The organism is Streptomyces sp. NPDC058796 (genome assembly GCF_042745235.1).
Classification (GTDB): domain Bacteria; phylum Actinomycetota; class Actinomycetes; order Streptomycetales; family Streptomycetaceae; genus Streptomyces.
On record NZ_JBHYOP010000002.1, the window covers coordinates 162,701 to 219,279 of the forward strand.

The following is a 56,579-nucleotide window of genomic DNA, read 5'->3' on the forward strand; positions in this document are numbered from 1 at the left end:
GGGTGGGGGGGGGGGTGCTGGTTCGGGGGGTGGGGGGGTGGGAGATGGGGCTCCCCGCGCGCCCCGCCGCCTCCCCCGGGCCCCCCCCCCCGCCGCCGTGTGCGCGTGGGTCACTCGCCGCCGCGGCGCGCCTTGATGGCCGTCAGGTCCAGATCCAGCGGGAAGGGAGCGCTCAGCTTCATCCGCTCACGGAAGATGCCGACGGCGACGTATGTCCCGGTGGCGGGCTCCAGCTCGAAGGCGTGGACGACGGCGAGCCCCTTCTCGTTCTCCACGCGCCAGTAGTGGGTGATGCCCGCACGGGCGTACTTCAGGGGCTTGGTCTCGCGGTCGCGGGAGACGGACTCGGCGGATACGACCTCGATGGCCAGGGTGACGGCGTCGGCGGGACAGCGAGTCTCCTCCGGGTCGTCGACGACGTCGCCGCGCACGACGATGACGTCCGGTTCGGGCCGGTTCTGCCGGTCGATATCGATGGTGAACTCGCGGACGACCTCGAACTCCGCCGGGGCGAGGGACTGCAGCTGCCAGTTGAAGAAGTCGACAGCGCGTGAGTGGAAAAGAGTCTGCGGACTCACGAAGACGAGGCTCCCGTCGATCAGCTCCGTGTGCGGGGGCAGGTTCGGAAGCCGGTTTAGGTCGTCCGCGGTCCAGCCGCCCTCCGGCGGGACGGGCCAGTCGGGCGTGGACGCCTTCGGTGCGCCGCTCATCAGTGCTCCCATGCGACGGAGTCTCGCGGGTGCAATCAGACTATCCGCCGGAAACGGGCGGGTCTCCCGCGAACGTGTGAACGACTGTCGTGTCTTTGACGCGGGTGACGATCGCTACGGTGTGCGGCCTGTGGATAACTCCGGCGCTGTCGGCGCGGGCCCCTATCGTTGAGGCAGTGGTCGGGACAGGGCGGACCAGACGGACAGGACGGGTGCAGAAGGCCCGGGCAGGCAAGGCAGGACGTACGGGGGACCAGGCGATGGGCGGGACGGGCGTGATCGGCGAGATGGCAGAGACAGCACAGGTGACCGGCGTGGGCGGCGAGGCGCTGGCCGCGCTGCACCGGGTCTTCGGGTACGAGGCCTTCCGGGGCGAGCAGGAAGCGGTCGTCGACCACGTGATCGCGGGCGGCGACGCCGTCGTGCTCATGCCCACCGGCGGCGGCAAGTCGCTCTGCTACCAGATTCCGTCCCTGGTCCGGCCCGGCACGGGCATCGTGGTCTCGCCACTGATCGCGCTGATGCAGGACCAGGTGGACGCGCTGCGGGCGCTCGGTGTGCGGGCCGGGTTCATGAACTCCACGCAGGACTTCGACGAGCGGCGCGTGGTGGAGGCCGAGTTCCTCGCCGGCGAGCTGGACCTGCTGTACCTGGCGCCCGAGCGGCTGCGGCTGGAGGGCACCCTCGACCTGCTCTCCCGGGGCAAGATCTCCCTCTTCGCGATCGACGAGGCGCACTGCGTCTCGCAGTGGGGCCACGACTTCCGGCCCGACTACCTCGCCCTGTCCCTGCTCGGCGAGCGCTGGCCGGACGTGCCCCGGCTGGCGCTCACGGCGACGGCCACGCATGCCACGCACCGCGAGATCACCGAGCGGCTGAACATGCCGACGGCGCGGCACTTCGTGGCCAGTTTCGACCGGCCCAACATCCAGTACCGGATCGTGCCGAAGACCGACCCCAAGAAGCAGCTCCTGAACTTCCTGCGCGAGGAGCACCCGGGCGACGCGGGCATCGTCTACTGCCTCTCGCGGAACTCCGTCGAGAAGACCGCCGAGTTCCTCTCCCGCAACGGCGTCGAGGCGGTGCCGTACCACGCGGGCCTGGACGCGGGCACCCGAGCGGCGCACCAGTCGAGGTTCCTGCGGGAGGAGGGGCTGGTGGTCGTGGCGACCATCGCCTTCGGCATGGGCATCGACAAGCCGGACGTGCGGTTCGTCGCCCACCTGGACCTGCCCAAGTCCGTCGAGGGCTACTACCAGGAGACCGGCCGCGCGGGGAGGGACGGCCTGCCTTCCACGGCCTGGATGGCGTACGGACTGAACGACGTCATACAGCAGCGCAAGCTGATCCAGTCCGGCGAGGGCGACGAGGCGTTCCGGCGCCGGGCCCAGTCCCACCTGGACGCGATGCTCGCCCTGTGCGAGACGGCCCAGTGCCGCCGCGGTCAGCTCCTCGCCTACTTCGGGCAGGAGCACGACCCGGCCGGCTGCGGCAACTGCGACACCTGCCTCACTCCGCCGCAGACCTGGGACGGCACGGTCGCGGCGCAGAAGGTGCTGTCGACGGTGGTGCGGCTGAAGCGGGAGCGCGGGCAGAAGTTCGGCGCGGGGCAGATCATCGACATCCTGCTGGGCAAGCGCACCGCCAAGGTGATCCAGTTCGACCACGACCAGCTCTCCGTGTTCGGCATCGGCGAGGAGCTGACCGAGGGCGAGTGGCGCGGTGTCGCCCGGCAGCTGCTGGCCCAGGGCCTGCTCGCCGTCGAGGGCGAGTACGGCACCCTGGTGCTGACCGAGGCCAGCGGGGCGGTCCTGCGCCGGGAGCGGGAGGTGCCGCTGCGCAAGGAGCCGAAGAAGCCGGATTCGGCACGGGTGTCGGGCGGCGGGCGCGGCGATCGCAAGGCCAAGGCCGCCGCCGCCGAACTGCCACAGGAACTGGTCCCCGCCTTCGAGGCGCTGCGTGCCTGGCGGGCGGAGCAGGCGCGGGAGCAGGGCGTTCCGGCGTACGTCATCTTCCACGACGCCACGCTCCGGGAGATCGCCACCGCCTGGCCCACCTCGGTCGGCCAGCTCGGAGGCATCAGCGGGGTGGGTGAGAAGAAGCTGGCGACGTACGGGGAGGGTGTGCTGGCCGTGCTCGCGGCGCTGGAGGGACCGGCCGTCGCGGCGGAGCCCGCCCGGGGCCGTCCGCCGGCCGGTTCTGTCTCCGACCCGGGTGCGGACGACTGGCCGGAGATGGAGCCCGAGCCCGAGCCGGACGACTGGATGTAGACGACTGGATGTGGGGGGCGGACGGCGGCGACCGCACGCTGTCCCGACACGCCCGGAGACAGGTCCTACGCCAGCGCCGTCAGCCCCGGAGCGAAGGTGATCAGCAGGGGGACGAGGGGTACCAGAGCGGCCGTGGCCGTGGTCAGGGCCCGGTGACGAGGCATCAGGCGAGGCGGCGGTTCGAGGAGGCGGTCGACCCGCTCGCCGAGGAGGCGGTGGCTGGAGGCGCAGGACAGGACGCCCCGGTGCTGGTTCAGCTCGATCAGGGCCAGTGCCGTGGTCAGGTGGCCGCAGCGGCGGGAGGCGGTGTCGTCGGCGGCCAGTTCGACCAGGCGGTGGGTCTGGTCGCAGAAGTGGGCGAAGAGGGGGACTCGGGGGAAGCCGGTGGCCAGTGCGGTTGACAGGTGCAGCAGCCAGTCGTGGCGGGCGCGGGCGTGGCCGCGCTCGTGGGTGAGGACGGCGTCGAGCTGGTGGTCGGTGAGACGCTGCAGGGCGCCGGTGGTGACGATCAGCTGGGGCGGGCTGCCCGGCATCCACCAGGCGTCCGGGTACTCGTCCTCCAGGACCAGCAGAGGGCCACGGGCGGCGGGGAGGCCTGCGGGCAGGTCGGGGGCGCGTTCGCGCAGGTGGGCGCGGGACTGGGCACGGCGCCGGCGGGCCTCGACGAGTTCGCGGGCGAGCATGGCGGTGGTCCAGGCGGCGCCGCCGGCCAGCAGCAGTGTGAGGGCGGCGGCCCAGGGCGGGCCGGCGGAGAGGTTGTAGGCGGCGGTCACCGCGGGCGGCGCCGGCGCGAAGAGCTGGGCGCGGACGGTGCCGAAGACGGCGGCGGCCCCGAGCACCAGTGCCGTCAGACAGCACAGCAGGACGGTGGCGACCAGGCACTGCCACACCCACAGCGCGACGACCGGATCGCGTTCGGGCCACGCGGACCGGGTCAGCGCGCGCGGTACCGGTACCGCGGCGGTCACGGCGACGACGAACAGCAGGAGCAGGCAGATGGTCATGCCACGGGCTCCGGATCCTGGTCGGAAGTGCGGCTATGGCTGTGGTGCGGTGGTGGTGGGCGGTGCCGGGGCTTCGGGAGGCCCCGGTGGCCCGATGGGCGGGTGCGGACATGCCGTGCGGCGCACACCGCCCGACGCCAGTATGACGGTGACGGGCGGTGTGAGTCAGGCCCCGGCGGGCAACTGATCCGGCGCACCGCACCCGCCCACCGGGCCACACCCGCACCGCAGCCATAGCCGCACTGCCGTCCAGGGGAGTGCGGGTGCCAGCGGGCTCCCGTCCGCGCGGGGCGCGTGGGCTACCGGCCGGTGCGCGGTGCGGCGATCCGGCCGGTCACCTCGCCCAGGCCCACCCGGGCGCCGTCCGGGCCAGGTGCCCAGGCCGACAGGGTCACCACGTCCCCGTCCTCCAGGAACGTCCGCTTGCCGTCGGGGAGTTCCAGCGGCTCGCGGCCGTTCCAGGTCAGTTCCAGCAGGGAGCCGCGCTCCCGCTCCGTGGGACCGCTCACCGTGCCGGAGCCGTAGAGGTCGCCGGTGCGCAGGGAGGCGCCGTTGACGGTCATGTGGGCCAATTGCTGGGCGGCCGTCCAGTACATGGTGGAGAACGGAGGTTCGGAAACGACGTGGCCGTTGATCGTGACGGTGATCCGCAGGTCATAGCCTCCGGGCTCGTCCAGTTCGGGGTCGGTGTCGTCGAGGTAGGGCAGCAGTTCGTGGGTGCGCTCCGGCGGCGCCACCCGCGCCTCCTCCAGGGCGTCCAGCGGCGTGATCCAGGCCGACACCGACGTGGCGAACGACTTGCCGAGGAACGGTCCGAGGGGGACGTACTCCCAGGCCTGGACGTCCCGCGCGGACCAGTCGTTGAGGAGGCACAGCCCGAAGACGTGCTCGCGGAAGTCGCCGAGCGGTACCGGGTCGCCCGGCTCGGACGGCACGCCCACCACGAATCCGACCTCGGCCTCGATGTCCAGGCGGACGGACGGCCCGAAGACGGGAGCGGCGTCGGTCGGGGCCTTGCGCTGCCCGCACGGGCGTACGACGTCCGTGCCGGACACGACGACCGTGCCGGAGCGGCCGTGGTAGCCGATGGGCAGGTGCTTCCAGTTGGGGGTGAGGGAGTCGGCGGCGTCGGGGCGGAAGATCTGGCCGACGTTCCGGGCGTGGTTCTCGGAGGCGTAGAAGTCGACGTAGTCCGCGACCTCGAAGGGCAGGTGGAGGGTCACCGATGAGAGGGGGTGGAAGAGAGGCTCCAGGGTCTCGCGGTGGGCGGGGACCGTCACCCAGGCGGTCAGGGCGCGCCGCACGTCGGACCAGGCGGTGCGGCCGGCCGCCAGCAGTGGGTTGAGGGTGGGCCGCGCGAGCAGGGAGGCGTACGGCGAGCCGAGCGCGTGGGCCGCCGCGCCGGCGTCGAGGACGTGGTCGCCGAGCCGGACGCCCACCGTCCGGTCCTGCGTGCCGGGGATCGAGAACACGCCGTACGGGAGGTTGTGCGGGCCGAAGGGGTCGCCCTCGGGGACATCGAAGGGGGGCATCGGGTGCTGCCTCGCTTTCGTGCTCGCCATGTGCGCCGTGCGCGCCGGGTGTGCCACGTGGTTCGTGGGCCGGGCCACACGTTACGGGTGACATACCGGTCTTGGGCAGTGCGTCGGGAGGTGGCGGTGCGTGGCGGGGGGAATGCGCGCACGTGTGCTGACGTGCGGGGAGTGGTCCGGCCGCCGGTGCGGGAGGCGAGGGGAGTGGCCGTTGGAGCGGTGCCTCGGCAACCGGCGCGCGCCCGCGTGAACGCGGGGAAATGTTGCGCTCCGCTTCCGTTTGAGTGCGGGAAGTTGTCCACAGGCCGGTACGCAATCTTGACGGAGCGGTGCGAACGGGGCGACTCTGGGCGGGTGCTGGAAGGCCTCGGGGAGGGGGCTTTCAATGGCACACCAGGGGGGCGGATGGCCATTGGGGAGGCCGGTCCGGGTTCGGTGCGGGATGGTTCACAGTCGAGGAAGCGGCTGGAAGGGACCATGCGCGGCCGACTCGGCCGGGAATGCGTGTACGTACCGTCGTGCCGTTTCGGGCTGTACGCGGCACTGCGTCACTGGTGCCCGCCGGGCGGCCGGGTGCTGATGTCGCCGGTCAACGACGACGTCATCTTCTTCGTCGTGCTCGCGGCCGGACTCCGGCCCGTGCAGGCCCCGTTGGACCCGTCGGACGCGTCCATCGACATCGATGCCGTGCCCGAGGACGTGTGGGGTTCCCTGTCCGCCGTCCTGACGACGAACCTGTACGGGAACCCGGACCCCGCCCCCGGTCTGCGGGCACGCTGCGACGCGCTCGGCATCCCGCTGTTGGAGGACGCCGCGCACGCCATCGGCAGCGAGGTGGGCGGCCGGCCGGTCGGCTCCTGGGGCGACGCCTCCGTTTTCAGCCTGTCCAAGCACGTCGGCGCCAAGGCCGGAGGCATCCTCGCGTTCGCCGATCCGGGGGTGCGGGAGGCTCTGGAGAAGGCGTGCGACGATCTGCTGCTCCCGCGCCGCGCGACGGCCGAACTCGCCTACGCCGTACGGCCGTACGCGGAGGCGACCGTGCGCGGACTGCGGTTGCGGCGGGCCGCCTGGGCCACGATGCGGCTGCTGGGGCTGATGGAGCGCGAGGAGATCCGGATGCCGCTGCGTCCCAAGGAGCTGGCCCGCGCGGTCGCCTCGGCCCCCGACCTGGACGCCCACGACCCCTGGGTCCGCGTCGACATGCACGACTACCGGTTGCGGGCCGGCCGGTTCCGGCTCGGGCGCATCGGGCGCAGGCTCGACCGGCTGGACGACGTCCTCGCGGACTGCCGGGCGGGTACGGAACTGCTGCTGTCGACCCGCTGGGGGCAGCCCGCGGGCGGACGAGCGCGGGCTCCCGTCCAGCCGTTGTTCCGGGTGCCGCTGCTCGTGGCGGACCGGGACGCGGCGGTACGTGCGCTGGCCCGCCGCGGCATCGTCGTCGGCTATCTCTACGACCCGCCACTGGACGACTACGCGGGCGCGGCCTTCACCGATCCGTCCCCGTCGCCCGGGGGCGCCCGCTGGTTCGCGCGGCACGCGCTGCCGGTGGACCCGCTGCGGGCCCGTTCGGTGGTCGCGGCGCTGGAGGAGTCCGGGGTGAGGCCCGCCGAGACGCCGGAAGGGCTGGTTCCATCCGGTGGCTGAGACGCAGGTCCACGAGACGGCCACGGCACCCGCGGGCGGTGGCCCGACGCCGGCCGGGCGCGGACACGGCGGCGACTCGCTCTTCAAGAACGCCTACTTCCTCATGCTCAGCACCGGCGTCTCCGCCGTGCTCGGCCTCGGCTTCTGGCTCGTGGCCGCCCGCTACTACTCGGAGGAGGCGGTCGGACAGGGCTCCGCCGCCATCGCCGCGATGCGGCTGCTCGCCAGCATCACGGCGACCACGATGATCGGCGCCGTCGTCCGTTTCGTGCCACGGGCCGGCCGTGCGACCGGGCCGCTGGTGTGGCGGGCGTACGCGGCCAGTTCGGCGGTCGTCGCCCTGGCAGCCGTCGTCTTCCTGCTCACCCTCGACCTGTGGGGCGCCTCCTACGCCCCGCTGGGCACCGTGGAGGCGGGGGCCCTGTTCGTCGCGGCCTGCGTGGCCTGGGCACTGCTCACCCTCCAGGACGGTGTCCTGACCGGCCTGCGCAAGGCGGAGTGGGTGCCCGCCGGGAACGCGGTGTTCTCGGTCGGGAAGCTGATCCTGCTCGCCGTCTTCGCCACCGTTCTGCCGGTGCTCGGCATCTTCGTGTCCTGGGCCGTGGCCATCGCCTTCTCCACCCTGCCGCTCGGCTGGCTGATCTTCCGCAGGCTCATCCCGCGCCAGGCCGCCGCCGACCACGACGTGGAGCCGCCCAAGGTCCGAGAGATGGGGCGGTTCCTGGCCGGGGACTCGCTGGGCGCGCTGTTCAGCCTGGCCATGATCAACCTGCTGCCGGTGATGGTCGCGGTGAACTTCAGCGCCGCGGAGAACGGCTACTTCTACGTGGCCTACACCGTCGGCGGCACGATGGAGTTCATGGCCATCAACATGGCCTCCTCCCTCACCGCGCACGCCTCGCACGACCCGCGCCGCCTCGCCGACGGCGTCCGCGGGGCGCTGCGCCGCATGACGCTGCTGCTGGTGCCGGTCGTCCTCTTCCTGGTCGCCTTCGCCCCGCAGATCCTCACGCCCTTCGACGACGGCTACGCCGAGCACGGCTCCACGGTGCTGCGGCTGCTCGCCATCGGAGCCCTGCCGCGCATCGTGGTCGAGTTGTACATCGGCGTGCTTCGCGTCCAGGGACGCACCGGCGCACTGGCCGCCGTGCAGGGCACCATGTGCGTCCTCGTGCTGGGCAGCGCGGCGATGCTGTTCACGCCGGCCGGGATCGCGGGCGCCGGCTGGGCGGTGCTGGGCGGCATGACCGTGGTCGCCATCGGCTGCGCACCCGGACTCCGTGCCGTCCTGCGAGGCAGCGACGGGGGCGGGCGTAGCTCCGGAGGGACCGGGGGACCGGGCGCCCTCCCCGGCGGCACCGCGACTCGAACCGGCCGCGAGCCGGGTCCCGGTACGGCGTACGGCACCCGCTGGGCCCGGCTGAACGCCACCGCGGGGTACGGCACCAACTGGGCGCGGCGGGCGGCGTACGGGCACGGACAGACCGACGGCGCGGCGCGGGAGGACACGGTCGCCCTGTTCATAGGACGTCCCGGGTACGAACGGGAGGCCCTGGAGGCGGACACCCTCGCGGTGATCGTCCGGCGGCCGCGGGACGCCGACGCGGAGCCCGGGACCGAGCCGGACGCCTGCTCCGGGCCCGCTCCCGAGACCGGGACGGATGCCGAGACCGAGACCGAGTCGGGGTCCCGTCCGGTCACGGAGACCGGGCCTGAGGGCGAGCACGCTTCCGCGGTCGGCGCCGAGCGTCCGGCCGCTCCACGCGCCGAGGCCGGCACGTCCGCCGCGGACTTCGGCGACGACTTCGCCGACGACGGGGCGGCGGGCGAGGACGGGATCGGGGCGGTCCCCGAGCGGCTCCTGCGACCTGCCCTGTGGCTGCTGCTCGGCATCGCCACCGTCGTCCTCCTGGTCGCTTCGCGCGAACTGCCGTGGCTGGGCGCCGGTGTGACCGAGGCCGGGCTCACGGGTCGGGAGCTGCTGCGGGAACTGCCCCTGTCGGCGCTCGTCGCCGGAGCGGTGCTGCTCGTGGTGTTCGTGGCGTCCGTGACGTTGTGCGTGGCGACCGACCCGCGCCTGCCCGGCGCCGCGCTGGGCGCCGCCGTCCTCACCCTGCACGCGGCACCCGTGGCCCTCGGCCGGGAACCGGAGGCGGTCGGTGGGGCGTTCTATACCGAGACGGCCGGTTTTCTGGCGGAAGCGGCGGGGCTCGACGGGCCCGGCCCGCTGCTGCGCTGGGCGCCGCTCGTCCTGCAGTTGCTGTGTCTCGTACCGCTGTGGCTGCTCCTCGCGAAGGCGGGTGGCCGACTGCCGTGGCAGGGGCGCTGGGGGGTTCTGTATCTCGCCGCCGTGGGCGGCTGGGTCTGGCGCGCGGAGCTCGCGCCTCTCGCGCCGCCGCTCCTGGTGCTGCTCGTCCTCGCCGTCCTGCTCCTGTCGCTCCGCCGCCCCGCCCCGACGACGGACGTGACACAGCCCGCGCACCGCACCAGACCGAACGGCACGTCCAGGGACTGATCAAGCGCAGAGCCGAATCCGCCAGGGGGGAACCGTCGTGCGTCCGCCAGCAACTCCACGGGAGAGATCCGTACCAGAGCCCGTGCCCGGGCAGGAAAACCCGGACGCGGCGAGCAGGGAATCCGCGACGACGCCCCTGGAGAAGCCGGACACGAGCACGACGACCGCCGCCGTGTCCGAGCACGAGCACGAGCACGAGGAGGAGCAGGAGCACGGGCGCGGGCACATCCACGGACGAGAGGGGGCGGCATCCCCCCACGCTTCGCAGGAGACGGCCACCAGGACCTCGCAGGAGGTGTCCGCCCGGCCGGGTCGGGAGTCCGCCTCCCGCGACCCCGCACGTGCTCACCGAACCCCTAACCCGGAGCCGTCCGGCTCCGCCACCGAGCCGCCCGTGACGGATCTGTCCGACCTCGCCCCCGCCGCCTGGCCGTCCCGCGCGGCCGCCGCCTGGCCGGCCCTGCCGCTGCTCGTCGCGCTCACTCTGTGGGGCTACGCGCTACGGCACACCGACGTGTCCGCCCTGGACGACTTCGGTCTCGTCAGCGCCCTGCACCCCGCCTTCTGGGCCGGCCTCGCCGTCCTGACCGCGGGCTTCTGGTTCACGGTCCGCGATCCGCGCCGCCCGGGCGCCTGGTCGTTCGCGTATGTTCTGGGCCTGCTGGTCATGGAACGGGCCACCCAGGCCCTCCTCTACCCGACCCCGCTGTACGCGTGGGCGTGGAAGCACGACGCCGTCATCGACCACCTGCTGACCTCCGGCAGCCTCCAGGGCGCGGACCAGCTCGGTGACATGGCCGTTTACGACCAGTGGCCAGGCTTCTTCGCCGCCCAGGCCGCGCTGGTGCGCCTGCTGGGTGTGGACGACGCCGCGATGTACATGGCCTGGTGGCCCCTGGCCTCCAGCGTCCTGCTGCTGCTCCCGCTGCTGCTGATCTACCGGACCTTCACCGAGGACCGGCGGCTGATCTGGACCGCCGTGTGGCTGTTCTGCGTCGGCAACTGGGTCGGCCAGGACTACTTCTCCCCGCAGTCCGTCGCCTTCGCCCTGCACCTGGGCGTCATCGCGGTCGTACTGCGCCGCTACGGCCGCGCCGGCGGGCGGCACGGCCGGCAGGGGCAGGCGGTGTGGACCGTGCTGCTCAGCGTGCTGGTCACCGCCATCGTCGTCTCCCACCAGCTGACGCCCGGCATGCTCGTCGTCACGCTCGCCGCCCTGGCCCTCACCCGCCGCCACCGCGACTGGGTCCCGCTGGTCACCACGGTGGTGATCTTCCTGGCCTGGTGCCTCACGGCCGCACTGCCCTTCCTGTCCGCCGCCATGCCGGACATGATCCGCGCCATCGGTGACGTCGGCGCCAACGTCGAGACGGGGTACGGGACCACGCCCACCGGCACCGGCGCGGTGGCGACCTCCTGGGCGGCCCGGCTGCTGTCGGGGTCGGTACTGCTGCTCGCGCTGGCCGGCATCCTGCGCCAACGGGTGCTGCGGCACCGGGCGCTGCCCTTGCTGCTGGTCGCGGCGGCGCCGTTGCCGATGTTCGTGGCGAGCAGCTACGGCAGCGAGATGATCTTCAGGGTGCTGATGTTCACGCTGCCCGGCGCCGCCTTCTTCGCCGCCGCCGCGCTGCTGCCCAAGGTCCGCACCCTGGCCGCCGACGCCGCGGTGCGGGAGACGGCGGAGCCCTCGCGGAAGCCCACCACCGCCCGGCGGCGCCGCGTTCCGCTGCCCGCGCTGCCCCCGCTGCGGTACGGCGCGTGGGTGCCGTTGCTCGTGCTGCTCGCCGGGACGCTGGCGTTCGTGCCGAGCTACTCCGGCAAGGACCGCGTCAACTACTTCCCGCCCCGGGAGGTCGCCCTCGTCGACCAGCTCTTCGGCCGGGCCCCCGACGACTCCCTGGTCGTCGCCGCCAACCGGAACTATCCGCTCGCCTACGAGCAGTACTGGAGAGTCGACCACTACTGGTTCCTCGACGACGACCGGCGCCACGTCGACGAGATCGTGCGCGACCCGGCCACCGTCCTGGCCCGCGACATGGCCGTGGAAGCCCCCGCCCGCGCCTACTTCCTGCTCACCCAGGGACAGGTGGCCAACTCGGAGATGAACGGCCAGCTGGACAAGGCCCAGTTGGACCGCATCCGGGAGTCCGTGGCGTCGTCGCCCGCGTTCGAACTGGTCGCCGAGAACGACGCCGGTGTGCTCTACGTCCTGAAACCGGCGAGCTGAGGAGAGGCGGACCAGACCATGACACCGCAGAACGCCGTGACACCGCAGGACCTCGTGATCCGCATGCTGCCGCCGTTCGGCGGCTGGCTCGCGCTCGCCGCACTCGCCCTGCCGGGCGGCTCGCCGCTGCGCGGCGCGGCGGTCGCCGTCTTCCTGGCCGTCGGCCCGGGCGCGGCCCTGGCCGGACTCTGCGGCCCGGCGCTGCGGGCCCGCCGCGCGGAGGGCCCCGTCGAACGGCGGGACGCCCGTTTCGAACGCCACTCCGACCTGCTCGAACGGCTGATGCTGGCCGTCCTGCTCAGTATCGGCGCCGCGATGCTCGTCGCCACGGTGCTGATAGCCGCGCATGCCTTCAGCGGGGACCGCGTCCTGCTGACGCTCACCCTGCTGACCACGCTGGCCGCGTTCTGCCCGCGCCTGCGTGCCTCCCCGACGCCCAGGACGGCGCCGGGGGCGCCGCCGAGGACACGGAAGGGTTCCACTCTGTGAGGTTCGCCCGTCCCGCTCGCCGTACACGCGGGGACTCGACGACGACCGGACAGCACCGCCGGCCCAGGACCCCGGAGGAACGCCGGGCCCTGGGCCGACGCCGGCTGCTGCTCACCTCCGTGACCGCCACCTGCGCGGTCCTGGTCGCGGTGCTCGCCCTGCGCGACGCCTCCGCCCCGGCCGACGACCCGGAGTGCCGCCCCACCGAACACCTCGAACCGCCCTGCGGAGCCTGGTTCGGCGCCTTCGTGCCGCACGACAAGTCCGACCTGGCCGAGAAGGTGCACGCCTACGAGGAGCAGGTCGGCCGCCGGCTCGACATCGTGTACACGTACCACGACATGTCCGCCGTCACGGAGACCCGGCTGGAGGGCCAGCTCCTCACCGAGCAGGAGCAGCGCGTGGGCGAGGACCGCATGCTGCTGCTGTCCTGGGAGAGCAAGTGGTGGGGCGGCACGAAGCGGCAGCAGCCCACCTGGAAGCAGATAGCCGCCGGTGACCTGGACGACTCCGTGATCGACGTCCAGGCGCGGCGGATCAAGGAGTACGGGGAGCGGACGGGGAAGAAGGTCTTCCTCTCCTTCGACCTGGAGATGGACACCCGCACCCCCGACAACGGCACCCCGGCCGAATACGTCCGGGCCTACCGGCACGTCCACGACCGCTTCCGCGAGCTGGGCGTCGACAACGTCGTGTGGACCTGGATCATCACGGGCTACCTGAACCACGCCGACCTGTTCGAGAGGATGTACCCGGGGGACGAGTACGTCGACTGGATCGGCTACAACCAGTACAACTACTACCTCTGCCACAAGACGGACTGGCTCAGCTTCGCCCAGACCCAGTACGCCACCCACGACTGGATCCGCGCCAACATCTCCGACGACAAGCCTCTGATGCTGTCGGAGTTCGGCAGCGCGTCCGATCCGAAGCGCCCGGACCGGCAGGCGGACTGGTACGCGCAGGTGCCCGGGGTGCTCAAGGACCTGGAGGGCGTGAAGGCGGCCCTCCAGTGGAACTACCGCGACCCCGGACCGCACTGCGATCTGGCCATCGCCAACGAGCAGGCGTGGGACAGCATGCGCGAGGTGGCCGCCGACCCCCACCTGAACCAGCCGCTCGGATGACGGGCGGGTTGCCCGGCGAACCCGCGGGGTCGTCACCCGGCGAACTCGGGCCCCCGGACCATGGCCCGGCCCCGCCGGTACCAGCGCCACGCCACCGTCTTCGGACCGTCGCGGTAGGGGGCGATCCGCGCGCCGTCGCCCGCCAGCCACCCCGTCACGTCGGCGACCGTATGACTCTGCCGCACGATGAGCCGTGCGATGCGGTACCGCTCGTCGCGGTCCGAACTGAGCGCGTGCCGCACCGCGGTGGCCGTCTCGTACCCGGCGCGGGCCGACAGCGACCGCACCTTCGCACTGTTGTAGCCGTGCGGGTAGGCGAGGTGGCGCACCGGATGCCCGAGGGTGTCCTCCAGTACCGCCTTCGACCTGCGCAGTTCGTACGTCAGGTCCTTGACGGGCAGGGTGTCGAGCTGGGCATGGGTGACGGTGTGGCTGCCGATCTCCATGCCGGAACGTTCCAGCTCCCCGACCGCGCCCAGTGTCATCATCGGTGCGGGCGGCAGCAGGCTGCGGCCGCCCGGGGCGATGGCGCCGGTGGTCAGGTACGCGGTGGCGGGCATCCCGCGCTCGGCCAGCACCTCGGCCGTGGGACCGGGCAGGTCGGCGAAGCCGTCGTCGAAGGTGAGCAGCACCGGCCGGGGCGGCAGCGGTGCCCGCCCGGCGAGGTGGTCGGCGAGCACGCTGATGGTGACGGGCGTCCGGCCGCTGTCGGCGATCGCGTCGAGGTGCGCCGCGAACTCCTTGGGGCGGACGGTGAACTCGGCGATCCACGAGGGCGGGTCGTCCATCACCGCGTGGTACAGGAAGACGGGTATGTGCGCGGGAGCCCCCTCGTTCATCCTGCCTCCAGCCCGACCGTACGCAGCGCCCGGCGGGCGCGCAGATAGCCGACGGGGCCGTACAGCATGCCCCGGCGCTGCAGCCGGGACAGCCGCCGTGGCCAGGGATGCGTACGGGAGTCGTGCCCACCCGGCACACCCGTTCCCGCACCCGCTCCCGCGCCCGTGTCACCAAAACCGCCACCCGCACCGTCCCCCGCACCGGTGGCGCGCACGGCCGTCAGCCCCCGCGCGTGCGCCAGCCCGCCCGGCACCCGCGCGAGGAAGGCCGGGAGCAGCGCGGGCCGGTTCACCAGGATCGCCGTGAGGTACGCGGTGAGGCCGGCGCCGTAGCCGTACGCCTGCGTCTCCAGGTCCCGCCAGGTCTCCCGGTGGTGGTGCCAGACCAGCGCGCTCGGTGTGTACCGCAGCCGCCGCCCCTCGGCGAGGACGCGGACGAACCCGTAGAGGTCGTCGCCGCCCCGTGCCCGTGTGCCCGTGCCGGTCGCCGGGTCGAAGCCGCCCACCGAGCGCAGCACCGCCGTGCGGAAGGCCATGTTGGCGCCGGAGCCGAACCGGCCCGCGGTGAAAGGGAACAGCGGTTCGTCGGCGGGCGGGCGCGCCGGGTCGTACGTGCGCGGGGTGAAACCCTTCGCGAAGCCGCCGTGGCTCTCCAGCAGCACCTGGGCGGGGGTGCGCAGCCGCGCGGGCAGGATCAGCCCCGTGGTGCAGCCCAGTTCCGGGTCGGTGGCGAAGGGCGCGGTCAGTTCGGTGAGCCAGCGCGGGTCGGCGACCACGTCGTCGTCGGTGAAGGCGACCACCTGGCCGCGTACGGCCGCCAGGCCCCGGTTGTGCGCGATGGCGAGTCCCGGCACCGGTTCGCACACGTACCGCACCCGCTCGCCGTACTTCCGCTCGACCAGTTCCCGGGTCTCCTGGGTGACGGGCGCGTTGTCGACGACGACGATCTCGAAGTCCGGGTGGTCCTGGGCGAGCAGCGAGTCCAGGGCGCGGGCCAGTTGGCCCGCGCGTTCGCGGGTGGCGATCACGACGCCGGCGGGAGGGGGCGCGGGCAACGGCTCCGGGCGCGCCGGCGCGGGCAGCTCCCGGGCGAGCCCGGCCAGCACCGCCACGGGATCGGCACCGGCGGGCACTTGCCCGAGAAGGGTGCCGACGGGCTGTCCCGCACGTCTCACGAGTACGAACACCGAACCGGACGTGACCGGCGCGCTGCCCGGCCCCGGTCTCAGCTCAGCGCCTTCCGTGTCCGCAGTGCCCGTGCCCCCCGCCCCCGCCGGTCCCCGGGCGGCGGGCAGATCCAGCTCGGCGACCTGCACCGGCCCGATGCTCAGGAACTGCTCGATCTCCCGCCGTGTCTCCTGCCGCGCACGCCGTCCACCGGCCATGCGCCCACCCCCTCGTGGTTGCCCTCGGTGCCGCTCTTCGTCCTGACCGTCGTCCCGACCGTCCTGACCGTCGTCACGACCGGCGCAGCCGGGCCGCGACCCGCAGCGTCCGCACCGCCAGCGACGCCAGCCGCGGCCTCTCGCGCACGAAGCCGTGCGCGCGGCGGACCGGTTCCCGGCCGAGCCAGTGCAGCGCGGCGCCCGCTCCCGGACGTGTCGCCGCGCCCTCGTACACGGGCAGTTCGCCGGTCTTCAGCGAGTCCTTGTACTCCGCCGGGCCCCGCCCCATGTCGAGCACGCAGATGCCCTCAAAGGCGGCGGCCTCGGCCATCCGCAGGTGCAGGATCAGCCCCGGCGAGTACTTGGCGAAGTCCGGGTCGTACGCCGGGAACCAGCACGCCAGGACCGTCGCCGAGCGCAGCCCGAAGTGGGCGGCCATCGGCCGTCCGCCGGCGTAGAGCACGGACAGCGTGCCCGTGCACTCCGGCGCCCGGGTCCCGGCCAGCCGCCCGACGAGCCGGGTGATCCACTCCTGGGCGAACCGGTCCCGGCGCCCCGTCCTGCGGTACTGCGCCGACTTCCAGCCCATGAGGGTGCGCAGCGCGGCCGGGTCACGCTCGTCGAAGACGAAGCGCACGTCCCCGACCTGGCGGCCGAGCCGGCGCTCCTTGGCGAGGGTGGTCTTCAGGAACTTCGGTGACCGCGCGCGCAGCGCGCTCTCGTACGCCGCGTACCCCTGCTCCACGTCGATGACGTAGGTGGTGTGCTGCTCGGCGGCGTGCGGTACGAACAGTCCCTGGTCCGCCTCCAGGTTGTCGAAGGCGAAGCTGGACAGGGAGCAGGCCCGCAGCAGTTGGCGGGTGTCCGGGGCGAGGTCCTGGCGCAGCACCGCGCCCTGGCAGTCCGACACCCCGAGCCCGATCGCGCGGCCCTGTCCCAGGGGCCCGCGCTCGTGCGGCAGGAAACCCGCCGCCTCGCCGCCGTCGTACACCACCGCCACCCGCGCCCGCGGCCGTACCCGGCCCACGACGTCGGTGAACTCCGGTTCCATGAACGGATTGCGTGGCGCCGTCGACTTGGCGCGCAGCTCGCGCCAGCGTTCCCGTTCCCCCTCGCCCAGTTCCTCCGGCCTGAGCACACGCACACGTCCGCTGTTCAACCCGACCCCCCGATCAAGTCCCCCCTGGACACAAGGAAGGTACCTCCGGGGCCGCCCGGCCGGTAGGTAGCGGACCATCTTGTTGCCAACCGGTGCACAGGCCTTTAACCGGCTTTAGCCGATGATGTGCCAGGTTTCGGACACGATCGGGCGTCGTCGTGCGTACTCGGACGTACTCGCTGCGTCCTCGTTCGGAAGCGGTCCGGAAGCGGTCGCGGGTGAGTCGGGCACGTGCCGCGTCCGTATTCTCTGATCATGGACCGCACCGCATATTCACTCGTCGCCACCGACCTCGACGGCACGCTGCTCCGCGGCGACGACACCGTCTCCGACCGGTCGCTGGCCGCGCTGGCCCGGGTGGCCGGCGCCGGTGCGCGGCACCTGGTGGTGACGGGGCGGCCGGCGCCCCGGGTGCGCACCCTCCTGGACCGCCTCGGCTGCACGGGACTCGCGGTGTGCGGACAGGGCGCGCAGGTGTACGACGCGGGCGCGCACCGGATGCTCTGGTCGGTCACCCTGGACCGGGAACTGGCCGAAACAGCGCTCGGCAAGATCGAGGCGGAGGTCGGGCAGGTGTACGCCGCGGCCGATCAGGACGGCGTCGACGGCCTCACCCTCATCGAGCCCGGGTACCTGATGCCCCACCCGACGCTGCCCGCGGTGCGCGTCGACCGGCGCGACGAACTGTGGGCCACGCCGATCAGCAAGGTGCTGCTGCGCCACCCCGACCTGTCCGACGACGAGTTGGCGGCGACGGCGCGCGCGGTGGTCGGCTCCCTCGCCACGGTCACCATGTCGGGGCCGGGGACGGTGGAGCTCCAGCCGTGCGGCATCACCAAGGCGACCGGCCTCGCGCTGGCCGCCGAGCGCCTGGGGGTGAGCCGGCGGCGGACGATCGCCTTCGGGGACATGCCCAACGACATCCCCATGTTCCACTGGGCGGCCCACGGCGTCGCCATGGCCGGCGCCCACCCCGAACTCAAGGCGGTCGCCGACGAGGTCACCACGACGAACGAGGACGACGGCGTGGCCGTCGTCCTCGAACGGATCTTCAGTACCTCTTGACGAGGCTCGGCAAGCGCCCCGGTACGGCTCAGTACGCGCCGAAGACGTTGTCGATCGAGCCGTAGCGGTCGGCCGCGTAGTTGCAGGCGGCGGTGATGTTGGCGACCGGGTCGTACGGGTCCCAGGAGGTGCCCTCGACGTGGTACGCCTGGAAGGTCGGGTCGATCACCTGGAGCAGGCCCTTGGACGGGGTGCCGTTGACGGCGTTGATGTCCCAGTTGTTGATGGCGAGCGGGTTGCCGGACGACTCCCGCATGATGTTGCGGTGGATGCCCTCGTACGAGCCGGGGATGCCGTGCTGGGCCATGATGTCCAGCGATTCCCGGATCCAGCCGTCGAGGGTGTTCGAGTACGTCGTCGTGGCGGTGGCGGCGGCCGGCGCCGCGGCCGGGGTGGCCGCGGAGGCGCTGGTGGCACCGATGAGCGGCAGGGCGAGCACCGCGGCGCCGGTGCCGGCCACGGCGAGCTTCCGGGCGAGGCGGCTGGTGCGGGCGTGACGGTTCTGACCGTTGGCAGACATGCTGAGTCCCTCTCCTTACGCCTGCGAGGTGAGCTGTCGGGTTCGGGCGGGGAGGTGCCCGGCCGGGCCCTGACGGGCACGGCTTCACCCCGAGCCGTTCCGGTGGTGACCGGCACGGCGACTTACCTGGGTCCCCCGCTCCTGCCGGCGAGTGTGTTGGCGGATGACTGTGCGTCCGGGCGGTGGCAGGATTCGGCGTCCGCCCGACAGGCCGGGAACGTATGCGAGAGCACATGTCCGGAACAAGTGCAGGAATCACCCAACGCGCCTGTTGACCTTGGTCTGGGGCATTTGGGGTGCTTGATCCTTTGCGGCCGCCAAGCCTCAACTCGCTTGCGGGGCAAAGGGAGGGCGCAGTCGGCTGCCGGGTTGCCTGCGGGTGGCGTGAAGTGAGCCAACTCACCGGCCTCAACAAGAGCGGCAAATCGGGCATTCGACTCAAGTGCGAGTCAATCGTCCGCAGGTTGGGAGGGCTTCGGGTTGGACGGGCGGCCGGTCCGGGGCGCCGTCGGATGGGCTCCGTGTTCGGCCTCCGTGCTCTCCGGTGTTCGCGAGCGCGTCGTGCGGGCATGCGTTCGTGTCGGAGGGGGGCGAGTGGGTGACGTACTCGGAGTGCGGGCCGTTGGGAGGGGTGATGTGATCTTCGGTGGCGGCTTTCGGCCTCGAGGATGTCGATCGATATCTGCTCATATCGCCTGATCAAAAACATACCGCGCATGATCTGATACCGACCGGCCTGTAACGGTGGGCGCTAGCGGTGATCGAAACGTGACCGGATACGCTGACTTGAGTGGTGGCAGCGACCTATCGACAAACCAGGTAATCGCCAGTAGACACCAGCAGACAGGAGACCCCTCGTGACCGTCGTCGGGCCGTTCGGGCTGAGCGTGCGGGACCAGGCTCTGGAAGCCGATGTCCAGGCCGGATTGGTCGCGGTCGAGGAAGGGTTGCTTGAGGCAACCAAAAGCGAGGTGCCCTTCATCACGGAGGCCGCCCAGCACCTGGTGCGGGCCGGCGGCAAACGGTTCCGGCCACTGCTGGTGATGCTCTCGGCCCAGTTCGGCGACCCCTACGCCCCCGGCATCGTGCCCTCGGCCGTCGTCGTCGAGCTGACCCACCTCGCCACCCTGTACCACGACGACGTGATGGACGAGGCCGCCGTGCGGCGCGGGGTGCCCAGCGCGAACACCCGCTGGGGGAACTCGGTGGCCGTCCTCACCGGCGACTTCCTCTTCGCCCGCGCCTCCCAGATCCTCGCCGACCTCGGTCCCGAGGCGGTCCGCGTGCAGGCCCTGGCGTTCGAGCGGCTGGTCACCGGCCAGATCCTCGAGACGGCCGGGCCGCAGGACGGGCGTGACCCGGTCGACCACTACCTGGACGTGCTGGGCGGCAAGACGGGGTCGCTGGTGGCCGTCTCCTGCCGGTTCGGCGCGATGATGTCCGGTGCCGACGAGACGGTCGTCGACGTGCTCACCCAGTACGGCGAGCGGCTCGGCGTCGCCTTCCAGCTCGCGGACGACGTCCTGGACATCGCCTCCGACTCCCACGAGTCCGGCAAGACGCCCGGCACCGACCTGCGCGAGGGCATCCCGACCCTGCCGGTGCTGCGGCTGCGCGAGCGCGCGGAGCGGCTGGGGCTGGCCGAGGACATCGCGCTGTCCGAGCTGCTCGACTCCGACCTGAGTGACGACGCCCGGCACGCCGAGGCGCTGCGCCTGCTGCGCGCCCACCCCGCGCTGGAACAGGCGCGCAAGGACACCGTCCGGTACGCCAGGGAAGCCCGGGCGGCACTGGCCCCGCTGCGGGAGTGCGAGGCGAAGTCCGCGCTGGTGGAGCTGTGCGACGCCGTGGTGCACCGGGCCGGCTGACCGTACGGCCGGTGTCCTGCCCCACGTCGTGGGCGCACCCCGTCCCCTACTGGCTGGGGGAGCTGCCACCCGTCCGTGTCATCCCGCAGGAGTACGCGGAGTTGAGCCCGCGGTCTGACGCTTCTCCCCGGCGGTTTTGGTCAGATGGACACCACGGAAAACACCAATCCTCACCGATTCGGGTGAGAATGGCGGCTCACGGGTGAGACGACGAGTGCGAGGTCGCGATACAGCCGCCGCCGACGACGGAGGTAGGGCACAGATGGCACCGATCGATTCCGACGACAACAGGACCGCCGGGGAGGGCGAGGGCTCGCGCGCCGGACGGCGCAAGGCCGCGCGCTACGTCGTCCCGGTCGCGGTGATGGGGGTGGCGGCCGCGACGATCGGGCTCGTCCCCGCGATCGCCGACTCCGGGGACCCGGACCTCCCGAAGATCACGGCGGAACAGCTCATAGAGAAGATCGCCAAGTCGGACGTCGAGCAGCTGTCCGGCACGGTGAAGATCACCACGGATCTGGGCCTGCCGAATCTCGGTGGCCTGGAAAGTGGTTTGATGTCTGGTATGTCCGGCACGCCGGGTGCGGCCGGTGAGGAAGGCGGCTCCGCCGCCGACCCGTCGGCCAAGCTCACCGAGCTGGTGTCCGGCACCCACACGCTGCGGGTCGCGGCGGACGGCCCCGACCGGCAGAAGATCTCCCTGCTGGAGAACGCCGCCGAGTACAGCCTGATCCACGACGGCAAGGACGTCTGGGGCTACGACAGCGCGTCCAACGAGGTCTACCACTCGACCACGTCCGAGACGGCCGGGCAGCCGGAGAAGCAGGCGACGCCGGAGAAGGACCTGCCTGCCACGCCGAAGGACTTCGCCGACCAGGCGCTCAAGGCGGTCGACGACACCACCTCCGTCACCGTCGACGGCACCGCGCAGGTGGCCGGCCGGGACGCGTACCGACTGGTGATCAAGCCCAAGCAGGAGGGCTCCACGGTCGGCGCCGTCAGCATCGCGGTGGACGCGAAGACCGGCATGCCGCTGAAGTTCACGCTCACCCCGGCGAGCGGCGGCGCCGCTGTCGTGGACGCCGGCTTCACCCGGGTCAGCTTCGCGAAGCCGGACGCGTCGACCTTCGACTTCACCCCGCCCAAGGGCGCGAAGGTCACCGAGGGCGACGAGATGGCCGGGGCGCCGGAGCACGGGCGCGAGGCGTCCGGCGCCGACGTGGCCGGCGAGCTGGACGGCCTGGAGGTCATCGGCGAGGGCTGGAACTCCATCGCCACCTTCGACACCGGCGGCCAGGGCCTGCCCACGGCCTCCGCCGGCGGCGACCTCGGCGGCTTCCTCGGCTCCTTCGGCGACCAGGTCAAGGGCGACTTCGGCTCCGGCACGGTCTTCAAGACCCGCTTGGTCAACGCCCTGATCACGGACGACGGCAAGGTCTACGCCGGCGCCGTCACCAAGGAGGCGCTGGTGAAGGCGGCCGACGCGGCGCGGTAGCCACCGGCCCGGAGCAGGAACGACGAGGAGAGGGAGCCGATGGCCGAACCGTCCGCCACGGAGCCGGAGCACCCGGAGCACCCGGAGCGCGGGAGCGGGGACGACGCCGTCATCGCCACCCGCGCCCTCACCAAGCGCTACCGCGGCGGACAGCTCGCCGTGGACGGTCTCGACCTGACCGTCCCGGCGGGCAGCGTCTTCGGCTTCCTCGGCCCCAACGGCTCCGGCAAGACCACCACCATCCGCATGCTGATGGGCCTGATCGAGCCCACCTCGGGCACCGCCGCCGTACTGGGGAGACCCGTGCCGCGCGACGCCCGCGCCGTACTGCCCCAGGTCGGCGCCCTCATCGAGGGCCCGGCCCTGTACGGCTTCCTCTCCGGTCGCGACAACCTGCTGCGCTACGACTCCGCCGACCCGACCGCCGACCCCCGCACCCGGCGTGAACGCGTCGCCGCCGCGCTGGACCGGGTGGGCCTCGCGGCGGCCGCCGGCAAGAAGGCGAAGGCGTACTCGCTCGGCATGAAGCAGCGCCTCGGACTCGCCGCGGCGCTGCTCCAGCCGCGCCGCCTGCTCGTCCTGGACGAGCCCACCAACGGACTCGACCCCCAGGGCATGCGCGAGATCCGCACACTGGTGCGCGAACTCGCCTCCGACGGCACCACGGTCTTCCTCTCCTCCCACCTGCTGGACGAGATCGAGCAGGTCTGCACCCACGCCGCCGTGATGGCGCGGGGACGGCTGATCACCCAGGGCCCGGTCGCCGACCTGTCGGCCGGGGCCCGCGGCCGGCTGGTGGTGACCACGCCGGACGCGGGGGAGGCGGCCCGGGTGCTGAAGGAGCAGGGGGCCGGTGACGTGGTCGTCGCCGAGGACCGGGTGACGGCGGAACCACCCGACCGCGACCTCGCCGACCTGAACGCCGCCCTGGTCACGGCCGGCGTCCGGGTCCGCGGCTTCAGCGTGGAACGGGCGTCGCTGGAGGACGCGTTCGTGGCGCTGACCGGGGAGGGCTTCGATGTCGCAAGCTGAGACGCGGCGGCGGCCGGTGCGCACCCCGAACCCGCTGTGGACCTTCGGACTGCTCCGCAGCGAGCTGTCGGTCACCTTCCGGCGCTGGCGCACCCTCGCCCTGCTGGGCGTGCTGGCCGCCGTGCCGGTACTGGTGGGCATCGCCGTGAAGATCGAGACGAGCGACGGCTCGTCCTTCGGAGGCGGGGGCCAAGGCGGAGGCGGCGGGGGCCCCGCCTTCATCTCGCAGATCAGCAACAACGGACTGTTCCTGGTCTTCACCGCGCTCGCCGCGACCCTCCCGTTCTTCCTGCCGATGGCCGTGGGCGTCGTCGCGGGCGACGCGATCGCCGGCGAGTCGAGCGCGGGCACCCTCCGCTATCTCCTGGTCGCCCCCGCGGGCCGCACCCGCCTGCTGCTCACCAAGTACGCCACGGTGATCGCCTTCTGCCTCGCCGCGACCCTGGTGGTCGCCGTCTCGGCACTCGCGGTCGGGGCACTGCTGTTCCCGGTCGGGGATCTGATCACCATCTCCGGCACCCGGATCACGTACGCCGAAGGTCTGGGACGGGCCCTGCTGATCGCCCTGGTCGTCGCCGCCTCACTCGTCGGCGTCGCGGCCCTCGGCCTGTTCGTCTCGACCCTGACCGGCAGCGGTATCGCGGCGATGGCGACCACGGTCGGGCTGGTGATCACCGTCCAGATCCTCGACCAGATCCCGCAGCTCGACGCGCTCCAGCCGTACTTCTTCTCGCACTACTGGCTCTCCTTCGCCGACCTGATGCGCGAACCGGTCTACTGGGACGACCTGACCAGGAACCTCGGCCTCCAGGCCCTGTACGCGGCGGTCTTCGGCTCGGCGGCCTGGGCACGGTTCACGACGAAGGACATCACGGCCTGAGACGTGACGGCGGGGCACGGCCGCGTGACGCGGTCGTCGGGCTCGGCTGTGCCCGACGGCCCGCTCGCACCTGGAACGAGCCTGTGACACCCCGGTGACGCGAGAACCTGGAGCGAGCGGCGAGACTCGACGGTAGGTGTACGACAGGCATGACAGGCTCTGGACGGTACGGGCACCAAGCCGCCGACGGAAGCCGCCGATGAGTGGGGGAACGATGTCTCGACTCGGCCGCGACAGGCAACGGGAACACGAGGACGCCGAGCGTTCGCCCGGCCCTGCGCCGACGCCGATCGACGTCCGTGTGCCGGCGGTCACGTCGGCCGCTTCCGGCGGGCGCAGCGCCTCGGTCGACGGCTCGCCTGTCGTCGCCGCCCCCGGCGAGGAGATCCAGAACGCCGTCCTGAACCGCCTTCACCGCCTCGCCGTCGCCGCCGGCCGCCCCGTCCTCGCCACGATCCACGACGAGCGCATCGGGTGCTCCGTCCCGCTCCGGGTCGATCCGGACGGCTCCAGCCACCTCGCCGGGGAACCGGCGCCGACGACTCCCGAGCAAGGTGCCGTACGGCAGGACTCGCCCACGCACGTCCTGCGCTCGGCCGCACCGGTACGGGACAGCGCCCCGACGTTCCGCCTGTCACCGGTGCCCGAGCCGCAGCCGGCGGTCGGTGCGGAGAGGGCCGCGGCGCCCGGGACGGTGGCGCCGCCGACGGGAGCGTTCGGGCCGCCGCCCCGGATGGACGGTGGCTCGGCGAACGGTGGTCTCAAGGGCGAGTACGAGCGCGAGGGGGCGCGAGCGGCCGCCGGGGCGGTGGCCGGGGCGGTCACCGCGGCTGAGGCGCCGACCGGGTCCGGGGCGGCAGGCGGGCCCTTCCTCGTCGTTCCCGACGCGGATCCTGGCCCCAAGCCCACTCCCACCCCCGCCCGCGGCTTCGACGCCGTCGCCGAGGCGGTGCTCGGCGACGGGCCGCTCACCGCTCCCGGTGACGCCACCGCCCCCGCGCTCCTCGCGGAGCCGACGGCGCGTATCAACGAGGCCGTCAAGGAAGGACGTACGGAGGAAGCGGCGCGGCTCGCGGAGCAGGCCGTGGCGGACGCCTCCGGGACGCTGGGACCGGAGCACGCCGAGGTGCTCCGGCTCCGCGAACTCACCGCCTACATCGCCTACTTGTCCGGCGACCCCGACCGCGCCTTCCGTCTCTCCCTGGACCTCGCCCGGATACACCGCCGCGCGGGTGACGCGGAGGCCGCCTACGGCAACGTCCAGAGCGCGGCCACCGCCTGGCGCGCCGTGCGCGACCCGGCAAGCGGGCTGGAGCTCGGCCACGACCTGGTGGGCCTGTGGGGCGAACTGGCCGCCGAGGACGGTCCGGCCGCCGAGGACGCCGAGGAGCTGGAGTCGGCCCGCACCCGCATGGGCCGCCTCACCGAACGCGCCGCCCGCGCCCAGGCGGGCTGAGACCGGCCCGCGACCGGCCCCCGCCCGCGAGGTGGTTCTACTGGGACAGCTCCCACACCGCGTACGCGATGGCGTCGCTGTTGCGGTCGAGGGCCGTGTCGTCGATGTTGGCCGTCGTGTCGCAGGACGAGTGGTAGCAGCGGTCGAACGGCTGGCCCGCGGTGCCGCCCCACTTGGCCGCCTGTGCGGACGTCTTCCGGTAGTCGGCGCCGCTGAAGAGGCCGCCGACGGGCACCCCCGCGTTCTTGAAGGGCGCGTGGTCGGAGCGGCCGTCCCCCTGGGTCTCGATCTCCGTGGCGATACCGAGGCCGGCGAAGTAGTCCTTGAAGGTCTTCTCGATCGTGGGGTCGTCGTCGTAGACGAAGTAGCCGGGGTTCGGCGAGCCGATCATGTCGAAGTTGAGGTAGCCGCTGATCTTCGCGCGGCCCGCGGAACCGAGGCTGTTGACGTAGTACCGGGAGCCGACCAGTCCCAGCTCCTCGGCGCCCCACCAGGCGAAACGCAGGTGCTTGGCGGGCTGGTGGCCGGATCGGGCCACGGCGAGCGCGGTCTCGAGGACGGCCGCCGATCCGGAGCCGTTGTCGTTGATGCCGGGACCGTAGGAGACGCTGTCCAGATGTGACCCGGCCATGACAACCTGATTGGCGTCGCCACCGGGCCAGTCGGCTATCAGGTTGTACCCGGTGCGGCCGGATGCGGTGAACCGCTGGACGGTGGTGGTGAACCCGGCCGCGTCCAGCTTGGCCTTCACATAGGTGAGCGACGCCTGGTAGCCGGGGCGGCCGTGGGCGCGGTTGCCGCCGTTCGCCGTGGCGATCGACTGGAGCTGCGCCAGGTGTGCCTTGACGTTGGCCATCGGTATGTCGGGCGCGGCGGCCGCCGCGGGGGCGGGAACGGCGGCGGGCGCCGCACCGGCCACCGACCCGCCGGCCGTCAGTGTGGCCACGGCGACGGCACCGGCCGTCAGCGCACGTCCGGAAAGGGGGAGCTTCATGTGGGGGGCTCCGAATTCCTGGGGAGTCCTTGGGGGCGGACTCCGCTGTGAATGGGGTGCCTGGATGGTGGGGCTGGGACTGACCGCGCGTCAAGACCGTTAACCGGCCATGCTGTTGCGCATATCGGATAGCCGGCCGGTGCGCGCGCCGCGCGGTCGTCCCGTCCCCGTTCCGCCCCCTGCCCCTGGGGCTCGCGGAATTCGTCAGTGCACGCAGAATTCGTTCCCCTCGGGGTCCGCCATCACCACCCACTCCCCGCCCGGCTCCTTCACGTGCCGCAGCACGCTCGCCCCCAGCGCCTCCAGCCGGGTCACCTCCTCCTCGCGCCGCCCGTCGGTCGCGTGCACGTCGAGGTGGACGCGGTTCTTCCCGGTCTTGGCCTCCGGGACCCGCTGGAACAGCAGGCGCCGTCCCAGTCCGGCGCCGCTCTCCTCCTGGTACGGGTCGTCGGGGTGCCGTACGGCGGCCAGGTCCCGCCAGGCGCGGCGGCCGTGGGACTCGGTGGTCAGCTCGGGCGGCACGGCCCCGAAACCCAGCAGCTTCTCGATGAGCGCGCTGTTGTCCTCCACCTCGTAGTGCAGGGCGGCGGCCCAGAAGTCCGCCTGCGCGTGCGGCGCGGCGGCGTCGATGACGATCTTGAAATGCAAGGGGGCGGAACCCGGGGTCGAAGTCATGTAACCAGTTATAGTGGTTACATGAGTGAGCGGGCAATGGAATCGCCGGATCCGGCTCCCGGGCTGACGCTGCTGTCGCACGAGGGCAAGCCGTACCGTTTCGACCCGGGCGCGCTGTGCCTGGAGTTGCTGACGACGGGCGGGCCGGGCGCCTACGCGCGCTGGGAGGTGCTGCACCGCCCCGAGGACCTGGTGGCCTGGGCCGACCGCAGCCGGCTGCCGGGCGGGCTCGACCTGGTGGTGGAGCAGGCCGATGTGCGGCGGGCCCGGACACTGCGTGACGCCCTCTTCCTGCTCACCGCGGACCGTGCCCACGGACGTCCGCCGCGGCCCGAGCACCTGGACGCGGTCAACGCCGCGGCCGCCGAGCCGCCGCTCACCGCCCGCATCGAGGCGGACGGCACCCGCGGCTGGGCCCCCGGGGCCACGGGGGTGCGTCTGCTGTCGACGGTCGCGCGCGACGCGGTCGAGCTGTTCACGGGCCCTTGTGCCGACCGCATCCGCGAGTGCGGCGCACCCGACTGCAAGCTGCTCTTCGTCGACACCTCACGACCGGGCCGGCGTCGCTGGTGCGCGATGGAGCACTGCGGAAATCGCGAGAAGGCCAGGGCCCACCGTGCCCGGCGTGCACCGGAGACGCGCTGAAGGAGGCAGGGGTGTGAGGGAGGGTGCTACGGCTTTCCCGCCGGGGCGTCGGCCTGTTCGTCGCCGGCCGGGCCCTGGGCCGGGACGCCGGAGGCCACGATGCCCTTCTCCCGGCCGGTGCCGTCCTTGGCCGGCGGTACGCCGCCGTCCGCCCGGTGCAGCTGGGCCCGGAGGGCGCGGGCGTTGCGGTGGGCCGTGCGCAGGGCGTCCCAGGTCAGCAGGGAGAGCGCCAGCCAGACCAGCGCGAAGCCGGCCCAGCGCTCGGGCGGCATGGCCTCACCGAAGTAGAGGACGCCGAGCAGGAACTGGAAGACCGGGGCCAGGTACTGCAGCAGCCCCAGCGTGGACAGCGGCACCCGGATCGCCGCCGCGCCGAAGCAGACCAGGGGGACGGCGGTCACCAGGCCGGTGGCGGCCAGCAGCGCCGAGTGACCGAAGCCCTCGGTGGTGAAGGTCGACTCGCCCTGCGCGCCCAGCCACAGCACGTAGCCGAGCGCCGGCAGGAACTGGATCGCCGTCTCGGCGGCCAGCGACTCGACGCCGCCGAGGTTGACCTTCTTCTTCACCAGGCCGTACGTGGCGAAGGAGAAGGCGAGGCAGAGGGAGATCCACGGCGGCCGGCCGTAGCCGACGGTGAGGACGAGTACGGCGGCGAAGCCGGTCCCGACCGCCGCCCACTGCGCGGGCCGCAGTCGTTCCTTGAGCAGCAGCACGCCCATCGCGATGGTGACCAGCGGGTTGATGAAGTACCCGAGCGAGGCCTCGACCACATGGCCGCTGTTCACGGCCCAGATGTAGACGCCCCAGTTCACGGTGATGACCGCGGCGGCCACGGTGACCAGGCCGAGCCTGCGCGGCTGCCGAAGCAGCTCCCCCGCCCAGGCCCAGCGCCGTACGACGACCAGGGCGACGGCGACGAAGGCGAGGGACCACACCATCCGGTGGGCGAGGATCTCCCCGGCCCCCGCGGGCTTGAGCAGCGGCCAGAACAACGGGACCAGGCCCCACATCCCGTACGCCGCGAAGCCGTTCAGCAGGCCTATTCGCTGCTCGCTCCTGGACGACCCGGCCACGGCCACCTCCTTCTCGCACTCGGCATGCGGGGACGGATGCATGCCAGGACGAAGGTAGCGCCGCACCCCGCCTCCTGTCATGCCCGTATCGGCATACGGTCATGACAGGAGGGCGGGGTGGGTGCCCGGGCCGGGTGCGGGCAGGGCGGCCCGCGCTGTTCAGCTCGAGAGCGCCGCGGTGACGGCCTCGGCGAGTGGCGTGGTCGGGCGGCCGGTCAGCCGCGACAGGTCACCGGTGGCGACGACCAGTTCGCCCTTCTCGATCGCCGCGTCCACGCCCGCGAAGACGTCGGCCAGCGGGGCGGGCACCCCGGCGCCGGTGAGGATGCCGGTGTAGGCCGCCGTGGAGACGGGGGTGTAGACGATTTCCTTGCCGGTCTGCCGGCTCAGCTCGGCGGCGTACTCGGCGAAGCTCCACGCCTCGTCGCCGCCCAGCTCGTACGCCTTGTTCTCGTGTCCCTCGCCGGTCAGTACGGCGACGGCGGCGGCCGCGTAGTCGGCGCGGGAGGCGGAGGAGACGCGTCCCTCGCCCGCCGCCTGGACGACGGCGCCGTGCTCCAGGACGGGGGCCAGCTGCTCGGTGTAGTTCTCGTGGTACCAGCCGTTGCGCAGCAGCACGTACGGCACGCCCGAACCCACCAGCACCTCCTCGGTGGCGCGGTGGTCGTCGGCGAGCGCGGCCGTGAGGCTGCTCGGGGCGCTGGTGTAGGCGAGCAGGGCCACGCCGGCCTTCTTCGCCGCGTCGATCACGACGGTGTGCTGCTGGACCCGGCCCTTGTCGAACTCGTTCCCGCTGATCAGCAGTACCCGGTCGCCGGGTGCGAACAGGTCGTCGAAGGTCTGGGGGTCGTTGTAGTCGGCGACCGCTAGCCGTATGCCGCGGGCGAGGTCGGCGGCCTTGTCGCGGTCGCGGACGACCGCGGTGACCTGGTCGGCCGGCACCTTCTCCAGCAGCTGCCGCACGACGTGGCGGCCGAGGTTTCCGGTGGCTCCGGTGACGACGATGCTCATGGGTTCAGCGCTCCTTGTGGGGGTCGTACGACTAACCCTAAGGCGTGCGCTAACTATGAGAAAGTGCCCACTTTGAAGTAAGTTACTTACACCGAGGTTAGTTTCCCGGGTTCCACCGTGGCGGCATGTGAAGAGGCCCGGGCGCTCTGCCCGGGCCTCTTCACATGCCGCGTACGTCGTGCGAGTCCGCCGGACTCAGCCGACGACGGTCCAGGTGTCCCCGCCGGCGAACAGGGCGGCGAGGTCGCCCTTGCCGTTCTGCTCGACGGCGGTGTCGAGCTGGTCGGACATGAGGGTGTCGTAGACGGGCCGCTCGACCGAGCGCAGGACTCCGATGGGGGTGTGGTGGAGGGTGTCGGGGTCGGCGAGCCGGGAGAGGGCGAAGGCGGTGGTGGGGGAGGCGGCGTGGGCGTCGTGGACCAGGACGTCGGCCTCGTTGTCCGCGGTGACCGTGACGATCTCCAGGTCGCCGGTGGCCGGGTCCCGGACGACGCCCTTCGCGTTGTCGGCGCCGAAGCGGATGGGCTGCCCGTGCTCGAGGCGGATGACCGCCTCCTCGGCCTGCTGTTTGTCCTTGAGGGCGTCGAAGGCGCCGTCGTTGAAGATGTTGCAGTTCTGGTAGATCTCGATCAGGGCGGTGCCGGGGTGGTCGGCGGCCTGGCGCAGGACCTCGGTGAGGTGCTTGCGGTCCGAGTCGACGGTCCGGGCCACGAACGAAGCCTCCGCCCCCAGGGCGAGGGAGACCGGGTTGAAGGGGGCGTCCAGCGACCCCATCGGCGTCGACTTGGTGATCTTGCCGACCTCGGAGGTGGGGGAGTACTGCCCCTTCGTCAGGCCGTAGATCCGGTTGTTGAACAGGAGGATCTTGAGGTTGACGTTGCGGCGCAGGGCGTGGATGAGGTGGTTGCCGCCGATGGAGAGCGCGTCGCCGTCGCCGGTGACGACCCAGACGGACAGGTCACGGCGGGAGGCGGCGAGCCCGGTGGCGATGGCGGGGGCGCGGCCGTGGATGGAGTGCATCCCGTAGGTGTTCATGTAGTACGGGAAGCGGGAGGAGCAGCCGATGCCGGAGACGAAGACGATGTTCTCCTTCGCCAGGCCGAGCTGCGGCATGAAGCCCTGCACGGCGGCGAGGATGGCGTAGTCACCGCAGCCGGGGCACCAGCGCACTTCCTGATCGGACTTGAAGTCCTTCATGGACTGCTTGCCCTCGGCCCGTGGGACGAGCTGGAGCAGTGCGTTGGCGTCAGCCATCGATGGCCTCCTTCAGGACGGTGGCGAGCTGTTCCGCCTTGAACGGCATGCCGTTGACCTGGTTGTACGACTCCACGTCGACCAGGTACTTCGCCCGGACCAGGGTGGCGAGCTGCCCGAGGTTCATCTCGGGGACCACCACCTTGTCGTACTTCTTGAGCACGTCGCCGAGGTTGCGCGGGAAGGGGTTGAGGTGGCGCAGGTGGGCCTGGGCGATCGCCTCCCCGGCACCGCGGAGGCGACGGACGGCCGCCGTGATCGGCCCGTAGGTGGATCCCCAGCCCAGCACCAGGGTGCGAGCCCGGTCGGGGTCGTCGGGCTCGATGTCCGGGACCTGGACGCCGTCGATCTTGGCCTGACGGGTGCGGACCATGAAGTCGTGGTTGGCCGGGTCGTAGGAGATGTTCCCGGTGCCGTCCTGCTTCTCGATCCCCCCGATCCGGTGCTCGAGACCCGGGGTGCCCGGCACGGCCCAGGGGCGGGCGAGGGTGTGCGGGTCCCGCTTGTACGGCCAGAACACCTCGGAGCCGTCGTCCAGGGTGTGGTTGGGGCCCTGCGCGAACTGCACCGTCAGGTCCGGCAGTTCGCCGGTCTCCGGGATGCGCCACGGCTCGCTGCCGTTGGCCAGGTAGCCGTCCGAGAGCAGGAACACCGGCGTGCGGTAGGTCAGCGCGATCCGTGCCGCCTCCAGAGCGGCGTCGAAGCAGTCGGCCGGGGTGCGGGGGGCCACCACGGGGACCGGCGCTTCGCCGTTGCGCCCGTACATCGCCTGCAACAGGTCCGCCTGCTCGGTCTTGGTCGGCAGGCCCGTCGACGGCCCGCCCCGCTGGATGTCCACGACCAGCAGCGGCAGCTCCAGGGAGACGGCGAGCCCGATCGTCTCGCTCTTGAGCGCCACGCCCGGACCGCTCGTCGTCGTCACCGCCAGCGAGCCGCCGAACGCCGCGCCGAGGGCGGCACCGATCCCGGCGATCTCGTCCTCCGCCTGGAAGGTGCGCACTCCGAAGTTCTTGTGCCGGCTCAGCTCGTGCAGGATGTCCGAGGCCGGGGTGATCGGGTAGGAGCCGAGGAACAGCGGCAGGTCGGCCTGGCGGGAGGCGGCGATCAGGCCGTAGGCCAGGGCCAGGTTCCCGGAGATGTTGCGGTAGGTGCCGGGCGGGAACGCCTTCGCCGCCGGGGCCACCTCGTAGGAGACCGCGAAGTCCTCCGTGGTCTCACCGAAGTTCCAGCCCGCCCGGTACGCGGCGATGTTCGCGGCGGCGATGTCCGGCTTCTTCGCGAACTTCGTCTTCAGGAACTTCTCCGTGCCCTCCGTGGGCCGGTGGTACATCCAGCTCAGCAGCCCGAGCGCGAACATGTTCTTGCTCCGCTCGGCCTCCTTGCGGGAGAGGTCGAACTCCTTGAGCGCCTCGACCGTCAGCGTCGTCAGCGGCACCGGGTGCAGGTGGTAGCCGTCGAGCGAACCGTCCTCCAGGGGAGAGACGTCGTAGCCGACCTTCTGCATCGCCCGCTTGGTGAACTCGTCGGTGTTGACAATGATCTCCGCGCCGCGCGGCATGTCGCCGATGTTCGCCTTCAGCGCCGCCGGATTCATCGCCACCAGTACGTTCGGGGCGTCGCCGGGGGTGAGGATGTCGTGGTCGGCGAAGTGCAACTGGAACGACGAGACACCCGGCAGGGTGCCGGCGGGCGCCCGGATCTCGGCCGGGAAGTTCGGCAGCGTCGACAGGTCGTTGCCGAACGACGCGGTCTCCGAGGTGAAACGGTCGCCGGTGAGTTGCATCCCGTCGCCCGAGTCCCCCGCGAACCGGATGATCACCCGGTTCAGCCGGCGGACGTCCTTCGCCCCGGCCGGTTTGCGCTGCTCTCCTACGACGGTTCCGTCGGCCTGCTCCGCTGGGCTGCTGACCTGGCTGGTCACTGACTGGACCTCCCTCGAGGCGGCTGTCCGGGGAGTGGTCTTCCTCCGACCATCCCAGGATCAACACTACGTCCGCAGGGGTTGGCTTCCGGTGGACATTCGCATGATGGACACGACACCGAGATGGTCGACCGTCCTGCAGCCCCACGGTTTCCGCGCCCCCCCGGCGCCTGTGAAGACGCGTCCGGCCCGTGCTCCGGTTTCTCATTCGTTCGGATGAGCGGCCGGTGAACGGCTGGGCCGTCCGGCCCGGCCGGAGATTCCGGGGTGTGGGCCGCCGTGTCAGGAATTGAGATAGGTGAGGACGGCGAGCACCCGACGGTGATCACCGTCGCTGGGGGACAGCCCCAGCTTCAGGAAGATGTTGCTGACGTGCTTCTCCACGGCGCCGTCGCTCACGACCAGCTGCCTGGCGATCGCCGAGTTCGTCCGGCCCTCGGCCATGAGGCCGAGGACCTCCCGCTCCCGCGGGGTGAGCCCCGCGAGCACGTCCTGCTTGCGGCTGCGCCCGAGCAACTGGGCGACCACCTCCGGGTCCAGGGCCGTACCGCCCCCGGCCACCCGCACCACCGCGTCCACGAACTCCCGCACCTCGGCCACCCGGTCCTTGAGCAGATACCCCACGCCCCGGCTGGAACCGGCCAGCAGCTCCGTCGCGTACCGCTCCTCCACGTACTGGGACAGCACCAGTACGCCGAGACCGGGGTGCGCCTTGCGCAGCTGCACCGAGGCGCGCACGCCCTCGTCGGTGTGCGTCGGCGGCATCCGTACGTCCGCCACGACGACGTCCGGCAGCTCGCCCTGCGCGTCCAGCTCGGTGATGGTCTTGATCAACGCGGCACCGTCGCCGACACCGGCCACGACCTCGTGCCCCCGGTCGGTCAGCAACCGGGTCAGCCCCTCTCGGAGCAGCACTGAATCCTCGGCGATGACCACCCGCACCCTGTCCTCCACGATCCTCGGCCCCCCACAGCCCGCCCACCGCACGGCCCGCGCGGCCCACGCCGCGTCCACGAACCCGTCCGTGTGACAGGGCCAGCATCCCAGCATTGGAGACCGAATGCGCTCGGGCAACGGGAAGAGAACGTGAACCAGGGGGTTCCGGCCGGGTCCGGCTACTCGACGGAAACGATTACCGGCCACCTTGGCCGGGGGGCTCGGTGACGCCGATCGGGGTCCTGAACGGGCACACCGTTCGGGGTCCTGGTCGGACACCCCGATCCGGGTCCGGCTGCCACATAGATCGGGTATTGGCCTGGTCCGGCACGGCTGACCTCGCTCGGCTCGGCACGGCTCGGCTCGGCACGGCTCGGCTCGGCACGGCTCGGCTCGGCACGGCTCGGCTCGGCTCGGCATGGACCGGCGCGGTCTGGCCCCGCCCAGCCCGGCCCGCCCCAGCCCGCCCAGCCCAGCCCGGAGCGGCCCGGCCCGGGCTGGCCCGGAAGGGCCGGTTCCGCCGGGACGGATCCGGCACCTTCACGCCCCGCCACCTCCGTCCAGCACGCACGGCGCCGGGCGGAGGCGGCGAGTACCGGGCGACTCAGTGGCCGGCCGCCGGCTCGCTCCGCCACGGCAGTTCCGCGGTCACCCGCGTCGGGCCTCCGTCCGGCGAGTCCACCACGAGGATGCCGTCCACGGCGTCGATCCGTTCCGCCAGGCCTGCCAGCCCCGAGCCGGCCGACACCTCCGCTCCGCCCACACCGTTGTCCACGACCTGGAGCATCAGCCGGTTCTCCACGCGCCAGACCTCCACGAAGGCCGCCGTGGCCCGCGCGTGCTTGCTGACGTTCTGCAGCAGCTCCGAGACGGTGAAGTAGGCGATGCCCTCGATCGCCGACGCCGGCCGCTCCGTCAGGTCGACCTCCACCCGCACCGGCACGGTGCAGCGTGAGGCGACCGAGGAGAGCGCCGCGTCCAGGCCGCGGTCGGTCAGGACCGCGGGGTGGATGCCCCGGGCCAGGTCCCGCAGCTCCTGGAGCGCCGTCTTCACCTCGCCGTGCGCCTCGTCCACCATGACCGCCGCCGCCCGCGGGTCCTCCCTCAGCTTCTCCTTGGCCAGGCCGAGATCCATGGCCAGGTTGACCAGGCGGGCCTGGGCGCCGTCGTGCAGGTCGCGCTCGATGCGCCGCAGGTCGGCCGCGGCGGTGTCGACCACGACCCCGCGGTCCGACTCCAGCTCCACCACCCGGGTGGCCAGCCGCGACGGCCCGAGCAGCCCGTGCACCATCACCCGGTCCACCGTCGTCAGCGCCCGGACGATCCACGGTGTCGCCAGCGTGAACAGCAGACCGACCAGCGCGGTCATGGTGATCTCGAAGGGGTTGTCCAGGTAGACCCGGTGCGTCTGGTCACCGTAGAGCTGGAGCCCGTCCTGTCCGGCGTACATCGGGAACACCCAGAACCACAGCGGGTACGTGAGCATCGCCCACCCGAACGCCCAGACGTTCACGGCGACGACGAAGGAGAACACCGACCACGGGAACTGCAGCACCGCGTACAGCAGGCTCCGCCAGGACACGCCGCTCTTCAGGACGGCCCCGATCCAGCCCATCACGCCTTGCTTCTTCATCCGCAGCGGCTCCGGGTCGGACACCCGCAGACCCAGCAGGACCCGGGCCCGCGCCCGCTCCATCGCACCGAAGCCCCGGCAGCCCGCCAGCGCCGCCGCCAGCACCGGCACGCCCAGGAACGTCACCAGCAGCCCCGCTCCCAGGGAAATCATCGTGACGGCGTAGGTGAAGAGCAGGATGCCGATCGGCAGGCTCAACAGCACGTAACCGAACTCCCGCCAGCTGCGCGCCTCGAACGGCGCACGCAGCCCCGCCGGCAGCCGGTGGCGTCGCGCGGGGGTGTCCTCGGGAAAGCCGGACCCGCTCCCGAACCCGTAACTGTGTCCGTAATCCGTGGCCATCGGTGCCGTCCTTCTCCTCGTCCTACGGCTGTGCTGTCGTAACTCCACCCTGATCGACCGCCCGCCCACGGGCCATGGAGCCCGTCGGCGTCTCGAGAGGGGGGTTTTCCCCACCCCGGGCGTGTGCCGGCCCGTGCGGCGTGCTCCTTCAGCGCCCGCGGGAAGCGCCGGAAGTGCCGGAAGCACGCGCGGTGGCGTCGTCGCCGGTGCGGTCGCGCCACGGCAGCTCGGCGGTCACCGTCGTCGGACCGCCCTCGGGTGAGTCGACGACGAAGAGACCGTCGACGGCGCTCAGCCGGTCGGCCAGCCCCTTCATCCCCGTACCGCCCTCAAGGCGGGCACCTCCGCGGCCGTCGTCGCTCACCTGTATGAGCAGCCGGTCGGAGGACCGCCACACCTCCACGGCGGCGGACTTCGCCCGGCTGTGCTTGCTGACGTTCTGCAGCAGCTCCGAGACGGTGAAGTAGGCGATGCCCTCGATGGCCGCGGCAGGGCGCTCCATGAGGTCGACGGTCACCCTGACCGGCACGGTGCAGCGTGAGGCGACCGAGGAGAGCGCCGCGTCCAGGCCGCGGTCGGTCAGGACCGCGGGGTGGATGCCGCGGGCCAGGTCCCGCAGCTCCTGCAGGGCCAGCTTCACCTCGCCATGTGCCTCGTCGACCATGGCCGCCGCCGCGTCGGGATCCTCCAGCAGCTTCTCCTTCGCCAGGCCCAGCCCCATGGCCAGGTTGACCAGGCGGGCCTGGGCGCCGTCGTGCAGGTCGCGCTCGATGCGCCGCAGGTCGGCCGCGGCCGTGTCGACCACGATGCCCCGGTCCGACTCCAGCTCGGCGATCCGCCGCTCCAGCTCGTCGGAGGGGGAGAGCAGCGCCCGCACCATCGCCCGGTCCGCGTTGGCCAGGCCCCGCGCGATGAACGGCAGCACCGGCCACAGCACGAACAGCGAGGTCAGCGTGGTGACGAAGGTGAGAATGCCCCAGGGAAGCCGTATGAAGTCGTACAGGACGGTGCGCCAGCCCACCGGGTCCTTCAGCGCCATCCACAGCTGGGGGAAGAAGCCGCCCCCGCCGCGCAGCGGAAGCCGGCTCGGCTCGTCCACCCGCACCCCGAGCAGTGCCCGGGCCCTGGCCCGCTCGAGCTTGCCCAGCTGCCGCGCGCCCATCAGTCCCGCGGCCAGCAACGGGAATCCGATCACCGTGACCGTCAGCCCGACACCGGTGAACAGCATCGTCACCACGTACACGAATCCGAGCAGCGACGCCGGGAGGTTCGCCAGCAGGTGGGCGATCTCCAACCAGGTGTGCCGGTCGTAGGCGAAACGGGCCGGCGGCGGGCGGTCGCCGGGGGCGGCGCCGGTGTTCCCGCGAGGCGTCGGTGTCGAAAGGCGTTCGGTCATACGAGTCAGCGTGCCGTGCCGCGCGACGCCGCGCCATGAGGTGTACCGCCAGGACGCACTGAGGAAAACCCCACCCTCGGACCCACCCCCGGGGACCGCCCTCGGGACGCACCCCCGGATTCACCCCCGGGACCCACCTCCCGGAGCCCGCCCCGTGTCCCAAGGTGTGACGGGCTGCTTACCGTCTCTTTATCAGGCCCTAGACTCCCGTGCGTACAGATCGTCGGACAGCAGCGTTCGGGACAGGGAGCGCGGGGAGCGAGGGACGGACGTGCCGGAACCGACCGTCGGCCTTGCGGCTGACTACTTCCAGTCCTACTCGGTCGTCGGACTGCTCGCCGTCGTCGGCGTGCTCTTCGTCGCCGTCGCCTTCGGAGCCGGGCGCCTGCTGCGGCCCGTGGTCCCGACGCCCGAGAAGCTGCTGACGTACGAGTGCGGTGTCGACCCCGTCGGCGAGGGCTGGGCCCACACCCAGGTCCGCTACTACGTCTACGCGTTCCTCTACGTCATCTTCGCGGTCGACTCGATCTTCCTCTTCCCCTGGGCGACGGTCTTCGCCGATCCTGGTTACGGAGCGACGACCCTCGTGGAGATGTTCATCTTCCTCGGCTTCCTCGCCGTGGGCCTGCTCTACGCATACAAGAAGGGCGTCCTGTCGTGGACGTGAACCCTGCCGAGAATCCTGTCGGGAACCCCGCCGAACCCGTGCTGCTCCCCGAACCCAAGCGGCTCGGCGCGCTCGCACGCCTCGCCCCCGAGCCGATGAAGGTCGTCCTGAACTGGGGCCGCCGGTACTCCCTGTGGGTCTTCAACTTCGGTCTCGCCTGCTGCGCCATCGAGTTCATCGCCGCCTCGATGGCCCGCCACGACTTCATCCGGCTCGGCGTCATCCCCTTCGCGCCGGGCCCCCGCCAGGCCGACCTGATGGTGGTGTCCGGCACGGTGACCGACAAGATGGCGCCGGCCGTCAAGCGCCTGTACGAGCAGATGCCCGAGCCGAAGTACGTCATCTCCTTCGGCGCCTGCTCCAACTGCGGCGGCCCCTACTGGGACTCCTACTCCGTGACGAAGGGCGTCGACCAGATCATCCCCGTCGACGTCTACGTCCCCGGGTGCCCGCCCCGCCCCGAGGCCCTCCTCCAGGGCATCCTCAAACTGCAGGAGAAGATCGCGCGGGAGTCGCTGGGGGAGCGGTACGCCGCATCGCACCGGCCGTCGGCGGCAGCGCTGCGGAGCGGCCTGGTCCGGCCGCCGGCGCCGGAGCCCACCGGGGACCGCGACGCGGGCACGGCTCCGGATGCGGGGGAGGGCCGATGACCGCCGTCGGCTGGCTCCCCGCCGATGCCACGGAACTCTTCGGTCCGCAGGCCGCGGCCGACGAGTCGTACGACGTCCTGACCGTGGACGTGCCGCCGGAGTCCTGGACCTCCGCCCTCGAGACCGCGCGGGACCGGCTGGGCTGCACCTACTTCGACTGGCTGAGCGCGGTCGACGAGCCGGGCACGGGCTTCCGCGTCGCGGCGCACGTCGTGGCGCTGGGACCCGTACGCCGGCTGCTGCTGCGCACGACGGTCCCGCACGAGTCCCCGGTCCTGCCCAGTGCCGTCGCGGTCTACGCGGGCGCGGCCTGGCACGAACGCGAGACCCACGAGATGTTCGGCGTCGCCTTCGAGGACCACCCCGCGCTGGACCACCTGCTCCTGCCGGAGGGCTTCGAGGGCCACCCGCTGCGGAAGGACTTCGTCCTCGCTGCCCGCGTCGCCAAGGCATGGCCGGGGGCCAAGGAACCCGGCGAGTCCGAGCACGGCGGTCCGCGTCGCCGGCAGATGCTGCCGCCCGGTGTCCCCGACCCCAACGAGTGGGGCCCGCTCAAGGGCCAGCTGCCTCCCGCTCCGGCCCGCCCGGCACGAGGACCGGGCCGCGCGACGGGGGAACGCCCGCCCCGCGCGGCGGCCGACCGTCCGGTGCGCCGTTCCCGTACGGCGGCGGAGGGCTCCGCCAGTCAGGGTGCCCCGACGCCCCGGCGGGCGCGCAGCGCGAGCGGGGGGTCCGCGTCCCAGCGGACGGGTGCGCCGGAAGCCGAGCCCACCCCGGAGACGGACACGAGCGCGGGGACCGGGCAAGCGGCTTCCGGACCGACCGCCCGGCCGCGACGCGCGCGCAGCGCCAGTGAGGGCTCCGCGTCGCAGCGAGCCACCTCCGACGCCCGTCCGTCAGAGACGGACACGCAGGCGCCCGGCCCGGCCGACGATGACCCGGGCACGGCCCCGGTTCCCGAGGCACCGGCCCCCAAGCCGCCGGTCCCCGCCGCACCGCGCAGCGCGGACGCCCCGTGGCACCACGCCCGCCCCGCCTTCGACGACGCCGAGACCGAGCCGGACGCCGGCACGGAACGGCAGCCGGACAGGACCTCGGACGAGCCGAGCACCGCGGAGGAGCGGCGGAACTCTGACGAATCGCGGAACTCTGACCAACCCCGGGACTCTGACCAACCCCGGAACTCGGAGGAGTCCCGGAACTCGGAGGAGGACGAGAACGCGGACCGGGACCAGATCCCGAACCCGAAGCCGGACCCGAACTCGAACCCGAACCGCCCGAACCCCCCAGGAGGCCCGCTGTGAACGACGCGCTCGACGTCACCCTGCGCCTCCTGGTCGTCTTCGTCGTCTTCCTCGCCCTCCCCCTGATCGTCGGCCAGACCGAGCACAAGGTCATGGCCCACATGCAGGGCCGTCTCGGCCCGATGTACGCCGGCGGCTTCCACGGCTGGGCGCAGCTCGTCGCCGACGGCGTGAAGTTCGCGCAGAAGGAGGACGTGGTCCCGGCCGACGCGGACCGCCGCATCTTCCAACTCGCCCCCGCCGTGGCCCTCCTGCCGTACCTCCTGGTCCTCCTGGCCATCCCGATCGGCCCCGGAGAGGGTGCGGTCGGCCAGGTCGTCGACGCGGGCATCTTCTTCGTCCTCGCCGTCATGGGCGTGGGCGTCCTCGGCTCCCTCATGGCGGGCTGGTCCTCCGCGAACAAGTTCTCCCTCCTCGGCGGTCTGCGTACCGCCGCCCAACTCCTCGCCTACGAGCTTCCGATGCTGCTGACCGCGGCCTCGGTGGCCATGGCGGCGGGCACCGTCTCGCTCGTCGGCATCCTCGACGCCTTCGAGTGGTGGTGGCTGCCCTGGCAGATCGTGGGCGCGATCGTCTTCTTCGTGGCCGGTCTGGCCGAGCTGCAACGCCCCCCGTTCGACATGCCGGTCGCCGACTCGGAGATCATCTTCGGTGCCTACACCGAGTACACCGGCCTGCGCTTCGCCCTGTTCCTCCTCGCCGAATACGCCGGGATCGTCGTCCTGTGCGGCCTGACCACCGTCCTGTTCCTGGGCGGCTGGCACGGCCCCTGGGGCGCCGACGGTCTCGGATGGGTGTGGACGCTGCTGAAGACGGCCGTCCTCGCCTTCGTGGTGATCTGGCTGCGCGTGACCTATCCGCGCCTGCGCGAGGACCAGCTCCAGAAGCTCTCCTGGACCCTCCTCGTCCCTCTTTCCCTCGCCCAGATCGCCCTCACCGGCATCGTCAAGGTGGTGATCCAGTAACCATGCCCCCCATCCCCGGCTCGGGTCTGGCCAAGGGCCTGGCCGTCACCCTCCGCACGATGACGAAGAAGACCGTCACCGAGCAGTACCCGGACGTCCAGCCCGACCTCCCGCCCCGCACGCGCGGCGTGATCGGCCTGTTCGAGGAGAACTGCACGGTCTGCATGCTGTGCGCCCGCGAGTGCCCGGACTGGTGCATCTACATCGACTCCCACAAGGAGACGGTCCCGGCGGCCACCCCCGGCGGGCGCGACCGCAGCCGCAACGTCCTCGACCGCTTCGCCATCGACTTCTCGCTGTGCATGTACTGCGGTATCTGCATCGAGGTCTGTCCTTTCGACGCCCTGTTCTGGTCCCCGGAATTCGAGTACTCCGAGACCGACATCCGCGACCTGACCCACGAGCGCGACAAGCTCCGCGAGTGGATGTGGACGGTGCCGGCCCCGCCCGCCCTCGACCCCGGCGCGGAGGAACCCAAGGAACTCGCCGCCGCCCGCAAGACCGCCGACAAGCTGGCCGCCCAGCAGGCGGCAACCGGCCCGGAACAGGAGGGCCGGGAATGACCCTCGCAGCGACCGTCGGTCACCTCGCCGCGGACTCCACGACCGTGGCCGCCGAATCGCAAGGCTTCCTCTCTCCGACCGGCGTCGAGATCGCCTTCCTCCTCGTCGGCCTGGTCACCTTCGGCGCCGCCGTCGTCACCGTCACCACCCGGCAGCTGGTCCACGCCGCTCTGTGGCTGGTGGTGGCCCTCGGGGGTCTCGCCGTCGAGTACCTCCTCCTCACCGCCGAGTTCATCGCCTGGGTGCAGGTCCTCATCTACGTCGGTGCCGTCGTCGTCCTCATCCTGTTCGGCCTGATGCTGACCAGGGCCCCCATCGGCCGTTCCCCGGACGCCGACTCCGGCAACCGCTGGGCCGCCCTCACGGTTGCCGTGGCCGCCGCCGCGGCCCTGGTCTGGGTCGTCGTCGACGCCTTCCGCACCACCTGGATCGACCTGGACGGCCCGGCAGCCGGCTCCACCGCCGTCACCGGAGCGAGCCTGTTCCAGAACTGGGTCCTCCCCTTCGAAGCCCTCTCGGTCCTCCTCCTCGCCGCCCTGGTCGGCGCCATCGTCCTGTCCCGCAAGACGAAGGCGGACCGCGCGACGGAAGCCGGCCGCCCGGCCGCCCCGAACAGCGCCGACAAGGGCGGTGACCGCTGATGCACCTCGCCTATCCCGCCGTCCTCTCCGTCCTCCTGTTCTGCACGGGCCTGTACGGCGTCCTCGCCCGCCGCAACGCGATCCTGATCCTGATGTCGGTCGAGCTGATGCTCAACGCCGTCAACCTCAACCTGGTCGCCTTCGACGTCTGGCTCAGCAAGACAGCCGAGGAGACCCTGCACTCCGGCCAGGCCCTGACCCTGTTCACCATCGCCATCGCGGCCGCCGAGATCGGCATCGGCCTGGCGATCGTGCTCGCCGTCCACCGCAACCGCGGCACCGCGGACATCGACAAGCTCCGCGACACCGCCGAGGGTCCCGACGGCGAGGACCACGACACGGCGGACCCCGACGCCGGTGCCTCCGCGACCGGTCCGGCCGACGAGAAGGCTGAGGCCACCGCGTGACCACGACCACCCTCGCCGTACTCGTCCCCGTCCTCCCCTTCCTCGGGGCAGCCGCCGGTCTCCTCCTGGGCCGCTCGGCGCCGGGCTTCGTCCGTCCGCTCGCCGTCCTGCCGACGCTGGCGGCCCTCGTCCTCGCCGTGGTCGTCGCGGCCCGCCAGGGCGGCGGCCGTGCCGTCGACGCCGTCACGGAGCTGACCCCCACCGGTTCGGTCCCCGTCGAACTCGCCCTGCACATCGACGGATTCGCCGCCCTCGTAGCCGTCCTGGTCGGCTGCGTCGCCACCTGCGTGCAGATCTACTCGACGGGCTACCTGCGCGACGACCCGCGCTACCCCTCGTACGCCGCTCTCGTCTCCCTGTTCACCTCCGCCATGTTCCTCGTCGTCTACTCGGGCGACCTGATGGTGCTGCTGGTCGGCTGGGAGATCATGGGCATCTGCTCGTACTTCCTGGTCGGCCACTACTGGGAGACCCCGGAGGCCCGCGCCGCCTCCCTCAAGGCATTCCTGGTGACCAAGCTCGGTGACGTCCCCTTCCTGATCGGCCTGCTGGCGCTGGCCACCGAGGCCGGCTCCTTCCGCATCACCAAGATCCTCGGCGCGGTCGCGAGCGGCTCGCTCGACCACCCGACGCTGATCGCGCTGCTGCTCCTGGCCGGTGTCGCGGGCAAGTCGGCGCAGTTCCCGCTGCACACCTGGCTCCCCGACGCGATGGCGGGCCCGACGCCCGTCTCCGCGCTCATCCACGCCGCGACGATGGTCGCGGCCGGTGTCTACTTCGTCGCCCGGCTCCTTCCGCTCTTCCAGGCCTCACAGGCCGCGATGGTCGTCCTCGCCGTCATGGCCGCCGTCACGATGCTCGGCTCGGCGCTCGCCGCACTGGCCCAGGACGACATCAAGCGCGTCCTCGCCTATTCGACGATCGGTCAGCTCGGCTACATGACCGGCGCCCTCGCCGCCGGCGACCGCGGGGCCGCCGTCTTCCACCTCCTCACCCACGGCGCCTTCAAGGCGCTGCTGTTCCTCGCCGTCGGCGTGGTCATCCACGCCGCCGGCACCAACTCGCTGGCCGCCATGTCCCGCATGCGGGGCCTGCGCGACCGCGTCCCGGACGCCTACTGGACGATGACCGTGGCGCTGCTCGCCCTGGCCGCGATCCCGCCCTTCAGCGGCTTCTTCTCGAAGGAAGCCGTCCTCGTCGTCGCCGAGCACGCCGCCACCGGCCACACCGAGCACGCGCCCGGCGCCGCGGGCTGGACCGTCCTCCTCGCCGGCCTGGTCACCGCCCTGCTCACCGCCGCGTACGCGATGCGCCTGTGGCTGCTGGCCTTCCGCGGACAGGGCGCCGAGGCTCCCGACCACGGCCGGCAGCCGGTGGTCATGAACGCCGTGCTCTGGGTGCTCGCGGTCCCGTCACTCGCGCTCGGCGGGCTCGCCTTCCGCCTCCTGCCCGACTGGTTCGACGGCCACGACCTCACCCCGACCCTCACCACCTCGGTGCTCGGCACAGGCGTGGCCCTGGTCGGCGGCATCGTCACCTACGCGGCCTGGCGCCACACCACGGCGCTCGCCGCCCGCCCGCCGCTCGGCGCGGTCGCGGCGCACCCGGAGGGCGACGCCGCGCTCGTGGAGGCCGAGGCCATCGCCAGCCACAAGCCGGCCTACGGAGACATCGCCTACGCCCCAGACCCGTCCGACCCCGGACGGCTCCTCCTGGGCCCGCTGCACCGGCACGCGGCCGTCGGCTTCCACCTGGACGCGGTGTACACGACCCTCTTCGTCCGCCCGGTACAGGCCGGCGCGAGTCTCGTGCGGTTCCTCGACCGGGAGGTCGTCGACACCTACGTACGCGCGGCGGGTGCCCTGCCTCGTGTCCTGGGAACCGCCGTACGCCGGGCCCAGACCGGCAATGTGCAGACCTATGTGAGCGCGCTGCTCGCCGGCACCGTCGTCCTCGCGGTCGCCGCCGTCCTCGTCGCCACGGGAGCGTGAGCAGGCGTGATCGATATCAACGAGTCCGTGATGCAGTTCCTTCTGGCGTTGGTCGTCGTCGGCCCGCTCATCGGCGCCGCCGCCGCTCTCCTGCCCGCCCCTCCCGGGCTGAAGGGGAAGTCACCCGACCAGGCCGTTCTGCGGCACGGCGTCACCGTCACCGGGGCCGTCCTCGTCGCCGCGATCGTCCTCGTGCTCGGCTTCGACCACGACCATCCGTCGAAGATGCAGGCCAGCACGGACATCAGCTGGATCCCCGCACTCGACGTGCGCATCCACCTCGGCATCGACGGCATCTCCCTCCCCCTGCTGGTCCTGACCGCGCTGCTGACCTTCCTCTGCGCGCTCTACTCGTACTTCAAGATGCCTTCGGGCCCGAGCCCGAAGGCGTTCGTCGCGCTGCTGCTCGTCCTGGAGTCCGGCACCCTCGCGACCTTCGCCGTCCTCGACCTGATCCTGTTCTTCCTCGCCTTCGAGATGGTCCTCGTCCCGATGTACTTCCTCATCGCCCGCTGGGGCGGCGAGGGGCGGGCCGGGGCGGCCTGGAAATTCATCCTCTACACCCTCCTCGGCTCCGTCGTCATGCTGCTCGGCCTGCTCCTGCTCGGACTCAGCGCGGGCACATTCGACATGGTGGCACTCGCCACTGACAACGGCCGGTCGCTGACCACGTCCGTGCAGGTCATCGCCGTTCTGGCGATCGGGATCGGCCTTGCGGTCAAGACCCCGATGTGGCCGCTGCACAGCTGGCTGCCCGACGCCCACACCGCCGCCCCGACCGTCGGTTCGGTCCTGCTGGCCGGCGTGCTGCTGAAGATGGGCACGTACGGGTTCGTGCGCATCCTCCTCCCGGTCGCGCCGGAGGGCTTCCGCACCTTCGCGCCCTACCTCGCCGCCTTCGCCGTCGTCGGCATCATCTACGGCTCCCTCGCCTGCCTGGCCCTCGCCAAGCAGGGCGCGAAGGGCGACCTCAAGCGCCTCATCGCCTACTCCTCCGTCGGCCACATGGGCTTCGTCCTGCTCGGCATCGCCACCATGACCCCGACCGGCGTGAACGGTGCCCTGTTCGCCAACATCGCCCACGGCCTCATCACCGGCCTGCTCTTCTTCGTCGTCGGCGCCCTCAAGGACCGCACCGGCACCACCGACCTCGACACCCTCGCCGAGGAGGCCGGCGCCGCCCTGTACGGCAAGGCACCGCGCCTCGGCGGCCTCCTCGCCTTCGCCGCCGTCGCCTCGCTCGGCCTGCCCGGCCTGGCCGGCTTCTGGGGCGAGATGCTGGCCCTGTTCGGCGCCTTCGACCCCCACGAGGACCTCAGCCGCCCCGCCTTCCTCACCTTCATGGCCATCGCCGCGTTCGGCACGCTGCTGACCGCCGCGTACATGCTGATCGTGGTCCGCCGCGTCTGCATGGGCGCCGTACCGCGCGAAGCCCCGAAGCTCACCGACGTACGCACCTACGAGTTCGCCGCCTGGACGCCGCTCGTCGCCCTCACCGTCGTCGCCGGCCTGTGGCCCAGGACCCTCCTCGGGCTGACCGACCCGGCCGTGCAGCAGCTCCTCTCAGGAGGCACCCGATGAGCTCCCCGGCCCAGCCGCTCCCCGAGACCCTGTCGCAGCCACTGGCCCAGAACCTCGTCCAGTCCGTCGACTGGCTCGCCATCGCGCCGCCCACCATCACGGCGGTCGTCGGACTCGCCGTCCTCGTCACCGACCTGTTCGTCAAGGACGCCCGCAAGTCCGTGCTCGGCTGGATCTCGGTCGCCGGGCTCGCCGCCGCCGCGCTCATGCTGCTGCCCCTGGTGAACGACGACCGCTCGACGTTCTGCCTGACCGGCGACGCCGACGTGTGCAGCTACACCGCGGACACCTTCACCCTCGCCATCCAGTTCCTGGTCCTCGGCGGCGCCCTCGTGACCGCGCTGCTCTCGGTCACCGCCGTGAAGGACGCCGACCGCGGACTGCCCGAGGGCGAGTTCTGGTTCCTGCTGCTCTCCTCCGCGGCCGGCGCCGCACTCCTGCCCGCCTCCCGCGACCTCGCGACCCTCATCGTCGCCCTGGAGGTCGCCTCCCTGCCCGCCTTCGCCCTCGTGGGCCTGCGCCAGGGCGACCGCCGGTCCTCCGAAGCGGCCCTGAAGTTCTTCCTGTCCTCGGTCACCGCCACCGCGGTCAGCCTCATGGGCATCAGCTTCGTGTACGCCTCCACCGGCACCCTCCACCTCACCCAGGTGGCCGAACGCATCCAGGACGTGGACGGGCAGCTCACCACGCTCGTCCAGACCGGCGTCGTCCTCACCCTCGTCGGCTTCGCCTTCAAGACGGCCGCCGTGCCCTTCCACTTCTGGGTGCCCGACACCTATGTGGGCGCGCCCCTGCCGATCGCCGCCTACCTGTCCGTGATCGGCAAGGCGGTCGGATTCTCCGGCCTGATCCTTGTCACGGTCATCGCCCTCCCGTCCTACGCCGACGTCTGGGGACCGGCCCTCGCGGTCCTGGCCGCGCTCACCATGACCGTCGGAAACGTCGGCGCCCTGCGCCAGCAGGCCACGCGCGCGTACAGCGCGGTACGCCTGCTCGCCTGGTCGTCCGTCGGGCAGGCCGGCTACCTCCTGGTGCCGATCGCCGCCGCCGCGTACTCCGACGACCCGGAACGCTCGATCGGCTCCACGGTCGCCTACGCCCTCATGTACGCCGCGGTGAACCTCGGCGCCTTCGCGGTGGCCGCCCTCGTGGGCCGTACGCGGACCCTGAACCGCGTCGCCGACTACCGCGGCCTGTACGCGGCCAACCCGCTCACCGCCCTGCTCCTGGCCTTCTTCCTGCTCTGCCTCGCCGGACTGCCGCCCGGCGTCATCGGCCTCTTCGCCAAGGTCACGGTGTTCTCCGCGGCCGTGGACGCCGGGCTCGGCTGGCTGGCCGTCGTCATGGCGGTCAACGTCGCCATCGCGCTGTTCTACTACCTCCAATGGACGGCCCTGCTGTTCCGGGCTCCCGAGGAGGCGGCCGCCGGACACCGCGTCCCGGCGCCCCTCACGGCCGCGATCACCGTGACCGCGGTCCTCGCCGTCGCCCTCTCGGGCGCCCCCCAGCTGATCCTGCGCTTCGCCGACACCGGCCTCTTCTGAACAGCGGCCGCCTCCCGCCCAGCCCCAGCGGGAGGCGCCGCAGCGCACGCGAGCGGGGCCACGCCTGCCACCCGCGCGTGCGGGCACCCGGCCTTCACGCGCGTGTGCCGCGCACCACGCCGTCACCCGTACGGACCACGCGCGCCCCCCGCGGACGCCGGGGAACTGGTCGCCCCCGCCTGGCGTTGACCAGTACGGAAGGGTCCACTGGACGTGATGCCACGGCACCGGTGGCTTCGGAGACCAGGAAGCGACCACAGCGAGCGACACCAGCAAGCAAAGGGTTCCCCTGCTGCACCACTTGGAGGGCGTACCGTGCACCGCCGGCACAACGGGCTCAGGACCGCAGTCCTCCTCGGGGGACTGTCCGCGCTCATCATCGTCATCGGCAGTTTCTTCGGCCGAGCGGGGCTCGTCGTCGCCGTCCTCGTCGCGCTCGGGACGAACGCGTACGCGTACTGGAACAGCGACAAGCTCGCCCTGCGCGCGATGCGCGCCCGCCCGGTCAGCGAGTTCGAGGCCCCGGCGCTGTACCGCATGGTGCGGGAGCTCTCCACCCAGGCCCGCCAGCCCATGCCCCGCCTGTACATCTCACCAACGGAGGCGCCGAACGCCTTCGCGACCGGCCGAAACCCGCGCAACGCGGCCGTGTGCTGCACCGAGGGCATCCTGCGCCTGCTCGACGAGCGCGAGCTGCGCGGCGTCATCGGCCACGAGCTCAGCCACGTCTACAACCGCGACATCCTGATCTCGTCCGTCGCCGGAGCCCTCGCCTCGGTGATCATGTTCCTGGTCAACTTCGCCTGGCTCATTCCGATCGGCCGGTCCAACGACGATGACGGACCCGGTTTGCTGGGCATGCTCCTCATCATGCTCCTCGGTCCGCTCGCCGCCACCGTCATCCAGCTGGCGATCAGCCGTTCCAGGGAGTACGAGGCGGACGCGTCCGGCGCCCAGCTCACCGGAGACCCGATCGCCCTCGCCGGAGCCCTGCGCAAGCTGGAGCACGGCACCAAGCAGCTCCCGCTGCCCCCGGAGCCACGGATCGAGACGGCGAGTCACATGATGATCGCGAACCCGTTCCGTCCGGGACAGGGCCTCTCGAAGATGTTCTCCACCCACCCGCCGATGGCGGAGCGAATCGCCCGACTCGAAAAGATGGCAGGTCGTCAGCAGTGAAGACCATCCTGAACGTCATTTGGCTCGTGCTCAGCGGCTTCTGGCTGTTCCTCGGCTATGTCGTCGCGGGCGCGCTGCTCTGCGTCACGATCATCGGCATCCCGTTCGGCATAGCCGCGTTCCGCATCGGTGTCTACGCCCTGTGGCCCTTCGGATACGCGGCGGTCGAGCGGCGGGACGCGGGAGCCCCCTCCTGCATCGGCAACGTCCTGTGGCTGATCCTCGCCGGCTGGTGGCTCGCCATCGGCCACGTCGTCACCGGCATCGCGCTGTGCGTCACGATCATCGGTATCCCGCTCGGCATCGCCAACTTCAAGCTGATCCCGGTTTCGCTGCTCCCGATGGGACGCGAGATCGTACGCACGGACCAGCCGTTCACGGCCACCGCCGGCACCCAGCGGGCCGGCTGGTAGGAGCCGCGGTTGTCCACAGGCGCGGAGTTGTCCACAGGGCGGCCCGCCTGCCGGTCGCGACCCGCATGATGAACCCATGACCGACGATCACCGAAACCACCGGACGGCTTCGCGGCGTCCTTCTCACCGAGAGAGCAGCAACGCGCGCGGAGGAACGAGGCGCCCGCAGCACTGGGACGGCTTGGCCGCGGAGAGAAAGGGCAGGGTCGGGGCATGACCGTCATCAGCTGGATCATCCTGGGACTGCTGGCCGGAGCCATCGCCAAGTTCCTGTTGCCGGGCCGTGACCCGGGAGGCCTCGTCGGCACCACCCTCATCGGCATCGCGGGCGCGTTCACCGGCGGCTGGATATCGGCCCGCTGGCTGGATCACCCGGTCAGCAAGGACTTCTACGACGGAGCCACGTGGGCGGCCGCGATCGGCGGTTCCCTGGTGCTGCTGATCGCCTACCGGCTCCTGTTCGGCAACTCACGCGACTGACGCCCGCCGAGCGGGCGGGCAGACGAAGGGCGGGCACACTGTCGGCACCCGCCCTTCCCGGTACGACCGTTCAGCAGGTCACCGGTAGTTGACGAACTGCAGTGCGAAGTCGAAGTCCTGGTTCTTCAGCAGGGCGATCACGGTCTGCAGGTCGTCCCGGCTCTTGGAGGAGACCCGCAGCTCGTCACCCTGCACCTGGGCCTTCACACCCTTGGGGCCCTCGTCACGGATGAGCTTGGCCACCTTCTTCGCGTTGTCCTGGGAGATGCCCTCCTCGATCGACGCGAAGATCTTGTACTCCTTGCCGGAGAGCTGGGGCTCGCCCGCGTCCAGAGCCTTCAGCGAGATGCCGCGCTTGATCAGCTTGGACTGGAAGACGTCGAGGATGGCGTTCACCCGGTCCTCCGAGTTGGCCTCCATGAGGATCTTCTCCCCGGACCACGAGATCGAGGCGCCCACGCCCTTGAAGTCGTAGCGCTGCGAGATCTCCTTGGCGGCCTGGTTGAGGGCGTTGTCGACCTCCTGCCGCTCGACCTTCGAGACGATGTCGAAACTGGAGTCGGCCATGTCCTGTGGCTCCTTGTATCTGGGTGCGTGTCGGGCCGCGTATCGGCTCCGTACCGGCATGCAGCTGCGGCCGCCGAGCTCCGCAGAGGTCCCCGGCCGCATCCGCACAAGCCTAGCCACCCGCCGTCCCCCGGGCGGCGATCAATCGGGTGGCGAAGCACCCCTCCACATCAGGTATTGTTTACGTCGTTGCCACGGAGCACCGCCGAAAGGCGGTACGACGGGCAGCGAACCCCGGCGGTGTGCCCGAGCGGCCAAAGGGAGCAGACTGTAAATCTGCCGGCTCAGCCTTCCCAGGTTCGAATCCTGGCGCCGCCACAAGACCGAAAGGGTCTGTGACCAGCAGCAATGCTGATCGCAGACCCTTTCGGCGTTCACGGGACCGATCTGATCGTTATGGGCGCTTCCTCCAGTCCCGCTGCCCCCCGGGGGGGCTGACCAGTGCGCGTGGGGCAGGCGTGGGGCGGTTTTCGCCTCCCCAACCACCGCACGGCCACGCTGTGGCCGGCGCGCGCGGCTCCGCGTCGGTGGCGGCGGTCGATCCAGTGGCGCGGCCACCCTCTGACCGCCGGACCGTAACCCCGTGCACGGAGCCGACGGCGGGTGGCCCGGCGGACGCCCCCTCGGCGGTCAGTTGTGGCTCGCCGTCATGCCGGCCGTCCGCGCGGCCGTCGCCCGCTCGCGCGTTGCGGGCAGACTGGGGGCATGGTCCCGTCCCCCCGCCGCAGAATCTGCCCCGAGTGCCGTCGCGAGATCGCCGTGGTCGCCGGGCGGTACGCGCGTCACGACCCGCCCGGCGCGCGGGAGAGTGGTGAACTCGTCTCCTGTGCGGGGTCGCGCCGGCCGGCGCAACTGGGCGCGGCGCAGCCGTCCTTGGACGGGTACGTCGTCCCCGACTTCCCCGGACAACTGCCGCTGTTCTGACCGATGCGCGCCGGCACCGCGTCTCCCGCCCACGCCGGCACTCGCTTCCTCAGTTCCCGGCCACCGACTTCACCGCCACCGACACCGGCGCCGAGCCCGAGATCAGCTCCAGGGTCAGACCCGCCGTGGCCGGAGTGTCGACCAGCTCCGCCAGCACGGCGGCCACGTCGTCGCGCGGGACGGGCCCGCGGCCGGTGTGTGCTTCCAGGCGCACCAGACCGGTGCCGGCGTCGTCCGTCAGCTGGCCGGGCCGCAGGATCGTCCAGTCCAGCGCGTCCAGGGAACGCACGTGCGCGTCGGCCTCGCCCTTGGCGCGCAGGTAGACGTCGAAGATCCCGTCCCCCTGGTGCTCCGGGTCGGCGCCCATGGAGGACACGACCACGAAGCGCCGTACGCCCGCCCGGACCGCCGCGTCCGCGAAGAGGACCGCCGCCGCCTTGTCCACCGTGTCCTTGCGGGCCGCCCCGCTCCCGGGGCCCGCGCCCGCGGCGAAGACCGCGGCGTCCGCGCCCCGCAGCCGCTCCGTGACCTCCTCGGCCGAGGCCGACTCCAGGTCCAGGACGACCGGTTCGGCGCCGGCCGCACGCAGATCGCCGGCCTGTTCCGCCTTGCGGATGATGCCCGCCACCTCGTCGCCCCGCGCGGCGAGCAACCGCTCCAGCCGCAGCGCGATCTGACCATGACCACCAGCGATGACAATGCGCATGTCTTCGACCGTACGCCGCGACGGCCGCCCGCGCCGCACGACTTGCGCCATGTCCCACCGGCCGCCCGGCGCGCACCGCCGTCAGCTGTTTCCGGGCGCCTCGGTGCACGCGTGCCGCGCCGCCCTCCCTCAGCGCCTCAGCGCCTCCCAGGCCCCCCACGCCCCTGCCGCGGCAGCCCCAGGTCGCTCGCGGTCGCCGAGTCGCCGTACTCCCTTACCGCGCTCGTCCGTGCCACCAAGCGTCCCCGGTGCACCACGATCCGGCTGTACGCCAGGGACAGCGCCCCCGCCAGCCGGTCCCCGCGCACCGCGAGGAGCTCGGCCGGGAAACCCGCCTCCACCCGTACCTCGGGCAGGCGCAGGGCCGTCCGTGCCGCCGTGCTCACGGCGTCGTACGCGTCCTCGGGACGCAGGCCGTGGCGCGAGGCCAGCAGGTACGCCGCTTCCAGAGGGTCGCCGCGCCCGACCGGGTTCGACACGTCCCGCAGGGCGCCGCTCCCGGCGGTGACCCGCACACCGGCCGCCCGCAGCAGCCGTACCGGTGCCGTGCCGTCGCGGCCCTCCACGGCGCCGCAGGCGCCCTGCGGCAGGCACACCACGGTCACCCCGGCCGCGGCGAGGCGGTCCGCCGCCCGGGCGGCCACGTCGGAGGGGAGCCGGGCGAGGCCCTCGCAGGGGCCGAGGGTCACCCCGGGGTGCAGTCCGCCCGCCATCGCCGCCAGCCGGGCCAGCCGTGCGGGGTCGGCGGCGTCCGTGTGCAGGTCGACCGGGCAGCCGTGCTCGGCGGCGACCTCGAGGACCGCTTCCACGTACCCGGTCGGATCGGGGTCCAGGTCCGGGCAGCCGCCCACCGCGTCCGCGCCCATCTTGACCGCGTCCCGCAGCAGCGCCAGACCGTCGGCGCCTGCCGCTCCGGTCAGCACCCTCGGCATCGCCACCGCGGTCAGGTCGGTCAGCCCGCGCAGCGAGCGCCGGGCCCGCAGTACGCCGGTCAGCGCGCCGAGCCCCGGAACGTCGCCCACGCGTACGTGCGCCCGCAGCGCCGTCGCCCCGTGCCCCAGCTGGAGCAGGGCGGCCTCGGTGACCCGACGCTGGACGTCCAGGGGGTCGCAGGAGGCGGGGCCCGGAGTGTCGGCCGTCAGCGCGGTGTCGCCGTGGACGTGGGGGTCGGCGGGGGCGGGCAGGAGCAGGTAGCCGCCGAGATCGACGCGGGCGCCGGGGCCGCAGGCGCGGGCCGGGGACAGGCTGCCCGCCGTGCCGACCGCCTCGATGCGTCCGCCGTGCAGCCGCACGTCCACAGTCCGGCCGTCGGTCAGGCGTGCCCCGGTCAGCAGGAGCGGGCCGGGACCGGCGGAACCGGACGGGGAGGGCGAGGGGGACGGCTGCGGCTGGCTGTCGGGCATCGCGCTCCTCTGGGCTCGGGGCTGCGCAGTGGGGGACGCAAGATCACGCAGAGTGAGTCGAGCCTAGGACGGTGATCAGCTCGTGGCGCGGAGGAGCGCAATAGTCGTACCGGCGCGGTCCGCCGTTCCGCGGTGGTCGGGACGGGCCGGGGCAGGGGCGGCGAAACGGATTTGGGCGAACGGCGGGCGACCGTGTAATGTCTTCATCGCTCGCCCCAATAGCTCAGTCGGCAGAGCGTCTCCATGGTAAGGAGAAGGTCAACGGTTCGATTCCGTTTTGGGGCTCTGGTGTGAGAGGTTCCCGCCGCGAGGCGGGGCCCGATCGCATCACAGCGGTGTAGCTCAGTCGGTAGAGCAAGCGGCTCATAATCGCTGTGTCACCGGTTCAAGTCCGGTCACCGCTACTCTTAGTAGCCGATTGCGGGGTCGGTCCTTCAATCGGCTACTCTTTCCTGCGTTAATACCATCAATCCGTTCGTCAAGGAGCACTCACGTGGCTGCCACCGACGTCCGCCCGAAGATCACGCTGGCCTGCGTGGAGTGCAAGGAGCGGAACTACATCACCAAGAAGAACCGGCGTAACAACCCGGACCGACTGGAGATGAAGAAGCACTGCCCGCGTTGCAACGCGCACACCGCGCACCGCGAAACGCGATAAATCAGGCTCGTACGTGAGGCCGTCCCCGAAGCTCGGGGGCGGCCTCACGTCGTTGCGCCGTCCGCAGGCAGACGGCAACAGGTAGACAGAGACCAGCAGGAGGTGCCGAGCCCATGGCGCTCGACCAGTCCTTCGTGGGGCGGACCTATCCGCCCACCGCGCCCTACGAGGTGGGCCGGGAGAAGATCCGTGAGTTCGCGGAGGCGGTGGGGGACGCCAATCCGGCGTACACGGACGCCGAGGCCGCCAAGGCGCTTGGTCATCCGGACGTGATCGCACCGCCGACTTTCGTGTTCTCCGTCACGTTCCGTGCGGCCGCGCAGGTCATCGAGGACCCGCGGCTCGGTCTGGACTACAGCCGGGTGGTGCACGGCGACCAGAAGTTCGCTTACTCCCGCCCGGTCCGAGCCGGTGACCGGCTGAGCGTCACCTCGTCCATCGAGGCGATCAAGTCGATGGCGGGCAACGACATCCTGGACATCCGCGGCGAGGTCCGCGACGAGGCCGGCGAGCACGTCGTGACCGCCTGGATCAAGCTGGTGGCCCGCGCGGCCGAGGGGACGTGAGCATCCGATGACGGCGAAGATCTCCTACTCCGACGTCGAGGTCGGCACCGAGCTGCCCCCCCAGAGCTTCCCGGTGGACCGCGCCACGCTCGTCCGGTACGCGGGTGCCTCCGGCGACTTCAATCCCATCCACTGGAACGAGAAGTTCGCCAAGGAGGTCGGCCTCCCGGACGTCATCGCGCACGGCATGTTCACCATGGCCGAGGCGATCCGCGTGGTCACCGACTGGACCGGCGACCCGGGCTCGGTCGTCGAGTACGGCGTCCGCTTCACCAAGCCCGTCGTCGTCCCGAACGACGACAAGGGTGCCGTCATCGAGGTCAGCGGCAAGGTCGCCGCCAAGCTCGACGACAACACCGTCCGTGTCGACCTGACGGCGACCAGCGCCGGTCAGAAGGTGTTGGGCATGTCGCGCGCTGTCGTACGGCTGGCCTGACACGGGCAGGCGTGTCGGGCAGTCGTATCCGGCAGGTGTAAGGGGCGCCCTTCAAGGAGGGGTGCCCCTTACGCGCCTCCGCGGTCCGTCAGTGGTTGACGCGGTTAGTGATTGAGCACTAACTTACTCGCCATGGTCAGGATGAGCGCAGAGGAGAGGCGCGAGAGCGTCATCCGCGCGGCGATGAGCGAGTTCGCCCGGGGCGGCTACTACGGCACGTCCACCGAGGCCATCGCCAAGCGGGTGGGGGTCTCCCAGCCGTACCTCTTCCGGCTCTTCCCGGGCAAGAAGGCGATCTTCCTGGCGGCGGTGGAGCGGTGCCTCCAGGACGCGCGCAAGGTGTTCATGGAAGCCTCCGAGGGGCTCCACGGCGAAGAGGCGCTGCACGCCATGGCGAACGCCTATACGCGGCTGATCGCCGAGCAGCCCGAAAAGCTCCAGATGCAGTTGCAGACGTACGTGGCGGTGGCGGCGGCCGAGGCTTCCGGGGACCGGGAGTTCGGCGAGACGGTGCGCAAGTGCTGGATGGAGCTCTTCGACGCCGTCCACGTGCCGCTCGGTGGTGACGTGGGCGAGACGACGAACTTCATGGCGTACGGCATGCTCATCAATGCCCTGGTCGGCATGGGCTTCCCCTCGGGCCACCGGGTCTGGGAGGGCTTTTACGTCTCGGCGCGGGCCGGGACCGGTCGGGGCGAGGCATAGGTCCACGGCGCCGCACGGGCCTGCGCTTCTGCATGCCTGTAGAAGTTAGTCATCAATCACTAATCAATCAGAAGTCCGACACAAACAGCGCAGACCCTCTGGGGGAGAGATGTCACAGCACGGCGCACAAGGGAGCGCCCGCCGTGGGGGAACGGCCTGGGCCCTCGTCATCACCAGCGTCGCCGGTTTCATGGCGGCCCTGGACAACCTCGTCGTGACGACCGCCCTGCCGGCCATCCGCGAGGACCTGGGCGGGGCGCTGCACGACCTCGAATGGACCGTGAGCGCCTACACGCTCACCTTCGCCGTCCTCCTGATGTTCGGCGCGGCACTCGGCGACCGCTTCGGCCGCCGCAAGCTCTTCCTCGTCGGCATCACCGTCTTCACCGCGGCCTCCGCCGCCGCGGCCGTGGCACCCGGCATCGAGTCGCTGATCGCCGCCCGCGCGGTGCAGGGCGTCGGCGCGGCCGTCATGATGCCGCTCACCCTGACCCTGCTGACGGCCGCCGTGCCCGCCGAACGACGCGGGATGGCGTACGGCGTCTGGGGGGCAGTGAACGGGCTCGCCGTCGCCTCCGGACCGCTGGTCGGCGGCAGTCTCACCGAGCACATCTCCTGGCAGTGGATCTTCTGGCTGAACGTTCCGCTGGGCCTGGCCCTCCTGCCGCTCGCCCGCCTCCGCCTCGCCGAGTCGCACGGCACCGGCGCGCCGCTCGACGTCCCCGGCACGCTGCTCGCCAGCGGCGGACTCTTCGGCCTCGTCTACGGCCTGGTCCGCGGGCCCGTCGACGGCTGGACCGGCCCGGTGGTGCTGACGAGCCTGTTCGCGGGCGCCGCGCTCCTCGTGGCCTTCTCCCTCTACAGCACCCGGGCGAAGAACCCCATGCTCCCGATGCGGCTGTTCCGCTCCCGCGCCTTCGCCGGCGTCAACGCGGCGAGCCTGCTGATGTTCCTGGGGATGTTCGGCTCGATCTTCCTGCTCAGTCAGTACATGCAGAACGTGCTCGGCTACACGCCCACCGAGGCGGGCCTGCGCATGCTGCCCTGGACCGGCATGCCGATGCTGGTCGCGCCGCTCGCCGGGATCCTCTCGGACCGGATCGGCGGCCGCCCGGTCGTCGCGGCCGGC

51 protein-coding genes, 3 tRNA genes and 1 riboswitch (1 of these 55 cut by a window edge) are annotated in these 56,579 nt (G+C 71.9%); of the genes, 35 read left to right on the forward strand and 19 right to left on the reverse strand.

Annotated elements, in window-relative coordinates; all coding sequences use genetic code 11:
• Positions 1–110: 110 nt before the first annotated feature.
• Positions 111–710, reverse strand: a complete 600-nt coding sequence (locus ACFW47_RS05975) for a Uma2 family endonuclease (protein WP_386304966.1) — start codon at positions 708–710, stop codon at positions 111–113.
• Positions 711–970: 260 nt separating this feature from the next.
• Between ACFW47_RS05975 and recQ the strand changes: the two genes are divergently transcribed.
• Entirely contained in the window at positions 971–2,980 is a 2,010-nt protein-coding gene (gene recQ / locus ACFW47_RS05980; RefSeq protein ID WP_386304967.1) for a DNA helicase RecQ, read from the forward strand.
• A gap of 65 nt (positions 2,981–3,045) precedes the next feature.
• Here the strand turns inward: recQ and ACFW47_RS05985 are convergent, their stop codons facing one another.
• Together ACFW47_RS05985 and fahA are read right to left on the reverse strand one after the other, a co-directional pair.
• A complete protein-coding gene (locus tag ACFW47_RS05985; RefSeq protein ID WP_386281727.1) occupies positions 3,046–3,984 on the reverse strand; it encodes a M56 family metallopeptidase in 939 nt (312 codons plus the stop codon).
• A 299-nt stretch (positions 3,985–4,283) separates the two neighbouring features.
• Positions 4,284–5,516, reverse strand: a complete 1,233-nt coding sequence (gene fahA / locus ACFW47_RS05990) for a fumarylacetoacetase (protein WP_386281725.1) — start codon at positions 5,514–5,516, stop codon at positions 4,284–4,286.
• 477 nt (positions 5,517–5,993) lie between these two features.
• On the opposite strand from fahA, the gene ACFW47_RS05995 reads away from it, so the two are divergent.
• From ACFW47_RS05995 to ACFW47_RS06015, 5 genes are all read left to right on the forward strand, one after another.
• The gene (locus ACFW47_RS05995; RefSeq protein ID WP_386304968.1) at positions 5,994–7,163 is read left to right on the forward strand and encodes a DegT/DnrJ/EryC1/StrS family aminotransferase; all 1,170 of its coding nucleotides are present in this window, start codon (positions 5,994–5,996) and stop codon (positions 7,161–7,163) included.
• Positions 7,156–9,678 carry a lipopolysaccharide biosynthesis protein gene (locus ACFW47_RS06000; RefSeq protein WP_386304970.1) on the forward strand — a complete coding sequence of 841 codons (2,523 nt, stop codon included), beginning with the start codon at positions 7,156–7,158 and terminating at the stop codon, positions 9,676–9,678. The genes ACFW47_RS05995 and ACFW47_RS06000 overlap by 8 nt, the downstream gene beginning before the upstream one ends.
• Before the next feature lie 82 nt (positions 9,679–9,760).
• Positions 9,761–11,905, forward strand: a complete 2,145-nt coding sequence (locus ACFW47_RS06005) for a glycosyltransferase (RefSeq protein ID WP_386304971.1) — start codon at positions 9,761–9,763, stop codon at positions 11,903–11,905.
• 18 nt (positions 11,906–11,923) lie between these two features.
• Positions 11,924–12,394, forward strand: coding sequence for a hypothetical protein (locus tag ACFW47_RS06010; protein WP_386304972.1), 471 nt, complete (start codon positions 11,924–11,926; stop codon positions 12,392–12,394).
• A complete protein-coding gene (locus ACFW47_RS06015; protein WP_386304973.1) occupies positions 12,391–13,521 on the forward strand; it encodes a glycosyl hydrolase in 1,131 nt (376 codons plus the stop codon). The genes ACFW47_RS06010 and ACFW47_RS06015 overlap by 4 nt, the downstream gene beginning before the upstream one ends.
• Positions 13,522–13,553: 32 nt before the next feature.
• Here the strand turns inward: ACFW47_RS06015 and ACFW47_RS06020 are convergent, their stop codons facing one another.
• The 3 genes from ACFW47_RS06020 to ACFW47_RS06030 all read right to left on the reverse strand — a co-directional run bounded on the left by ACFW47_RS06020 (position 13,554) and on the right by ACFW47_RS06030 (position 16,883).
• On the reverse strand, positions 13,554–14,360 hold the full coding sequence (locus ACFW47_RS06020) for a polysaccharide deacetylase family protein (protein WP_386304974.1): 807 nt from the start codon (positions 14,358–14,360) through the stop codon (positions 13,554–13,556).
• The gene (locus tag ACFW47_RS06025; RefSeq protein WP_386304975.1) at positions 14,357–15,745 is read right to left on the reverse strand and encodes a glycosyltransferase; all 1,389 of its coding nucleotides are present in this window, start codon (positions 15,743–15,745) and stop codon (positions 14,357–14,359) included. Before ACFW47_RS06025 ends, ACFW47_RS06020 begins: the two co-directional genes overlap by 4 nt.
• A 73-nt stretch (positions 15,746–15,818) precedes the next feature.
• Positions 15,819–16,883 (reverse strand): GNAT family N-acetyltransferase, encoded by a 1,065-nt coding sequence (locus ACFW47_RS06030; RefSeq protein WP_386282145.1) that lies wholly within the window; start codon positions 16,881–16,883, stop codon positions 15,819–15,821.
• 276 nt (positions 16,884–17,159) lie between these two features.
• Between ACFW47_RS06030 and ACFW47_RS06035 the strand changes: the two genes are divergently transcribed.
• Positions 17,160–17,969: an HAD family hydrolase gene (locus ACFW47_RS06035; protein WP_386304977.1), complete on the forward strand. Its 810-nt coding sequence runs from the start codon at positions 17,160–17,162 to the stop codon at positions 17,967–17,969.
• A 28-nt stretch (positions 17,970–17,997) separates the two neighbouring features.
• Here the strand turns inward: ACFW47_RS06035 and ACFW47_RS06040 are convergent, their stop codons facing one another.
• Positions 17,998–18,489: a transglycosylase SLT domain-containing protein gene (locus ACFW47_RS06040; protein WP_386304978.1), complete on the reverse strand. Its 492-nt coding sequence runs from the start codon at positions 18,487–18,489 to the stop codon at positions 17,998–18,000.
• 4 nt (positions 18,490–18,493) lie between these two features.
• Positions 18,494–18,661: riboswitch (cyclic di-AMP (ydaO/yuaA leader) on the reverse strand.
• 685 nt (positions 18,662–19,346) lie between these two features.
• On the opposite strand from ACFW47_RS06040, the gene ACFW47_RS06045 reads away from it, so the two are divergent.
• The 5 genes from ACFW47_RS06045 to ACFW47_RS06065 all read left to right on the forward strand — a co-directional run bounded on the left by ACFW47_RS06045 (position 19,347) and on the right by ACFW47_RS06065 (position 25,220).
• On the forward strand, positions 19,347–20,357 hold the full coding sequence (locus ACFW47_RS06045; protein ID WP_382717405.1) for a polyprenyl synthetase family protein: 1,011 nt from the start codon (positions 19,347–19,349) through the stop codon (positions 20,355–20,357).
• Positions 20,358–20,619: 262 nt separating this feature from the next.
• Positions 20,620–21,852, forward strand: coding sequence for an outer membrane lipoprotein carrier protein LolA (locus ACFW47_RS06050; protein ID WP_386281700.1), 1,233 nt, complete (start codon positions 20,620–20,622; stop codon positions 21,850–21,852).
• Between the two features lie 39 nt (positions 21,853–21,891).
• Positions 21,892–22,884: an ATP-binding cassette domain-containing protein gene (locus tag ACFW47_RS06055; RefSeq protein ID WP_386304980.1), complete on the forward strand. Its 993-nt coding sequence runs from the start codon at positions 21,892–21,894 to the stop codon at positions 22,882–22,884.
• Positions 22,871–23,764: an ABC transporter permease gene (locus tag ACFW47_RS06060; protein WP_386281696.1), complete on the forward strand. Its 894-nt coding sequence runs from the start codon at positions 22,871–22,873 to the stop codon at positions 23,762–23,764. Before ACFW47_RS06055 ends, ACFW47_RS06060 begins: the two co-directional genes overlap by 14 nt.
• A 214-nt stretch (positions 23,765–23,978) precedes the next feature.
• Positions 23,979–25,220 (forward strand): tetratricopeptide repeat protein, encoded by a 1,242-nt coding sequence (locus tag ACFW47_RS06065; protein ID WP_386304981.1) that lies wholly within the window; start codon positions 23,979–23,981, stop codon positions 25,218–25,220.
• 37 nt (positions 25,221–25,257) lie between these two features.
• Here ACFW47_RS06065 and ACFW47_RS06070 read toward each other — a convergent pair whose 3' ends face one another.
• Positions 25,258–26,214 carry a M28 family metallopeptidase gene (locus tag ACFW47_RS06070; RefSeq protein WP_386281692.1) on the reverse strand — a complete coding sequence of 319 codons (957 nt, stop codon included), beginning with the start codon at positions 26,212–26,214 and terminating at the stop codon, positions 25,258–25,260.
• A gap of 204 nt (positions 26,215–26,418) precedes the next feature.
• A complete protein-coding gene (locus ACFW47_RS06075) occupies positions 26,419–26,889 on the reverse strand; it encodes a VOC family protein (RefSeq protein ID WP_386304982.1) in 471 nt (156 codons plus the stop codon).
• Positions 26,890–26,910: 21 nt separating this feature from the next.
• Between ACFW47_RS06075 and ACFW47_RS06080 the strand changes: the two genes are divergently transcribed.
• Entirely contained in the window at positions 26,911–27,534 is a 624-nt protein-coding gene (locus ACFW47_RS06080) for a CGNR zinc finger domain-containing protein (protein WP_386304984.1), read from the forward strand.
• A gap of 26 nt (positions 27,535–27,560) precedes the next feature.
• On the opposite strand, the gene rarD is transcribed toward ACFW47_RS06080, so the two are convergent.
• The 7 genes from rarD to ACFW47_RS06115 form a co-directional block, all read right to left on the reverse strand.
• Positions 27,561–28,607: an EamA family transporter RarD gene (gene rarD, locus ACFW47_RS06085; RefSeq protein WP_386305230.1), complete on the reverse strand. Its 1,047-nt coding sequence runs from the start codon at positions 28,605–28,607 to the stop codon at positions 27,561–27,563.
• A gap of 159 nt (positions 28,608–28,766) precedes the next feature.
• Entirely contained in the window at positions 28,767–29,618 is an 852-nt protein-coding gene (locus ACFW47_RS06090) for an SDR family oxidoreductase (protein ID WP_386281686.1), read from the reverse strand.
• Positions 29,619–29,813: 195 nt separating this feature from the next.
• Positions 29,814–30,872 (reverse strand): 2-oxoacid:ferredoxin oxidoreductase subunit beta, encoded by a 1,059-nt coding sequence (locus ACFW47_RS06095; RefSeq protein WP_386281684.1) that lies wholly within the window; start codon positions 30,870–30,872, stop codon positions 29,814–29,816.
• On the reverse strand, positions 30,865–32,793 hold the full coding sequence (locus ACFW47_RS06100; protein ID WP_386304985.1) for a 2-oxoacid:acceptor oxidoreductase subunit alpha: 1,929 nt from the start codon (positions 32,791–32,793) through the stop codon (positions 30,865–30,867). The genes ACFW47_RS06095 and ACFW47_RS06100 overlap by 8 nt, the downstream gene beginning before the upstream one ends.
• Positions 32,794–33,075: 282 nt before the next feature.
• Positions 33,076–33,735, reverse strand: coding sequence for a LuxR C-terminal-related transcriptional regulator (locus ACFW47_RS06105; protein ID WP_386305231.1), 660 nt, complete (start codon positions 33,733–33,735; stop codon positions 33,076–33,078).
• Positions 33,736–34,333: 598 nt separating this feature from the next.
• On the reverse strand, positions 34,334–35,704 hold the full coding sequence (locus ACFW47_RS06110) for a sensor histidine kinase (protein WP_386281680.1): 1,371 nt from the start codon (positions 35,702–35,704) through the stop codon (positions 34,334–34,336).
• Between the two features lie 148 nt (positions 35,705–35,852).
• The gene (locus ACFW47_RS06115) at positions 35,853–37,100 is read right to left on the reverse strand and encodes a sensor histidine kinase (RefSeq protein WP_386281678.1); all 1,248 of its coding nucleotides are present in this window, start codon (positions 37,098–37,100) and stop codon (positions 35,853–35,855) included.
• A gap of 271 nt (positions 37,101–37,371) precedes the next feature.
• Here ACFW47_RS06115 and ACFW47_RS06120 point away from each other — a divergent pair, with 271 nt between their 5' ends.
• From ACFW47_RS06120 to ACFW47_RS06180, 13 genes are all read left to right on the forward strand, one after another.
• Positions 37,372–37,767, forward strand: a complete 396-nt coding sequence (locus ACFW47_RS06120; RefSeq protein WP_217170232.1) for an NADH-quinone oxidoreductase subunit A — start codon at positions 37,372–37,374, stop codon at positions 37,765–37,767.
• The gene (locus ACFW47_RS06125; protein ID WP_386304986.1) at positions 37,758–38,417 is read left to right on the forward strand and encodes an NADH-quinone oxidoreductase subunit B; all 660 of its coding nucleotides are present in this window, start codon (positions 37,758–37,760) and stop codon (positions 38,415–38,417) included. Before ACFW47_RS06120 ends, ACFW47_RS06125 begins: the two co-directional genes overlap by 10 nt.
• Positions 38,414–39,721 carry an NADH-quinone oxidoreductase subunit C gene (locus tag ACFW47_RS06130; RefSeq protein WP_386304988.1) on the forward strand — a complete coding sequence of 436 codons (1,308 nt, stop codon included), beginning with the start codon at positions 38,414–38,416 and terminating at the stop codon, positions 39,719–39,721. The genes ACFW47_RS06125 and ACFW47_RS06130 overlap by 4 nt, the downstream gene beginning before the upstream one ends.
• Entirely contained in the window at positions 39,718–40,686 is a 969-nt protein-coding gene (locus ACFW47_RS06135) for an NADH-quinone oxidoreductase subunit H (protein WP_386304989.1), read from the forward strand. The genes ACFW47_RS06130 and ACFW47_RS06135 overlap by 4 nt, the downstream gene beginning before the upstream one ends.
• 2 nt (positions 40,687–40,688) lie before the next feature.
• Positions 40,689–41,249: a NuoI/complex I 23 kDa subunit family protein gene (locus tag ACFW47_RS06140; RefSeq protein ID WP_386281668.1), complete on the forward strand. Its 561-nt coding sequence runs from the start codon at positions 40,689–40,691 to the stop codon at positions 41,247–41,249.
• Positions 41,246–41,890 (forward strand): NADH-quinone oxidoreductase subunit J, encoded by a 645-nt coding sequence (locus ACFW47_RS06145; RefSeq protein WP_386304990.1) that lies wholly within the window; start codon positions 41,246–41,248, stop codon positions 41,888–41,890. Before ACFW47_RS06140 ends, ACFW47_RS06145 begins: the two co-directional genes overlap by 4 nt.
• Positions 41,890–42,297: an NADH-quinone oxidoreductase subunit NuoK gene (nuoK, locus tag ACFW47_RS06150; RefSeq protein WP_386281664.1), complete on the forward strand. Its 408-nt coding sequence runs from the start codon at positions 41,890–41,892 to the stop codon at positions 42,295–42,297. Before ACFW47_RS06145 ends, nuoK begins: the two co-directional genes overlap by 1 nt.
• Positions 42,294–44,288 (forward strand): NADH-quinone oxidoreductase subunit L, encoded by a 1,995-nt coding sequence (locus tag ACFW47_RS06155; RefSeq protein WP_386304992.1) that lies wholly within the window; start codon positions 42,294–42,296, stop codon positions 44,286–44,288. Before nuoK ends, ACFW47_RS06155 begins: the two co-directional genes overlap by 4 nt.
• Positions 44,289–44,294: 6 nt before the next feature.
• On the forward strand, positions 44,295–45,869 hold the full coding sequence (locus ACFW47_RS06160) for a NuoM family protein (protein ID WP_386304993.1): 1,575 nt from the start codon (positions 44,295–44,297) through the stop codon (positions 45,867–45,869).
• Positions 45,866–47,413 carry an NADH-quinone oxidoreductase subunit N gene (locus tag ACFW47_RS06165; protein WP_386304994.1) on the forward strand — a complete coding sequence of 516 codons (1,548 nt, stop codon included), beginning with the start codon at positions 45,866–45,868 and terminating at the stop codon, positions 47,411–47,413. The genes ACFW47_RS06160 and ACFW47_RS06165 overlap by 4 nt, the downstream gene beginning before the upstream one ends.
• Before the next feature lie 315 nt (positions 47,414–47,728).
• The gene (htpX, locus tag ACFW47_RS06170) at positions 47,729–48,592 is read left to right on the forward strand and encodes a zinc metalloprotease HtpX (protein ID WP_073725198.1); all 864 of its coding nucleotides are present in this window, start codon (positions 47,729–47,731) and stop codon (positions 48,590–48,592) included.
• Positions 48,589–49,005, forward strand: a complete 417-nt coding sequence (locus tag ACFW47_RS06175; RefSeq protein WP_386281653.1) for a YccF domain-containing protein — start codon at positions 48,589–48,591, stop codon at positions 49,003–49,005. The genes htpX and ACFW47_RS06175 overlap by 4 nt, the downstream gene beginning before the upstream one ends.
• Positions 49,006–49,218: 213 nt before the next feature.
• A complete protein-coding gene (locus tag ACFW47_RS06180) occupies positions 49,219–49,485 on the forward strand; it encodes a GlsB/YeaQ/YmgE family stress response membrane protein (protein WP_073725194.1) in 267 nt (88 codons plus the stop codon).
• 78 nt (positions 49,486–49,563) lie between these two features.
• Here ACFW47_RS06180 and ACFW47_RS06185 read toward each other — a convergent pair whose 3' ends face one another.
• Entirely contained in the window at positions 49,564–50,052 is a 489-nt protein-coding gene (locus ACFW47_RS06185; RefSeq protein ID WP_217245524.1) for a YajQ family cyclic di-GMP-binding protein, read from the reverse strand.
• A gap of 236 nt (positions 50,053–50,288) precedes the next feature.
• Here ACFW47_RS06185 and ACFW47_RS06190 point away from each other — a divergent pair.
• Together ACFW47_RS06190 and ACFW47_RS06195 are read left to right on the forward strand one after the other, a co-directional pair.
• Positions 50,289–50,370 (forward strand) — tRNA-Tyr (locus tag ACFW47_RS06190).
• Positions 50,371–50,757: 387 nt separating this feature from the next.
• Positions 50,758–50,976, forward strand: a complete 219-nt coding sequence (locus tag ACFW47_RS06195; protein ID WP_386281650.1) for a hypothetical protein — start codon at positions 50,758–50,760, stop codon at positions 50,974–50,976.
• 49 nt (positions 50,977–51,025) lie between these two features.
• Here ACFW47_RS06195 and ACFW47_RS06200 read toward each other — a convergent pair whose 3' ends face one another.
• Complete coding sequence (locus ACFW47_RS06200; RefSeq protein WP_386281647.1) at positions 51,026–51,682, reverse strand: NAD(P)H-binding protein; 657 nt, start codon at positions 51,680–51,682, stop codon at positions 51,026–51,028.
• Positions 51,683–51,819: 137 nt separating this feature from the next.
• Positions 51,820–53,085 carry an amidohydrolase family protein gene (locus ACFW47_RS06205; protein ID WP_386304996.1) on the reverse strand — a complete coding sequence of 422 codons (1,266 nt, stop codon included), beginning with the start codon at positions 53,083–53,085 and terminating at the stop codon, positions 51,820–51,822.
• A gap of 212 nt (positions 53,086–53,297) precedes the next feature.
• Between ACFW47_RS06205 and ACFW47_RS06210 the strand changes: the two genes are divergently transcribed.
• The 7 genes from ACFW47_RS06210 to ACFW47_RS06240 form a co-directional block, all read left to right on the forward strand.
• A tRNA-Thr gene (locus ACFW47_RS06210) sits at positions 53,298–53,370 on the forward strand.
• Between the two features lie 46 nt (positions 53,371–53,416).
• Positions 53,417–53,489, forward strand: a tRNA-Met gene (locus ACFW47_RS06215).
• Positions 53,490–53,578: 89 nt separating this feature from the next.
• Positions 53,579–53,743: a 50S ribosomal protein L33 gene (gene rpmG, locus ACFW47_RS06220; RefSeq protein ID WP_003948671.1), complete on the forward strand. Its 165-nt coding sequence runs from the start codon at positions 53,579–53,581 to the stop codon at positions 53,741–53,743.
• Positions 53,744–53,856: 113 nt separating this feature from the next.
• Entirely contained in the window at positions 53,857–54,309 is a 453-nt protein-coding gene (locus tag ACFW47_RS06225; RefSeq protein ID WP_386304997.1) for a MaoC family dehydratase N-terminal domain-containing protein, read from the forward strand.
• A gap of 7 nt (positions 54,310–54,316) precedes the next feature.
• Entirely contained in the window at positions 54,317–54,745 is a 429-nt protein-coding gene (locus ACFW47_RS06230) for a MaoC family dehydratase (protein ID WP_386281641.1), read from the forward strand.
• A gap of 132 nt (positions 54,746–54,877) precedes the next feature.
• Positions 54,878–55,450 (forward strand): TetR/AcrR family transcriptional regulator, encoded by a 573-nt coding sequence (locus ACFW47_RS06235; protein WP_386304998.1) that lies wholly within the window; start codon positions 54,878–54,880, stop codon positions 55,448–55,450.
• A gap of 109 nt (positions 55,451–55,559) precedes the next feature.
• Positions 55,560–56,579, forward strand: the 5' portion of a protein-coding gene (locus ACFW47_RS06240; protein WP_386281637.1) for a DHA2 family efflux MFS transporter permease subunit. The gene runs 456 nt beyond the window's last position; the window shows 1,020 of its 1,476 coding nt (coding positions 1–1,020); its start codon is at positions 55,560–55,562; the stop codon falls past the right edge of the window.

Bases quoted from the DNA above. Each gene is read 5' to 3' on its own strand.
- ACFW47_RS05975 (WP_386304966.1), bottom strand. From the start codon at position 710: ATGAGCGGCGCACCGAAGGCGTCCACGCCCGACTGGCCCGTCCCGCCG.
- recQ (WP_386304967.1), top strand. From the start codon at position 971: ATGGGCGGGACGGGCGTGATCGGCGAGATGGCAGAGACAGCACAGGTG.
- ACFW47_RS05985 (WP_386281727.1), bottom strand. From the start codon at position 3,984: ATGACCATCTGCCTGCTCCTGCTGTTCGTCGTCGCCGTGACCGCCGCG.
- fahA (WP_386281725.1), bottom strand. From the start codon at position 5,516: ATGCCCCCCTTCGATGTCCCCGAGGGCGACCCCTTCGGCCCGCACAAC.
- ACFW47_RS05995 (WP_386304968.1), top strand. From the start codon at position 5,994: ATGCGCGGCCGACTCGGCCGGGAATGCGTGTACGTACCGTCGTGCCGT.
- ACFW47_RS06010 (WP_386304972.1), top strand. From the start codon at position 11,924: ATGACACCGCAGAACGCCGTGACACCGCAGGACCTCGTGATCCGCATG.
- ACFW47_RS06020 (WP_386304974.1), bottom strand. From the start codon at position 14,360: ATGAACGAGGGGGCTCCCGCGCACATACCCGTCTTCCTGTACCACGCG.
- ACFW47_RS06025 (WP_386304975.1), bottom strand. From the start codon at position 15,745: ATGGCCGGTGGACGGCGTGCGCGGCAGGAGACACGGCGGGAGATCGAG.
- ACFW47_RS06035 (WP_386304977.1), top strand. From the start codon at position 17,160: ATGGACCGCACCGCATATTCACTCGTCGCCACCGACCTCGACGGCACG.
- ACFW47_RS06040 (WP_386304978.1), bottom strand. From the start codon at position 18,489: ATGTCTGCCAACGGTCAGAACCGTCACGCCCGCACCAGCCGCCTCGCC.
- ACFW47_RS06050 (WP_386281700.1), top strand. From the start codon at position 20,620: ATGGCACCGATCGATTCCGACGACAACAGGACCGCCGGGGAGGGCGAG.
- ACFW47_RS06055 (WP_386304980.1), top strand. From the start codon at position 21,892: ATGGCCGAACCGTCCGCCACGGAGCCGGAGCACCCGGAGCACCCGGAG.
- ACFW47_RS06060 (WP_386281696.1), top strand. From the start codon at position 22,871: ATGTCGCAAGCTGAGACGCGGCGGCGGCCGGTGCGCACCCCGAACCCG.
- ACFW47_RS06065 (WP_386304981.1), top strand. From the start codon at position 23,979: ATGTCTCGACTCGGCCGCGACAGGCAACGGGAACACGAGGACGCCGAG.
- ACFW47_RS06070 (WP_386281692.1), bottom strand. From the start codon at position 26,214: ATGAAGCTCCCCCTTTCCGGACGTGCGCTGACGGCCGGTGCCGTCGCC.
- ACFW47_RS06075 (WP_386304982.1), bottom strand. From the start codon at position 26,889: ATGACTTCGACCCCGGGTTCCGCCCCCTTGCATTTCAAGATCGTCATC.
- ACFW47_RS06080 (WP_386304984.1), top strand. From the start codon at position 26,911: ATGAGTGAGCGGGCAATGGAATCGCCGGATCCGGCTCCCGGGCTGACG.
- ACFW47_RS06090 (WP_386281686.1), bottom strand. From the start codon at position 29,618: ATGAGCATCGTCGTCACCGGAGCCACCGGAAACCTCGGCCGCCACGTC.
- ACFW47_RS06095 (WP_386281684.1), bottom strand. From the start codon at position 30,872: ATGGCTGACGCCAACGCACTGCTCCAGCTCGTCCCACGGGCCGAGGGC.
- ACFW47_RS06110 (WP_386281680.1), bottom strand. From the start codon at position 35,704: ATGGCCACGGATTACGGACACAGTTACGGGTTCGGGAGCGGGTCCGGC.
- ACFW47_RS06115 (WP_386281678.1), bottom strand. From the start codon at position 37,100: ATGACCGAACGCCTTTCGACACCGACGCCTCGCGGGAACACCGGCGCC.
- ACFW47_RS06130 (WP_386304988.1), top strand. From the start codon at position 38,414: ATGACCGCCGTCGGCTGGCTCCCCGCCGATGCCACGGAACTCTTCGGT.
- ACFW47_RS06140 (WP_386281668.1), top strand. From the start codon at position 40,689: ATGCCCCCCATCCCCGGCTCGGGTCTGGCCAAGGGCCTGGCCGTCACC.
- ACFW47_RS06145 (WP_386304990.1), top strand. From the start codon at position 41,246: ATGACCCTCGCAGCGACCGTCGGTCACCTCGCCGCGGACTCCACGACC.
- nuoK (WP_386281664.1), top strand. From the start codon at position 41,890: ATGCACCTCGCCTATCCCGCCGTCCTCTCCGTCCTCCTGTTCTGCACG.
- ACFW47_RS06165 (WP_386304994.1), top strand. From the start codon at position 45,866: ATGAGCTCCCCGGCCCAGCCGCTCCCCGAGACCCTGTCGCAGCCACTG.
- ACFW47_RS06180 (WP_073725194.1), top strand. From the start codon at position 49,219: ATGACCGTCATCAGCTGGATCATCCTGGGACTGCTGGCCGGAGCCATC.
- ACFW47_RS06185 (WP_217245524.1), bottom strand. From the start codon at position 50,052: ATGGCCGACTCCAGTTTCGACATCGTCTCGAAGGTCGAGCGGCAGGAG.
- ACFW47_RS06195 (WP_386281650.1), top strand. From the start codon at position 50,758: ATGGTCCCGTCCCCCCGCCGCAGAATCTGCCCCGAGTGCCGTCGCGAG.
- ACFW47_RS06200 (WP_386281647.1), bottom strand. From the start codon at position 51,682: ATGCGCATTGTCATCGCTGGTGGTCATGGTCAGATCGCGCTGCGGCTG.
- ACFW47_RS06205 (WP_386304996.1), bottom strand. From the start codon at position 53,085: ATGCCCGACAGCCAGCCGCAGCCGTCCCCCTCGCCCTCCCCGTCCGGT.
- ACFW47_RS06225 (WP_386304997.1), top strand. From the start codon at position 53,857: ATGGCGCTCGACCAGTCCTTCGTGGGGCGGACCTATCCGCCCACCGCG.
- ACFW47_RS06230 (WP_386281641.1), top strand. From the start codon at position 54,317: ATGACGGCGAAGATCTCCTACTCCGACGTCGAGGTCGGCACCGAGCTG.
- ACFW47_RS06235 (WP_386304998.1), top strand. From the start codon at position 54,878: ATGGTCAGGATGAGCGCAGAGGAGAGGCGCGAGAGCGTCATCCGCGCG.